The organism is Pseudarthrobacter sp. O4, assembly GCF_050157025.1.
In the GTDB taxonomy this organism is placed as follows: Bacteria; Actinomycetota; Actinomycetes; order Actinomycetales; family Micrococcaceae; genus Arthrobacter.
Map to the genome: position 1 here is coordinate 2,101,619 of NZ_CP189591.1, position 55,614 is coordinate 2,157,232.

Here is a 55,614-nt window from a genome sequence, read left to right on the forward strand (position 1 = left end):
GTCGATCGTCACCAGCAGGTCGCCGGTGGCCTTGGCGTGCTTGACGCCCCGGCCCTTGACGCGGAGGGTGCGCCCGGACGGGGTGCCGGCCGGAACACGGACCTTGACCGTGTCGCCGTCCATGGTCGGGACCTCGATGTCGGCGCCCAGGGCCGCCTCCGGGAAAGTGACCGGAACGTGGATGCGGAGATTGTCAGCGTCGCGGACGTAGAAATCGTGCGGCTTCACCGAGACTGTGACCATGAGGTCGCCGTTTCCCGCGGGGCCGTACTGGCCCTTGCCGCGGACGCGGACCTTCTGGCCGTCCTTGATGCCGGCCGGGATACGGACGTCGATGACTTCGCCGTCCGGTTCGCGCAGTCCGATGGTGGTGCCGCGGATCGCACCGGCAAAGGAGATGCTGGTTGATGCCGTCCGGTCCGCGCCCTTCTGCGGGGCCCGCTGGTAGGACTGGCCACCGCCGAAGCCGCCGCCTCCGCCGAACAGGTCGGCGAACTCGGGCGGTATGCCGCCTGCGGTGCTGTAGCCGCCGGAATGCCGTCCCCCGGCGCCGGTGAACAGCCCGCCAAAAAGGTCCTCAAAGCCCGCACCGCCGCCGGCTGCGCTGCCTGCGCCGCCCGGGGCGAACCTGGCCCCGCCCATGGCCCGGATGGCGTCGTACTGCTGGCGCTCGTCGGGATCGGAGAGCACGGAGTAGGCCTCGGAGATGTCCTTGAACTTCTTCTCCGAGGCGGTATCCCCCGCGTTCGTGTCCGGGTGGTGCTGCCGCGCCAGCTTCCGGTAGGCCTTCTTGATGTCGGCGTCGGAAGCGTCCTTGGCGACTCCAAGGATCTTGTAAAAGTCCTTGTCCACCCAGTCCTGGCTAGCCAATGGCGTTTCCTTTCAAATCTGTGTGCCGAGGTGACAGTTCGCGCCCATGTTTGGTTGAAACACGGGCGCGAACTGTCACCTCGATGACGTACTGCTAGGCCGGTACAGCCACGATGACCTGGGCTGCGCGGAGCACCCTGTCGCCGGACTTGTAGCCCGAGCGCAGGACCTGGCTGACGGTGTCGATCTCGACGTCGGGGCCGGGCTGCTGGATGAGGGCCTCGTGGATCGTGGGATCGAACTCCACCCCGGTCTCGTCGATGCGCACGAGGCCGTACGTCTTCAGTGCGTTTTCGAGCTTGGCCGCGATCGCGGCGAACGGGCCGTCCGCGAGGTCACCGTGCTGCCGCGCGGCGTCGACGTCGTCCAGCACCGGGAGCAGGGCGTTCAGGACGCCGATGACGGCCATCTCCCCCGCCACGGCACGGTCGCGCTCGACGCGCTTGCGGTAGTTGACGTACTCGGCCTGCAGCCGGCGGAGGTCATTCCTGAGCTCCTCCGCCGCGGCCGCGTCCACGCCCTGCGCCACCGATTCCTCGGCCGGAACCTCAACACTGTTCAGGATGTCCTCCGCCTGGGACAGGGCGTCCCCGGACTCGGAGTCCCCTGCTGCGGCGCGCGCCTGGTCAGGGTGGCGGGCCTGGCCTGTCTCCGGATCAACCTTGCGGTTGTCGTGGATGATCGGCTTCTGCGGCTCGTTCTCCTGCTCGTTACCGTGGCCCCGGTTCTCGGAAGAACCGTGCTCTTCTTCGTTGCCGTGATGCGGCATGATTACTTCTTCTCGTCTTCGTCAACGATTTCGGCGTCGACGATGTCCTCGTCGGCTCCGGCGGCCTGCTCGCCGGCAGGTGCACCCTGGGCGCCGGTGGCACCGTCGGGGGAACCGGCCTGGGCGTAGATGGCCTCGCCGAGCTTGGTCTGGGAAGCCTGCAGCTTCTCGAACGCGGTCTTCACCGCGGCGTCATCGGTGCCTTCGAGGGCCGCCTTGAGGGCGTCGACGTCGGCCTTGACCTCGGTCTTGACCTCCTCGGGCAGCTTGTCGGCGTTGTCGGCAATCAGCTTGTCGACGGAGTACGCGAGCTGCTCGGCCGTGTTGCGGGTGTCCGTCGCCTCGCGGCGGGCCTTGTCCTCGGCTGCGTGCTCCTCGGCGTCACGGACCATGCGGTCGATGTCTTCCTTGGAGAGCGCGGTGCCGCCGGTGATGGTCATGGACTGCTCCTTGCCGGTGCCCTTGTCCTTCGCGGAGACGTGCACGATGCCGTTGGCGTCGATGTCGAAGGTGACCTCGACCTGCGGGACGCCGCGCGGAGCCGGTGCGATGCCGGTCAGCTCGAAGGTTCCCAGCGGCTTGTTGTCGCGGGTGAACTCGCGCTCGCCCTGGAAGACCTGGATGGCCACGGACGGCTGGTTGTCATCAGCCGTGGTGAAGGTCTCGGACCGCTTGGTGGGGATGGCCGTGTTGCGCTCGATCAGGTGCGTCATCACTCCGCCCTTGGTCTCGATGCCGAGGGAAAGCGGAGTGACGTCGATCAGCAGCACGTCCTTGCGCTCGCCCTTGAGGACACCGGCCTGCAGTGCGGCGCCGACGGCGACGACCTCATCCGGGTTGACGCCCTTGTTCGGTTCCTTGCCGCCGGCAAGTTCCTTGACGAGCTCGTAGACGGCCGGCATCCGGGTGGAACCGCCGACGAGCACGATGTGGTCGATCTCGGAGAGCTTGATGCCGGCTTCCTTGATAACGTCCTGGAACGGCTTCTTGGTGCGGTCCAGCAGGTCCTTGGTGAGGTCCTGGAACTTGGCGCGGGTCAGCTGCTCGTCCAGGTGGACCGGGCCGTCGGGGGTGACGGAGAGGTACTGCAGGGAGACGTTGGTGCTGGTGGAGGAGGAGAGTTCTTTTTTGGCCTGTTCGGATGCCTCCCGCAGGCGCTGCAGGGCGATCTTGTCCTTGGACAGGTCGATGCCCTTGACCTTGAGCTGGGTCAGCAGGTAGTCCACGACGCGCTGGTCCCAGTCGTCGCCGCCGAGGTGGTTGTCACCGGCGGTGGAACGCACCTGGATGGTGGAGAAGTTGTCTTCATCCTTGCCCACCTCGAGGAGGGAGACGTCGAAGGTTCCGCCGCCGAGGTCGAACACGAGGATGAGCTCGTCTTCCTTGCCCTTGTCCAGGCCGTAGGCCAGGGCGGCCGCGGTGGGCTCGTTGACAATGCGCAGGACGTTCAGGCCCGCGATTTCGCCGGCCTCCTTGGTGGCCTGGCGCTGGGCGTCGTTGAAGTATGCCGGAACGGTGACGACGGCGTCGGTGACCTTTTCGCCGAGGTAGGACTCGGCGTCGTTCTTAAGCTTCATCAGGATACGGGCGGAGATTTCCTGCGCCGTGTACTTCTTGTCGTCAATGGCGACGCTCCAGTCCGTGCCCATGTGGCGCTTGACGGAAGCGATAGTGCGGTCGATGTTGTTGACGGCCTGGCGCTTGGCGATCTCGCCGACCAGCACTTCGCCGGACTTGGAGAATGCAACGACCGACGGCGTGGTGCGGCCACCCTCGGCGTTGGCAATGACGGTGGGCTCGCCGCCTTCGAGAACGGAGACGACGGAGTTGGTTGTTCCGAGGTCAATTCCTACTGCACGTGACATGTGTTGCGTCCTTCTTTTCTTGGAAACTTGCTGAGCCGGCCGCGGACCGCGGGGATCCGACCGTTATTGAGCGATCTGCACTCAACTTTACTCAGACCGGGATCAAAGTCAATCCAGAGTTGAGCCAAGTCGACTCAACTCTGGATTGGAGGCGGCGCGGACCACGGTCAGGCGCGCAGAAGTTCCCGGAGTTCCGGCAGTCCAGCGCCGTCCGGGCTACGATTTCGCTGCGCGCGAAGTCCCGCCGCTAGCGCTCCTCGCGGGGAGCGTCCCCGGCCGGTGCGCCGCCCGCGGTCTTTTCGTCGGAAGCCTGGCCGGCAGGCCGTTCGCCGGCTGTCCCCGCGGCGCCATAGTCGCCTTCCGGGTAGTCACCCTCCTCCGTGGTGACGGGCGTGCCGCCAACAGCGCCGGCCTTGCCGTAGTCGCCCTCGGAGTAATCACCCTCCTCGTCGCCGACGGAGGTTGCACCGGCCGTACCCGCCGCGCCATAGTCGCCGGAGGGGTATTCGCCCTCCACTGCCGTGGGAGGGATCTCGCCGGCAGTGCCCGCGTTGCCGTAGTCGCCCTCGACATACTGGCCTTCGGCAGCCTGATCTTCCGCAGCATCGCCTTCGGCTTCCGCTGCCTCTCGGTCAAACTCACTGTTATCGGACATGTTCGGGTCCTTCCTGGAAGCATCTGGCACACCCGCGCGGGCGCAGGGGCAGTCTATCGAGCACGGCCGGGGGGCAACAGAGGAGAAGGAAACCGGCCCGGTCCGCTAGCCACTGGAGGGCTGATAGTTGGCGGGATCGAGGCCCGCGACGCCGGCCAGCACCGCAAGATGATGGGCAAAGAGCTCATCCGGGGCCGCGAAGGTGTCCGCGCCGTACTGCCCGAAAACCTCGAAGCTGACGGCCCCGAACAGCGAGGTCCACACCAGCGCACCCCGCGCGAGCAGCCCGTCCGGGACGAAGACGCCCAGCTCAGTGCGGATCCGCTCGAGGTCCGCTGCCAAGGGCGGCACGACGGCGTTCGGATCGCCTCCGGCGGCCAGCCGGCCGGCGCGGTACGCGGCGTCGAGGATCGCCATCAGCGCCTGGATGACCCGCGTGCCGGGACCGGTGGTCCGCTCCGCGGGCGCCTGGTAGCCCGGCACGGGGCTGCCGAAGAGCAGCCCGTAACTGGCGGGCTCGCTGAGCGCCCACCTCCGGACAGCCGTTCCCAGTGCCCGGAACCGGCCGGTAAAGTCCTGCTCCGGCAGAGCCCCGACGGCGGCGTCCACGGCGTCGCCGAGCTCGTTGTAGGCGTCGACCAGCAGCAGTGTGAGGAGCTCTTCGCGGTTCTCGACGTACCGGTACACGGCCGAGGACACGACGCCCAGATCCCTGGCCACGGCACGGAGCGAGAGGGCGGCTGCGCCATGAACGGCCAGATGCTCCCGGCCCAGCCGGAGGATGTCCTCGATAGTCCGGGCGCGGGCGCGCTCACGCGGCGTCGACGGCTTCCGGGCGGCGGATTCTGCTGGTGGCATGGTCCCAGCATTCCACAAGGCAGAGCGGTGTCAACAAATGTGAGCAGTGCTCTTGACGTAGGGGCCGCGCAGGTCCATTCTGGATTTGGAGAGCACTGCTCACAGGTATCCGAGAGGGAGATCAAGATGTCCGAGTTTGATAGGCCTGAACCCCGTGAAGCCCCCGCGTTGTACGTCGTGACCGGAGCCGGACCCGTCGGCTGGACGGTTGCGGAACAGCTCGCCGCGGCGGGCCACAGAGTGCGCGTCCTGACCCGGTCGGGCAGCGGACCGTCCCATCCGCTCATCGAACGGACGGTGGCCGACGTGTCGGATCCGGCCCGGCTCGAGGGCCTCTTCAGTGGCGCCGCCGCCGTCTTCCACTCCATCCACGGTTCGGACTACAGCGCCCGGATCTGGGAAGTGGAACTTCCCGGTGCCGAGCGGAACGTACTGGCCGCGGCCGGTGAGGCCGGCGCCGTCGTCGTCTTCCCGGAAAGCCTCTACTCCTACAGCGAGCCGGACCGGATCATGGCGGAAGACAGCCCGCGCGAGGCACCGGGCGGCAAGCGCGGCATCCGCACCGCCCTGCTCAAGGCCCGGGCGGCGTCCGGAACGGACACGGTGAGCGTCGTGGCGGGTGATTTCTTCGGACCGCGGGTCCGCGGGGCCCATGCCGGCCAGCGCATGCTGCGGCCGGTACTGGCAGGCAAGCCCCTGCTGGTGATTGGGAGGGCGGACCAGCCGCACTCCTTCAGCTATGTGCCGGACCTGGCAGCGGCCATGATCCGGGCTGCGCGGGACCGCTCGCTGTGGAACAGGGTCTGGCACACGCCCACGGGCCCGGCGCTCAGCCAGCGGGAGATCGCCGGTGCGTTCGCCACCGCGGCAGCCGTGCGCAGGCCCCGCGTGGCCGCGGTGCCGGGCTGGGCGCTGCGGGCGATGGGGCTGCTCTCCCCCGGGACCCGGGAACTGGCCGAGACCCTCTACCAGTTCGAGAAGCCGTTCGTGATGGATTCCCGCGCCAGCGAGGCGGCCCTGGGACTGCAGCCGACGCCGCTTCAGGCGGCAGCCGCCGCCACCGTGGCCTGGTGGGGGGACCAGGCACGGTGACGGAAGCTGCGGCATGGGGCGACGGCGGGCTACCGGACCCCGGCGCGTCCGCGGCCTCGGTCGCCCCGGCGGGCAGTCCGCTTGGGCGGCTCCCGGGGATCGGCGCAGCGAGGGCCGCCCGCCTGCCGGCCCACAACGCGGCCGCCGCAAGGACCAGCGGGACCACAAGAGCCCAGCCACTGAACAGCAGCACCGCCACCATCACTGCCGCGGCAACAATGACGCCATACCAGGCGGCGGTGCGCGCCGGCAGCAGCCGGATCCCGGCAGCCAGCCCGAACGCCGTCACGGCCGTGAAGCAGGCGGACGCAGCCCCGATCTGGAACTGCATGTTGCTGAGCCCGGCCGCCGCCGCGCCGAAGGACAGGAACGTCATGCCGGCGAGTACGGCCAGGCTGACCGCGGGCACAGTCCCGGCGCCCCGCGCGAGGGCCCGCGGCAGCACGCCGTCGGACGCCAGGCTGGCGCCCAGCCGGCTGGCACCTGCCACAAAGGTGTTGATCGGGCCGAAGGTCAGGACCGCAGCAGCGACGGCGGTGAGCGGCCCGGCGAGTCCGCCCAGTCCTTTCTCGAGCAGCTCGGCGATCGGCACTTCACTGCCGGGAAGGCGTGGCCCCAGCACGGCCACCGAGGCTGCCACCACGCCGATGTAGACCACACCCACGACGATCAGGGTCAGCCAGGTGGCGCGCTTGAGGTCGCGTTCCGGGTGGCGGAATTCCCCGGCGATATGGGTGACCGCCTCCCACCCGGCGAAGCAGAAGAAGAGCAGGCTTGCCACCCCACCCACCGCCCAGTAGCCATGCGGGGCAAACGGTTCGAAGTTCTCTGCCTTGGCGTGCGGGGCGGCCAGCGCGACGGCGAGCGCCAGCAGCCCGATCAGCAGGACCATCAGCACCAGCTGGATGCCGCTGGACATCCGGATGCCGACTGCGTTGCTCGCGAAGGCGGCAGCGAGCAGCAGGGCGGCCGCCAGCAGCGCCGTTTCCCGCCCGCCACCCACCGCGTGGGCGATGTAGTTGCCGCCGATCACCGCCGTCGCCGGGGCACCGAAGGGAATCGCGAAGTAGAAGAGGTAGCCCGCCACGGCCGAGGCGCGGCGGCCGTAGGCCCGGATGACGAAGTGGGCTATCCCGCCGGCATCGGGCTGCTGGCGGGACATTTCGGCGAAGCTGAAGGCCACCGGCGTGCAGAACACCAACAGCAGGGCCCAGGCCACGAGCGAGGCCGGGCCGGCCTCTTTCGCTGCGATGGCCGGCAGCACCAGGATCCCCGAGCCCAGGATCGCTCCAACGTAGATACCGGTGGCCCGGAACAGCCCGAGCCCGGCCTTTTTGCTGTTGATGGTCACTCCTCTAATCATCCGCAGAACCGCTCCGTGCAGAAGCGGCAAAACTGACGTCCATGCGCGAAAAACCGCCGCCGCCGGCTGACTCCGTCGGCTGACTGTGTAGTGGTTCCGTCCGATTGCACCTGCGGGGCGGTAGCGTTTCATTATGAGTGCGCAGCAGCCTGACGATGTGTACAGCCACGGCCACCACGAGTCGGTGGTCCGCGCCCACGCCTCCCGGACGGCGGAGAACTCCGCAGCGTTTGTGATTCCGCACCTCCTCCGCGGGGTGTCGGTGCTCGACGTCGGCTGCGGCCCGGGCAGCATCACCTGCGACTTCGCAGTGCTGGTGGAACCCGGCAAGGTCACTGGACTGGACCGCTCCCCCGAGGTGATCGCCCAGGCCACCGCGCTGGCGGCCGAACGCGGCGTGCAGAACGCCGGGTTCGCGGCCGGGAACATCTATGACCTGGACTTCGAGGATGAAACGTTCGACGTCGTCCATGCCCACCAGGTGCTGCAGCACCTGACCGATCCTGTCGCTGCCCTGCAGGAGATGCGCCGGGTGGCAAAGCCCGGCGGGATCGTCGCGGTCCGCGATGCCGACTTCCACGGCATGAGCTGGTACCCGTCCATCCCGGAGCTGGACGAATGGATGGAGCTCTACCAGCGGATCGCCCGGCGGAACGGGGCGGAGCCCAACGCCGGCCGCCGCCTGGTCTCCTGGGCACAGTCCGCCGGCTTCACCGACGTCGCGCCCTCGAGCAGCAACTGGCTCTACGCCACAGGCCAGCAGAGGCGGTGGCAGGCGCGCGTGTGGGGCGAGCGGGTACTGCACTCCGCCTTCGCGGACCAGGCCCTCGAGTACGGCTTCGCCACGCCCGCCGATCTGGCCCGGATTTCCGCCGGCTGGCACCGTTGGGGGTCCACGGACGACGGCTGGTTCCTCATTCCCAACGGCGAGGTCATTGCCCGGGCCTGAGGGGAAGCCGTTATCCACAACGCCCGCAAACGCTCTGGAGCTCCGAGGGCTGCGGTTATTAGCCTCAAGGCATGATCATTCAAGCTGGTTTTGACTTCGAGACACTCGCCCGCCCGTTCATCGTCCGGGACGGCATGCTCATGCCAAACTTGGTGCTGATATGTGTCGACGAGGAAATGCAGCTGGACGGCTTGCGCGTCGTTGCCACAGGGTTTGCGGGCTTACTGACACCGTTTCACGATGCTGTCCTGGCGGCGCTGGATGCGGAATACACCAAGTACTTTGCCATCGCGCACCCTGGCAGATTCAGTGAATATGCCGGCCCGGAGCCACTCATGGACGAGGCCGATGAATTGGAATCGAAGGCGGCCGAACGGGGCATGCAGCTGATCGGACACTTCGCCATCGACGAGACGGGCTATATGTCGGCCCGCGCGCGCTCGTACTTTGACCAGTATCCGGAGCACGATGACCTTCCAAGGACCATGAATCATTGGTCGCATTCAAAGCTGGGCCGGTGCGGCTGAACTTGGTCGGATGGCGGATCTCCCTGTCAGCGAACGGCCCCGGGAGCGGCTCCTCCGGCTCGGCGCTACGGCACTGAGTGATGCTGAGTTGGTAGGGATCTTGCTCGGTGCGGGAAGGCCCGGCGTCAACGTACTGACCTTGGCGCAGGTTTATGAGCCTGCGTGAGACTGATGTCGTGCTTGGTCGTAGAGCCAGACGATATGACTATGAAGCAGTTCCGCCGCATGATCGCCATTTCTGGTCTGCACGGCGTCGAAGATGGCGTGGTGCTGGGTTCTCAGCTTCGCCAGGACATCAGGCCATTGTTCTAAAGCATCCAGGGTTTCCTTGACGTAGCCACGGATTGAGCCGCTGAGGGATTCCATCATTGTCTCGATGACTACATTCCCTGCCAGCGCGCTGAGCGCTACATGGAACTGCGCATCAAGTGCATGAAATGTTTCGCGGTCAATGTCGGGGGCATCCATTGCTTCTAGGAACTCCCGGGCCTGTTCGAGGCCTGTGGAGTTCCCGCGTTCAACGGCGGTACGGGCAGCCCATGTTTCCAGCAGGATGCGGGTTTCGACGATGTCGGCTACCGGCAGCCGGCTACTGGCGACGTGCAGTCGCAACGCCGAGGACAGACCTGCAGAGGGCTCCGAGATGATCAGGGCCCCCGATTTGGGGCCTGATCCGGATGAGCTTCGCAGGATCCCCATGACGTCCAGGATGCGCATCGCTTCACGCACGGATGCCCTCGAGATACCGTATTTTTCGGCCAGAATACGCTCACCGGGAAGCTGGTCGCCAAGCTTGATGCGCCCGGAGCGTAAGCCCGCTTCAATATCATGTAACAGCGCGTCGTAAGTCCGCTTTGGCGTGGACGCTGTTTTTGAACTGGTCATCCTTCTATCCTCCCTTACCGTTGCGCGTGGTCTGCTCCGGTTAAGGGCTGACGGACTTACCCTCCTGGGACTGCCCGTGCGGGCTTCTGGGCGGCTACTCAAACAGGTATTGGGGAAATGAGACACTTTGAGCCAGCAATGTTCGGATCCAGCCTGTGTTGCCCAGTAGGGCGATCATTGTCGAGGCATTGAGGTTCATTGGCCCGGATTGATCTGGAGCTGGTCAGCGTCAGAGCAAAGGGATAACGGTCCCCGCTGATGCAGGGACCGTTGCTCTTCCCCTGCCCCTTCCCCCATCGCGGAGGCTGCAGGCGCTGGTTCAGATCGCCTTGCCGGGGTTAAGGATTCCCAGAGGGTCGAACACGTTCCGGATGGATCGCTGAAGTTCGAGCGAGATGTCACCCAACTCGTCCTGAAGCCAGTCACGCTTGAGCAGGCCGACGCCGTGTTCGCCGGTAAGTGTTCCGCCCAGCCGCTTTGCCAAGTAGAACATCTCGGCGAGAGCGGCTTTGGCAGGACCTTCGGTTATGGATTCATCAGGATCGACGACGATCATCGGGTGGAGGTTACCATCTGCGGCATGGGCCACATTGAAAATGCGGACTCCTGTGTGTCGGCAAATATCTTCGAGGCCGGCGAATACGTCCGCCAGCCGGTTCCGGGGTACACCGATGTCACAGATCGAGACCCGGCCCATACGCTCAAGTGCAGGGATGGCTTCGCGCCGAGTGGCCACCAGCGCGTCGGCGTGCTCGGTGTCGGCGGCTTTCTCATAGGAACTGGCGAAGGGCTGAATGGCTTCGATGAGGACGTCCTGCTCGAGAGCAGCGCCGTATCCGTCTGTTTGGGCCAGGAGGAATGCGCCTCCCCTGGCCCGATGGTTGGTTCCCTGAGCCGCATCGACGGCTTCGAGCGTTGGCCCATCCATGAGTTCCAGCACCGAAGGCTGCACCCTGGCAGCAATGATGGCTGACGCTGCCCGGGCTGCTGCGGCGACGTCAGGGAAATAGACGGCCACGGTTGCGGTTTGAATGGGCCTCGGACGAAGCCGAAGGGTCGCTTCCACGACGACGCCGAGTGTTCCTTCAGAACCGATCATCAGTGCGTTCAGGTCATAGCCGGTAACACCCTTGATGGTTTCCCTTCCCGTTCTCAGCATCCGGCCGTCGGGCAGGACCACGCGGAGTGCCAAAACTGACTCACGTGTTACTCCGTACTTCGCGCACAGCATTCCGCCTGCGTTGGTCGCGATATTGCCACCGATGGAACAGATTGCCGTGCTGGCGGGGTCAGGTGCGTAGAAAAGGCCATGGGCGGCAGCGGCTGCGTTGACTGCAGCGTTCAGGACGCCGGGTTCAACGACGGCGATCTGCTCGACAGGGTCGAGGTGGAGGATCCGGGTCATCCTGGACATATCGAGGACGACTTCGCCCGCCTTGGCCGCGGCTCCGGCAGCTAGACCGGTTCCGGCGCCACGGGGAACGACAGGGACCTGGTGGGCGGAGGCAAGCTTCATGGTGTTGACAACGTCGTCGGCTGTTTCTGCGTAGATGACGCCATCGGGAAGCGTCGACGGGACGTATCCGGAACGGTCTGTGCTCGCCCGAAGTCGGTCATCGTGTGTAGTGGAAGCATTGGCGCTTGCGTTAAGGAGAGCTGCTGACGCTGTCATGTCCGTGGGTGCATAAATCGAGCTCACAAGAAACCTCTTTGTTTTTGATGTGGCATTACGAGCGTCGTACTGACGACTCGGCAATCTTACGGAAAGAATATTGAGTTGAAGGCAGAGTGGTTCGGATTGTTAGTGCGGTCAATGAATTTAGAACAATTGTGTAGATAAATTCATATTTCCATTTGCCTCCCGGCAGCAGTAAAAGAAGACTGAAACCAGTAATTGCTATGACCGGCCAGTGGTCAGGGGATCATCCAACCCAGAACCGGGGTTGACTGCAGCAGGACCAGAAGGGTCATGACAGCGAGAAGCCCCAGACTCCACCCCAGCAGTTTTCTGAAGAGGGTTCCTTCCGATCCCTCTAGGCCGACAGCGGCTGAAGCGACTGCGAGGTTCTGTAGGGAAAGCATTTTGCCCATGACGCCGGCGGACGAGTTTGCGGCGGCCATGAGAACCGGAGGCAAGCCGGTCTGTTCTGCAGCCGTGACCTGAAGCTGACCGAAGAGGGAGTTGGAGGATGTGTCGGAGCCGGTGAGGGCGACTCCCAGCCAGCCGATCACGGGCGAGAGGATGGCGAAGAAGCCGCCGGCTGACGCCAGAGCGAGTCCGAGGGATGTGGTCTGTCCCGACAGATTCATGACGAAAGAAAGGGCGAGTACGGCCGTTACGGTGATAATCGTCCAGCGCAGCTGTTTGACCGTTTCCCCATAAATCCGGAGGCCCTGGGCTGCGGGCACCCGGTACAGGGCCATGGTAATCAGTCCGGAGATCAGCAGCAGGGTTCCCGTGGCCTTGAGATGATCGAATTTGAACTTCTGGGCGGCAATGTGGTTGCCGTCTGCATCAACAACGTCCAGTCCGGGCCAGGGAAAGCTGACGCTTCCGACGGTGCTCAGCCAGTCCTTGATGACAGGAATCTGTGCGATAGAGAAAATAGCCATGATGATCAGGTACGGGGCGACGGCCATCCAGACATGCCTGGGTTCCGGCCGCTTCGCATCGCTGACGGCCGTGCCGACGCTCGATGTTGCTGCCGCGGAAACAGCCTCGGTAACGGAAGCCGATGCCGGCACGCGGCTGCCGCCGGCCCCGTGCCGGCGTTCCACGCTCTGCCGGCCGGCGGCAATGAGTTGCTCCTCGGTCTTCTCGGCCTCGCCGGACATGCCGATGATTTCGCGTGGTTGCCAGATGCGGAGCATCAGAAGCACCGCGGCGACCGTGGCCACGGCCGCTACGACGTCTGTAAGTTCAACTGCGAAGTAGTTCGACGTTACGAACTGGGTGATGCCAAAAACCGCGCCGGCGACCAACGCAACAGGCCAGGTCTGCTTCAGACCCCGCCGTCCGTCCACGATAAAAACCAGCAGCAACGGAACCAGCAGGGCGATGAAGGGAGTCTGTCGACCCGCCATGGAGGAGAGATCGTGCAGGGGCAGGCCGGTGACTCCATGGAGTGCGATGATCGGGGCCGCCATGGCACCGAAGGCCACCGGAGCCGTATTGGCCAGTAGGGACACAATCGCCGACTTGAAGGGCTTCATGCCGGCGGCCATCAGCATCGCAGCCGTGATCGCCACGGGCGCACCAAAACCTGCCAGCGATTCCAGCAGGGCACCGAAGCAGAAGGCGATCAGGATGGACAGGATCCGAAGGTCATTGGAAATGGAGCGGATGGTCCGTCCCAGGGCATCGAACCACGGTGTCGCGACGGTGAGCTTATAGACCCACAATGCATTCACCAGAATCCAAAGGATGGGAAACAGTCCGTAGAAAGCCCCGGCAGCCGCTGCGCTGAGAGTCTGGCCGAGCGGCATCTGCCAAATGGTTACTGCCAGGACGATGGACAGCAGCAGGCTTGTCAGTGCCGCCTTTGCCGCCTTGACGCGAAAGACGCCGAGAAGCACAAACAGAACAAGCAGAGGCAGTGCTGCGCAGACTGCCGATAGGGCGAGGGAGCCCCAGACGGGGGCGACTAATTGCTGAAACGTGCTCACAAAAAACTCCTTTGTTATTGGAGCGAGGGGGTGAGGATATGCGCATGGCATGCAAACGAAGCTCAGCATTTTCCGCAATGCGAGAGAAAAATTTTGATTCGTGGATAACACCATACGTAGCGGTCTGACCACAGTCAATGCTATTCAGGAAAAAAATTTCTCCCTTGCATTTTTCGCATTGCAGAACCTAGTATCCATATCGTGAAATAGATGGTGTCGGTGCCAGTGGTGAATGCAGGTGCCGAGCCAGAAACTACATCAACAGTTCCAAGGTGCCCCGTGGCGGTCGCCTTTATTTCAGGAACGTCCCCGAGAGGATTCAGTAATGACTTTTACCTTTATCGAGAACCCGCCTCTTGAAAGGGCCCCCGAGATCCTGACACCTCCCGCACTGGACTTCTTAGCCCAGCTGCACCGGCGTTTTACCGCCGAACGCGACGTACGCCTGCTCGGAAGAGAGGTCCGCCGGGCAGAGGCCGGCCGGAGCGGAACACTTGATTTCCTTCCGGAAACGGGGGCTGTCAGGGACGGGGACTGGACAGTCGCTCCCGCGCCGGCTGCACTTCAGGACCGCCGTGTTGAGATCACCGGACCCGCCTCACCGGCAAAAATGGCCATCAACGCGCTGAACTCGGGCGCGAAAATCTGGCTTGCGGACCTTGAAGACGCCAGCTGCCCGACGTGGTTCAACGTCATCAACGCCCAGCTGTCTCTCTATGACGCAGCTCGCGGACAGCTGGCTTACACGTCACCGGAGGGCAAGACGTATGAACTCAACAAAGACATTCCAACCGCTGTTGCAGTCATGCGCCCACGCGGCTGGCACATGGATGAAAGGAACATGGAGTTCGACGGAAAGCCTGCTGTCGGAGCGCTGGTCGACTTTGGCCTTCACTTCTTCCACAACGCGAAGCAGCTCCTAGATAACGGGCACGGGCCCTATTACTACCTGCCCAAGATGGAGAGCCACCTCGAAGCGAGGCTGTGGAACGACATCTTCGTTTTCGCCCAGGATGAGCTCGGCATCCCGCAGGGAACCATCAGAGCCACAGTCCTTATCGAAACCATCCCCGCTGCCTTCGAAATGGACGAAATCCTATATGAACTGCGCGATCACGCGTCCGGCCTGAACGCAGGACGCTGGGACTACCTATTCAGCATCATCAAGTATTTCCGTGACGCCGGCCCCGGCTTCACGCTCCCGGACCGTGCCGCGGTCTCCATGACGGCTCCATTCATGCGGGCATACACCGAACTGCTAGTCAAAACCTGTCATGACCGAGGCGCCTTCGCCATGGGCGGCATGGCAGCCGTAATTCCCAACCGCCGACAGCCGGAAGTCACTGAAGAGGCCTTCGCAAAAGTGAGGGCCGACAAAACCCGCGAGGCCACCGATGGTTTTGACGGTTCCTGGGTAGCGCACCCGGATCTCGTCCCGATCTGCATGGAAGTCTTCGACGGCGTCCTGGGGGCAGCACCGAACCAGGTCGACCGAAAGCGGACGGATGTCAATGTCACTGCAGCCCAACTGCTGGACATTGCATCTGCGCCGGGAGAAGCCACCGAAGCAGGGCTCCGCGGGAATCTTTACGTTTCAGTGGCATACACCGCTGTATGGCTTTCAGGGAATGGGGCCGTGGCAATCCATAATCTTATGGAAGACGCAGCCACTGCCGAAATATCCCGATCCCAGATCTGGCAGCAAATCCGCAACCGGGTGACCCTCACCGATACAGGCAACACGGTGACCCGCGAACTCGTAGAACGTCTTCTGGCCGAGGAAATCCAGGAGCTCCGTGGTGAGGCCGGCGAGGATTTGTTCAACCGATACTACGAGCCGGCAGCCCGGATCATTTCGGACATCTGCCTCTCTGAGGAATACACGGACTTCCTGACAACCCCCGCATACGAAGCACTCCAGAGCGAGATCTCCGTAGCGTGACAACGTTTGGTTCCTAACCGCCGCGCCGGTCAGGCCAGCAAATCCATCCCCCGATATTGCTTCGGGGGATGGAATTGCCCTTAATACCGAGCGGAGGAATTGACTGAACATCAATGATGCGTGGCGGGCTTGCTTCGTCTGTCGTCACCTGACCTCATATCCGTGAACGGGGTTGGTCAGGCCATGGCGGCTCGTTTTCTCAGCGCGGCCGAACTCTGCCGACGGTCAGCCCCGGCAGATGATCCGCCGGCCAGGTTGCGTTCCTCAGCTGATCTGGCCGCCTGGAACTCATTGAAAACGTTAGTTTTGAGTAGGATTCACTCTCAAAGCTATAGTTTTGAGAAAGTTCTATGCTCCGTAGAGCCACTCCTGCACGGTGCGGCGCATTTCATGCCACTTTCCCGAACCACGAAAGCTGCGTGCTATGTCTGCCGGGCTTCCACTTTCTGCCCCGACAACTGAAAGACCGTCCGGGCCCGACTGGCATCCGGTACGACTGTGTCGGAGTCGAAGTCCACATCGCCGGATCCGCTGCTCAGCGGTTTCAGCGACGAGCTGAAGAACCCAGACGGCACAGCGCGCCAGTTGCGGTACTACCAACGCCGCGCAGTTCACGAAGAACTGTCCCGCCTTGCCGCCGGGGAAAAGCGTCTGCTCCTGGTCATGGCGACGGGAACCGGCAAAACCATGACGGCCATGCAGCTCGTATGGAAGCTCTGGAACCACCGGAAGCGGATCAACGAACTGTCGGGGACCGGGCGGTCCTACAAAATGTTGTTTCTCGCAGACCGCAAGGTTCTGGTGGACGACCCACTCAACAAGACCTTCAGGCCGGTGTTCGGGGACCCGGTTATCAGGGTCAAAACGCAGGAGCGCAGATTCTCGAGGGACATCTACTTCGCGACGTATCAGGCTCTGGACTCCAAAGTCCGTGCTGACTCGGACGCCGATGCGGAGGAGGCCTCGCTGCTCAGCCATTACCCACCGGACTTCTTCGACCTGGTCATCGTCGATGAATGCCACCGCGGGAGCGCTCGAGAAGACTCATCCTGGCGGCAGATACTTGAGCACTTCAGCGGGGCAGCTCAGGTGGGGCTTACGGCGACGCCGGTGCAAAAGTCCGATGCGGATACCTTCTACTATTTCGCGCCGCCACAGCCATGCCAAAGTGCTGCCATATCTCCCCGGCTGAGGTTGTTTAAAGGCCGAAAGCACGGCCGGCCCGGTCTCCGTGCTCCGGCAAAGGAGCAACACCATGGCAAAGATCAACAAGACCATCATGCTCGCCGCCGTCATCGGCGGCGGCGCCATCGGCGCGTCGGCCATCCCCGCGATGGCAGCCGATTCCACCGCCAGCCCGTCCTCGGCCCGTCCACCGATGGTTGCGGCACCGGCGGACAGCGCGGCCCGCACCAGGCCAACGGCAAGACGGAGGAGATCCTCACCGGTGACACCGCCACGACGGTCGAGGGGGCGGTGAAGGCCGCCCAGCCGGACGATCGAGCGGGTGGAGACCGACGCCGACGGCGCCACCTACGAAGCCCACATCACGAAGGCGGAATGCACGCGCGCCACCGTCCTGCTGGATGCGAACTTCACCGTGACCGAAACCCAGGAAGCCCAGGGCGGCCCGGGCGACACGGCCGCGGACGGCTGCACCTCCAACGGCTAAGCGATAGCAGCGCCCCAGCTTCGGGATAGAGCTGCGGGATAAGGCTGCCTGCAGGGCCGCTCCGGGCTGCGGCACCGCCGTCGTCCGGGGCACGCGTCCGCCGCCAGGCATTCCCTGCCTTCCGATCTCCCGATAGGGTGCACTGAAAGAGCCCACGGCAAGGAGGATCCATGCGCAAATTGACGGCCGGCCTTTTCTGCTCTGTGGACGGGGTGGTTGAAGACCCGTTCCTGTGGCAGTTCGACAGTTTCGACGCGGAGTTGGGTGCCGGGATGGGCGAGATGATGGGCCGGATCGACACCGCAATCCTGGGCCGCATCGGGTACGAGCAGTGGGCAGACTACTGGCCGAACGCCGAAAGCGACGCCGTCTTCGCGGGGTTTATCAATCCGCTGCCGAAATTTGTCGCGTCCCGGACGCTGGCCGGGGAGCTGGAGTGGCAGAATTCGCGCCTGATTGAGGGGCCGCTGGAGGACTTCGTGGCAGGCTTGAAGAACAGCGACGGCGGCGAAATAGGGATCTTCAGCAGTATCTCGCTGGTCCGCCAGTTGCTGTTCGCCGGGCTGCTCGACACCTTGATGCTGATCGTCCATCCCGTGATCGCGGGAAGCGGCCGGCGGCTCTTCAACGACGGCGATCCCCTGACCCGGCTGGAGCTGCAGTCGTCCCAACAGACCAGCAAAGGCAACATGATTCTCAGCTACGGCCTCCGCGGCGACTGACTCCCCACCGGACATCAGGGCGGCCAGCCCCCTCATCGAATCCGGCCGGCCAGGGCCGGGACCGTAAACTTGTCTGGTGCAACCGTCCCTTTGGCTGGCCCTCGCAGGCGCCGGCGTCCTGATCAGCTTCACTCCAGGCGCTGGCGCCATCAATACCATGAGCAACTCGCTGAACTCCGGTTTCCGCCGCTCGCTCTGGGGCATCCTCGGCCAGCAGGCCGCACTCATTGTGCATATCCTGATCGTGGCCCTGGGCGTCGGGGTCCTCGTGGCGAGCTCGCCGGTGGCGTTCAACGCCATCCGCTACGCCGGTGCTGCCTATCTGGTCTACCTGGGCATCCGGCAGTTCCTGCACAAGCCCGATCTGGACCAGGAGAGGGCTGCCGCGCTGCGCAACGAGCCGGCATTCTCCATGTTCCGCCGTGGTCTCTGGGTGAACATCCTGAACCCCAAGGCCGTCGTGTTCTTCCTGGCCTTCATGCCGCAGTTCATCCGTCCGGAGCAGCCGTTGCTCCCGCAGTACCTGGTCCTGTCCGTCACCGTCGTGGTGATCGACATCCTCGTCATGTGGTTCTTCTTCGCCGCCGCGGCCACGTCCTTCCAGCGGTTCACGCACGACGCCCGCGGCCAAAAGATTCTCAACCGGACCTTCGGCTGCCTGTTCGTGGCGGTCGGCGTCCTGCTCGCGCTGATTCACTGACACGGACCTCTGGCGCCCCGGCGGGCCGTCAAGGGCCCGCCCTGCCGAGGCCGCTGTGCCGCGACGGCCCCATGCCGCGGGATACCCAGCGTGGGCCGGGCCTGGCCTGGACACACGGCATCCGCGCCGCAGGTCCATCGTCGGCTACGTCAAGGACGCCGTGGACGCGCTGGACACGTCGCCCGACGTCCTATCGGTGCTGCGGACGCAGCGCCACTTAGCGCCGAACAGGGACTGCGGAATTCCGTTACCCTGTTACGCCGTCAGCCTGTCTCGTCACACCGGGTCCCGCAGACTTGACAGATCTTGTAACACCCGCGGAACCTCCGCTAGCCAAGAGGCGCCCGCATCATTCATGCTTAGCAATATGACCTCAACGTCGAGCCAGTACCGGATCATCACGGTCTGCACCGGAAACATCTGCCGGTCCCCGATGGCCGAGCTGATGCTGGCGGAGGCCTTTGCCGCCGAGGGTCTCGCCGGCGCCGTCGTGGACTCGGCCGGTACAACTGCCTACGAGGCCGGCCGGCCGATCGATCCCCGTGCCGCCCGCACGCTCCTGGGCCACAGCATCTCCTCAGACCACCACACGGCGCGCGAATGGCGGCCCGAATGGTTCCAGAGTCGCGAACTGATCCTGGCCCTGGATGTGGACCATTACGGCTGGCTGCGGCAGACGGCACCGGACCGCGAATCGCTGTCCAAGATCCGGATGCTGCGCAGCTTCGATCCCGCCGTGGCGGGCAAGGATCCCCTGGACCAGGGCATCGAAGATCCCTGGTACGGCGGACACGCGGACTTCGACATCACCTGGAACCTGATCCACGCCGCAATTCCAGGCATCGTGGGGCACGTCCGCACCCAACTGGCGCAACGGCAGCGGCCGGAGCAGCGGGTACGCTCTATTTCATGAGCCCCGCACCCGTCATCATCGCCATCGACGGACGATCCGGCGCAGGAAAGACCACCCTCGCGATCGAACTCGCGGCCCGGCTCCGGGAGAACCACAAGGTCTCCCTGTTCCATCTCGAGGACATCTACCCCGGCTGGAACGGACTCGCCGCAGGAATTGAACGCTACGTCTCCACGGTCCTGAAACCGCTGCACCACGGCGAACCCGCCGACTGGGTCAGCTGGGACTGGAACCGGCACTACGACGGCGAAACCCGCACCACACAGCCCGCCGAGATCGTCCTGGTGGAAGGTGTCGGCGCCGCGGCCGAAGCCGCCCGTCCGTTCCTTGACGCGGTGGTCTGGGCGGACTCCCCGGACCAGGACCGCCGCAGCCGGGCGCTCGCCCGCGACGGCGAAAGCTACGAACCCTACTGGGACCAGTGGGCCGCCCAAGAGCAGGAATGGCTGGCCGCGGACGATGTTCCGGCGCACGCCGCGGTGCGCGTGCTCAACCTCGCGGACGGCGCCGCCCCCGAGGAGGTGCTGCAGTCCCTGCAGTACCTGCCCGCTCTTGCCCCGGTGCTGTTGCCTGAGCTCGCGGCCCGCCGCGGCCTCCAGCTCCACACCGAACGGATCGACGCCGAGCCGGACGCCGTCAGGCTGTTCGAGCGCCTCTTCGGCCGCTCCGCCAACGCGGTCTGGCTGGACTCCTCCCTCAAGCCGGAAGCCCCGGGACTGCCCGGCGAGGCCCGGGACGGAGCGGCGGCAGAGCGGAGCCGCTTCAGCATCCTGGCGGACGACGGCGGCCGCTTCGGCCAGACGGTCCGGCACAGCTCGGGCAAGACCTGCGTGAGCGTCGGAAATGCGACCGTAAAAACTGAGGGACCGTTCTTCCGCTGGCTCGACGGCGTCTGGGGGCGCCGGGCTCTCCGCGTTCCCGAGGACTACCCGTGCGGGTTCACCCTGGGCTGGCTCGGCTACCTCGGCTACGAGCTCAAGCGGGAAACCGGCGGCAGCGACGTTGCCTCGGCAACCCCCGACGCCTGCCTGCTCTTCGCCGGCCGCGCCGTCGTGCTGGACCATCTGGAAGGTACGGCATGGCTGCTTGCCCTGGACACGCCCGATGCCCGGGAGTGGCTGGTGGCGGCCCGGTCAGCCGTGGCAGCCGCCGTGGCGGACACGGCAGGGGCGGACACGGTGCCGGCCGGCGGAAGCAGCGACGTCGTTCTTTCTGCCGGGCTGGACTCTGCCGCGCTGGACTTTACCGCGCGGGACTCGGAGGTCTCCTACAAGTCTAAGATCACCGAGGCACAGCACGAGATCGCCGAAGGCAACAGCTACGAGGTCTGCCTCACCACGGTGCTGACGGCAAAGGTGCCGGCCGGCGCGCTGGATCCGTGGCCGGCTTATCTCGCGTTGCGGCGCCGTAACCCGGCGCCGTTCGCCAGCTACCTGCGCTTCGGGGGACTCAGCGTGGCCAGCACCTCGCCCGAGCGCTTCCTGCGCATCATGGCCGACGGCGGGATGCGGGCCGAACCGATCAAGGGCACCCGGCGCCGGGACGCCGACCCGGTGCGGGACGGGGCACTGTGGCAGGAGCTCAAGTCTTCGCCCAAGGACCGCGCCGAGAACATCATGATCGTGGACCTGCTCCGGAATGACCTGAGCCATTTCGCCGTGCCGGGCTCCGTCTCGGTCAGCCGGCTGTGCGCGATCGAAAGCTACGCCACCGTGCACCAGATGGTGAGCACCATCGACGCCCTGCTCCGGCCCGGGATGCCGCGGGCCGAGGCCGTGGCGGCCTGCTTCCCCGCCGGGTCCATGACCGGCGCCCCGAAGGTCAGCACCATGGCCATCCTGGACCGGCTGGAAGGCGCACCCCGGGGCGTGTACTCCGGCGCGATCGGCTACTTCTCACTCAGCGGGGCCGCCGACCTCGCTGTTGCGATCCGGACCCTGGTGCTCAACGCGGGCGCGGCGGACGGCGACGCGGAGCTGAGCCTCGGCGTCGGCGTCGGCGGCGCAATCACGGCGGATTCCTCGCCGCAGGAGGAGTACGAGGAGATCCGGACCAAGGCCTTCGGCGTGCTCTCGGCGCTCGGCGCAGACTTCCCGTCCGGCTGACCACCCGCCCGTTGCATTTATGCGACCAGTCCACTAAAACTATGGTGCGGCTGCGCCCCGCCAGGGTGCTCCGTTCAGGATTCCGTTCCTAGGGGAAATGATGCTGACCCGGAAGTCCTTCCGTTCCATCGTCGTCATTGTTTTGGCTGTCCTCGGCATGGCACTTGCCCCGATGCCGTCGTATGCCGCTGACGATCCGATGCCGCCACTTCCCCAGGTGTGGGGAATCACAGCCGCCGAGCAGTACAACATCCTGCATCTCTACTACAACGGACCCACGGTACGGCTCACCTTTGATGACTGCGCCACGCCAGCGAGGCTAGCGGGGATGCTGGCCTGGCTGACGGCATACAACATCCAGGCCACGTTCTTCTTTACCGGCCAGTGCATGCTGGCGCATCCCAGCTACGAGTCGCAGCTGATCAACGCCGGTCAACTTCTCGGAAACCACAGCTACGACCACGGCGACTACTCCCGCATGACTTCCGCCCAGATCAACGATGAGGTTCGCCGCTCCGGAAGTGTCGTTCCCACGACCACCCCCAAGCTGTGCCGGCCACCGTACGGCGCGGGCGCCTTCAGTCTGAACGTCTATGACGCACTGGCGGCAGCCGGCTGCAGGCCCGCTTTCTGGACGGTGGACACCCGGGACTGGGATGGATCATCGGCGGCGACGATCATCCAGCGGGTCCAGTATGGCGACGCAACAACCCCACGCGTCTACCCGGGCGGGGTCATCCTCATGCACGGCACCGGTCTACATACCCTGGAGGCGCTGCCCGGCGTCCGCTCGGCACTGATCTACCGTGGCTACGCGACCTTCCACATTCCTAGCTAGGGCTCCACGGATGGCGCGGACTACTACTGCAGGGTGGCTGTCAGCCGTGCGACGTTGTCCACGTACTTGACCAGCATGGGACGCTTCATCCAGTCCTCGAGGACGAGCTCGTGCGAGATCTCGCGGTAGGTGTCCTCCACGGCGCGGACCCTCTGCACGATGTCCTCGCCCAGGAGCATCACCGAGACCTCCAGATTCAGGGAGAAGGAGCGCATGTCCATGTTGCTGGAGCCGAGGACGGCCACCTCGTCGTCGATCGTGAAGTGCTTGGCGTGCAGCACAAACGGGGCCTTGTACAGGTATATCCTTACTCCGGCCTCCAGCAGGGCCTCGTAGTAGGACTGCTGGGCGTGGTGGACCAGGAACTGGTCGCCCTTTTCGGAGACGAACAGTTCGACGTCGACGCCGCGCTGCGCCGCCGTCGTCACCGCGTACAGCAGGGAGTCGTCCGGAACGAAATACGGGCTGCAGATCGAAACCTTGTGCTGCGCCGAGTATATGAGCGTGTTGAAGAGCCGCAGGTTGTTTTCGGTGATGAAGCCGGGGCCGCTGGGCACCACCTGCGCCGTGATCTCGCCGGCGTGCAGTTCAGGCCGGTGCGCGAGCTGGTCCTCGAGCGACTCGTCGGTCTCGCTGAGCCAGTCGGTGGCGAAGACGACGTTGAGCGTCGTGACGATCGGACCGCGCAGGCAGGCCATCAGCTCCACCCACTCACGGCCCACCTTGCGGTGCCGCGGGTTGTTGTAGGAGGGCTCGATCAGGTTCTGCGAGCCGGTGAAGGCGATCTCGCCGTCGATCACCATGATCTTGCGGTGGTTGCGCAGGTCCGGCCGGCGCCACTGCCCGTGCACGGGTCGAAGCGGCAGCATGGGCCGCCAGCGGATCTTGCTGGCCTTGAGCCGGGCGATCAGTTTGCTGTAACCCTTGATCCGCAGCGTGCCGAGGTGGTCGAAGAGCAGCCGGACTTCGACGCCGCGCTCGGCCGCCTCTTCGAGGGCCGAGAGTAGGTCATCGGTGATGTGGTCCGAACTCATGATGTAGAACTCCGCGTTGACGAAGTCCTCGGCCTCGCGGACCGCCGCCGCCATCGCCCTGATGGAATCCGGGTAGCCAGGCAGCAGCTCCACGCTGTTGCCGTCCACCATCGGCAGTGAGCCCAGGGTCTTGTTCAGCTCGGCCGCGGAGGCCACCCATTCCGGGCCGTCGTAGTGGCTTTCAAGGCTGGCCAGCTCCGAGGTGCCGGCACGTACCCGGATGTTCACCGCCTCCTGCTGGGCACGGCGTTTGCGGGAGAGCCGGAAGTTGCCGAAGAGCAGGAACAGCACCAGGCCCAGGGCCGGGACGAAGAAGATGCCCAGCAGCCACGCCATGGCGGTGGTAGGCCGGCGGTTTCCGGGGATGATCCCGAGGGCCAGCACACGGATGACGAGGTCGATCAGGGTCAGGATGAGAATCGCCCAGGACGGAAGAGTCCCCACCAGCGGAAATGGCCACAGCACAGGCGAACCCCTCAAAGCTCCAGACCCGCGGAACAGTTCCGGAACGGGCAACCTGCAAATCCTATCCGAGGCCTTCCGCACGGACACGAAAATGCCCCCGCCACGGCGGGGCACCCGCCCCTCGGGAACTAAGCTGAAACCATGACTTCTCCTGCCCCAGTTCCAGGCCTTGCCACGGTGCTGGTCTTCCTTGATCCCGAGTTCGAAAAGGGCCGCATCGCGGACGCGTCCAAGCCGCAGTTGATGGCCACGGACCAGGGCGCCACCCGCGGCGACGGCGTCTTTGAATCGCTCCTTGCCGTGGGCGGCCGGCCCAGGAAGCTGCAAGCCCATTTAAGCCGCCTGGCCGGGTCCGCCCGCTTGCTGGAGCTGGACATTCCCGCGGAGGACCAGTGGCGACGCGCCATTGAGACCGCGATCAGCGAGTACCGGAGCCAGCATGTGCCCGCCACGGCGGACACCGATGACACGGCTCCTGCTGATGAGCTGGTGGTGAAGCTCCTCGTGACGCGCGGCGTCGAGGGCGGGGGCGGGCCTACCTGCTGGGTCCAGGCCTCCGCTCCCGGCGCCGCAGGCCACCGCCAGCGCGCGACAGGGATCGACGTCATCCTCCTGGACCGCGGCTACGACAGCGAGGTCGGCGAGCGCGCCCCCTGGCTGCTCCTGGGCGCCAAGACCCTCTCCTACGCCGTCAATATGGCAGCGCTGCGCTACGCCCACCACCGGGGCGCCGACGATGTCATCTTCACCTCCGCGGACGGCAGGGTCCTCGAGGGCCCCACGTCGACAGTCCTGCTGGCCCACCTGGAAACCTCCGACGACGGCGAGGGCGGCATCCGCACGGTCCGGCGGCTCATCACACCCCAGCTGGACAGCGGCATCCTGCCCGGAACCTCGCAGGGCGCCTTGTTCGCCGCCGCCAAGGCTGCCGGCTGGGAGCTGGGCTACGGACCGCTGGAGCCGAAAGACCTGCTCGACGCCGATGCCGTGTGGCTGATTTCGAGCATCCGACTGCTGGCGCCCGTCAACCACCTTGACGGCAAGGAGATCGGCACTCCGGAATTGCGCAGGCAGCTGACGGCCGAGCTGAACGTGCTCTACGCCACCATCGAGTAGCCGAGTCCAGTCCTGCCAAGGGGCTGGCGCAGGGCGCAGCTACGGGGCTGGCGCAGGAATCCGAGATGCCGGCACCCGGAAAATTCTGCCAGAAAACCGGGCCGGCGGTCTCAGTGGCGAGTGGAGGCGGGTCCGCCTAAGCCCAGGCCTCCCTGAGCGCGGCCCAGGCGTCGTCGTCAGGCCTGGCGCTGGTTTGCGCGCCGGTCCGGGCGCCGGTTTGCGCGCCGGTTGCCGCTCCGGTCCGGGCGCTGGTTGCCGTGCGGGTCCGCAGGCTACGGGGACGTGGGCTGGCAGTGCCGACGCCGGTCCGGGCGGACTTGTCCCGGTGTCCTTCCTTGCCGCTCGTGCCCCTGTGGGTTGTCATCGCCTGCAGCAGGCCGTGTGCCCGGCGGACGCGCTGCCGCCAGCGGGCCAGGACGGTCGATGGCGTTCCGGCGTAGATGTGGGCGCGCGGCGCGAACGCTACGCGGTATCCCGCCTTGCGCACGCGCCAGATCAGCTCCAGCTCCGCCCCCACCGAGTGCTCGCAGAACGGCCCGATTTCCGCCAGGACCCTGCGGGGAAACGCATCGATGTTGCCGGAAACGAATGGCGCGCAGCCGGCCACGGCCAGGGCCCGCCGGGCCATCGCCGTACCGAGGTGGCTGATGAAGGCCAGCGGCCGGGTCCGGTGCAGCTGGACCGGCCTGTCATCGCCGCAGACTGCCCCGGTGCGCTGGTCCTCGAAGCCCTGCAGCATCCTGTCGACCGTGTACGGTGCGAAGATCCTGTCCGCGTCGACAAACACCAGAACGTCACCGGTGGCATAGCGGACGCCCAGGTTCAGGGCAGCTCCCTTCCCGGCGCCTGGCTGTCCCAGGACCTTGATTCGAGGATCCCCGGCGGCGAGACCGGCCATCAGTTCGGCCGTGTTGTCCGTGGAGCCGTCGTCGACGAGGATGACCTCGTACCGGGTGTAGCGGGTGAGCTGGACGGACCGGACGCAGTTTTCGATGACGGCGGCCGCGTTGAAGGCCGGGACGACGATCGACACGCTTGGCCATTCGTCCCAGAGCGTCGGAGCCCCCCGGCGCCGCCGGCTGGCCGCCCGGACCTCGAAGCACACTGCCAACGGCACGGCGAGCAGCCGGACGAGGCCGAACACGAGGACCGGCAGACCGGTGATGAGTACGCCGGGGAGGAGCAGGCCCGGGTGGATTCCCGGCTCAGCTGAGTCAAACCAGGGCATGGGCGTATGCTCCGGTTCCCTGCCGGAATGACGCAGGATTGAAGGACGGCAGGTTGAAGGAGGCCAGCACGGCGTCGAGCAGCTCGGGCGCCGCTTCGCTGTGGGCGCCAAACCGGGCGTTCATTTCCAGCACCACCGGAGTCCCGTCGGCCCGGCGGCGGACGGTAAGTTCGACCGGGCCGGTCAGCCCCAGCGAACGGACGGCGGCCATCGCCACATTGCCCACATCCATTGCCTCCCCGGCCGCGGCGCGGCGGACGGCTATCGCGTTGACCACGTACTGATCTGCGCGCCCGGTCTTTTCCACCACGACCGCAAACGGGGCCGTACCGTTGTGGGCGGGGGTTCCGAAGACCACGGGCACATATTCCGTTCCGGGAATGTATTCCTGCACGATCTGCCCGTCCGGCAGTCCTGCCCAGTCGACGTCCACGCTTCCGTCCACGACAATCACCCCGCATCCGCCGCGGGAAACCCGGGGCTTGACGACCACGGGGCCGTCCAGCGCGGCCATCGCTGCGTTGGCGCCGGCAAAGTCCCCGGGGACTCCGAACCGCGGGACCGGGACCCCGGCCGACCGCAAGAGCCAGGCTGTGAAGAGCCTATCGCTGGCGACAGCCACCGGCCCGGGCTCGCCTGTGATAACACGGACGTCCCTTCCGAAACCCGCGCGGGCCGCCGAGACTTGCATCAGTTCCTCGCCGGAAGTCGGGATGACCAAATTTATTCCCTCCCGTGCGACCAGCCGGCGCAAAACCGGGATCAGTTCAGGGTCAGCGGCCGGGGGTACCCTGACAGCGGTGACGCCGGTCCCTTCCGGCAGTTCGCGGGCGTCAGCGCCCAGGAAGGGAATGCCCCGGGACCGCAGCTGGGCGGCGAGGGCCAGGCCGGCAGGGCCGCCGGCGCCGGTAATCAGGACACGGGGTTTCACAGTTTCTCCATTCAGTTCTGAGACGGCGGACAGGGCCTGGCATGACCCTGCGCGGTACCCCCTCAAGTTGCGGCGGTTGGCACTTTGAGACCTCTCGGGACCTGTTGCCTGCCTCCCAGTAAAGGCGAGCGCCATATCAGAAGACCCGAGTAGGCGCTACTCGAAACTGTCCCCGGCGGAGATAGTCGGCCGGACAGGTAGATACGTATATTCAGCCGCTGGCTACCCCGACGGACCGCTCCGGTCAAAACACTGCCTGACGTCTCCCGACCGGCTCCGCCGGCGGCGCCGGGAGACGGTTACGGTTACGGTTACGGAACATGACGAGGGCGGCGGTGCGGGCCAGCCCTGCAGATGTTACGTTTTTGGGGAGTAATGAGAACCGGCGCCAAGCCCTGACTGGCCGGTCGGCAACCCTCCCTTTCGCGGCGGGGTGCCTCAGGTGAATACTCGGCATATCGACCCATTCGAGCTGCAAGCGTGAAAGAAGGAGTACCGTCGTGCCTGACGCATCCGCCCCCGCTGTCCCCACCACAGCACCCGCCCCGTCCGCCGCCGTCCCCGGCGCAGCCGCCGAGGAAAAGCTGGCCTACCGCCTGTTCACCGGCCCCGACGACCGCTCCTTCTGCGAGCGCGTTTCGGCGGCGCTGGCCGAAGGCTACGTGCTGCACGGAAGCCCCTCCGCCGCCTTCAACGGCAGCAGCGTCATCGTCGCCCAGGCCGTGGTGCTGCCGGCCGCATTTGCCAGCGCGGACGCCGCCGTCGCCGACGCGGTCGAAGGCCTGGGAATTGACGGCGTCGGCTACGAAGAGACCATCGAGGGCCACGCGTGAGCTACGCCGGAGACCTGGACCCGCAGGAAGCCTGGGCCAAGCTGGAGGCGGGCGCCATCCTGGTGGACGTCCGCACCGAGGCGGAATGGGCCCACATCGGCATCCCGGACACGAAAGCGACGGAAAATGATCCGCTCTTCATCCAGTGGAGCCTGGCCGGCGGCATCCCCAATTCGCAGTTCGTGAAGCAACTGAAGCAGCAGGCGCCGGAGGATTCCGGTACCGAGTTGGTGTTCCTCTGCCGTTCAGGTGCCCGCTCCATCGCCGCCGCAACCGCCGCCACCGAGGCCGGCTTCACCTCCTACAACGTCCTCGAGGGCTTCGAAGGCGAGCCCGACCGCTACGGCGAACGGACCGTCAACGGCTGGAAGAACCGCGGCCTGCCCACCAACCTCGGAAAGAACTAAGTGACTTTCAATCCCGACGCCGCCGGCTGGAGCCCCGACACCCAGGCTGTCCGCGGCGGACTTGACCGCACCGGCTTCCAGGAAACCACCGAGCCGGTCTTCCTCAATTCCGGCTTCGTCTACGAATCCGCCGCCGCCGCCGAGCGCGCCTTCACCGGCGAGGACGAGCGCTTCGTCTACTCCCGCTACGGAAACCCCTCGGTGGCGACCTTCCAGGAACGGCTCCGGCTGCTCGAGGGCACCGAGGCGTGCTTTGCGACGGCGTCCGGCATGTCCGCGGTGTTCACCGCGCTCGGCGCGCTGCTGGGCGCCGGGGACCGTGTGGTCGCCGCCCGCTCGCTGTTCGGCTCCTGCTTTGTGATCCTCAACGAAATCCTGCCGCGCTGGGGTGTGGAAACGGTCTTCGTCGACGGGCCGGACCTGGAGCAGTGGCGCGAGGCGTTGTCGGAGCCGACCACCGCGGTCTTCTTCGAGTCGCCATCGAACCCGATGCAGGAGATTGTGGACATCGCCGCCGTGAGCGAACTGGCCCATGCTGCCGGGGCGACCGTCGTCGTCGACAACGTCTTCGCCACCCCCCTGCTGCAGCGCTGCGGGGACCTCGGCGCGGACGTGGTGGTCTACTCCGGCACCAAGCACATCGACGGCCAGGGCCGGGTGCTCGGCGGGGCGATCCTGGGCACGAAGGCATTCATTGACGGGCCCGTCAAGCAGCTCATGCGGCACACTGGACCCGCCCTGTCCGCCTTCAACGCGTGGGTGCTGACCAAGGGCCTGGAGACCATGGCGCTGCGCGTCAACCATTCCTCGGCGTCCGCCCTGCGGCTGGCCGAATGGCTCGAGGAGCAGCCCGCGGTCAGCGCGGTGTTGTACCCGCTGCTGAAATCCCACCCGCAGTACGAGCTCGCGGCCAGGCAGATGACGGCCGGCGGCACCGTGCTCACGCTGGAACTTTCCCCGTCCCCCGGGCGCTCGGCGAAGGAAGCCGCCTTCGCACTGCTGGACGCGCTGCGGATCATCGACATCTCCAACAACCTGGGCGATGCGAAGTCCCTCATCACGCATCCGGCCACGACGACGCACCGCGCCATGGGCCCGGAAGGACGCGCTGCGATCGGGCTGAGCGACGGCGTGGTGCGGCTCTCCGTGGGCCTGGAAGACGTCGAGGACCTGATCCGCGACCTCCGCCAGGCGCTCAAACAGGTCTGACCAGGGATTCTTCCTACCGCGAACTGCGGACTCGGCAGCGTCTTTTCGGTCAGGCCCGGCGCACCCGGCCCAGGGACGACGGCTGGTGCGCGGGATCCCGGGACTCCGACCCCAGCATGGTTACCTTGACGGCCCGGTCGACGACGGCGACGAGGCCGCCTTCCCGGAACGGCCGGCGCTGCAGCTGCGAACCGGTCCCCTCGGCGAGGATCCGTGCGATGCCCTCGTGGACCAGTTCCAGCTCCCCCTGCTCCGCCAGCACCGGGGCCAGATAGTCCACGAGTGCGTGGACCACATCCGCCGCCGGCGCGGGTGTAAAGGTCCCGAAGTCCAGCAGTTGGCTGCGGAGCCCGCAATTACTGGCCTGCCAGGCGGCCATCCGCAGCAGCAGCGTCGGCACCGGGGCTGGTTCAACGCCGTCGTTCCACTCCCGGCAGGCCGATTCGACCAGGGCACGCACCAACACGGCGATCAGCGCCGCGTCGTCGGCCCGCAGGCAGACGTCGGCGACCCGGACCTCCACGGTGGGATGGTGGCTGCACAGCCGCGCGTCGAAATAGATCATCCCCTCGTCCAGCAGCACGCCGCTTTCCACCAGCCGGGTCACCACCCGCCGGTAGACCGGCACGCTGCCGAAGATCATCGTAGGACCCGAGCCCGGCCAGCGGTTCCACGCCTGGGTGCGGTAGCTTTCAAACCCTGTCTCCGCGCCGTTCCAGTACGGGGAATTTGCGCTGAGGGCAATCAGCACGGCCAGCTTGTCCCGGATCCGGTCCATCACCGCCACGCCTTCCTCGGGGGATTCCACAAACGTGTGGACGTGGAAGCCGCAGGTGAGCTGGTTCCGGACGATCAGCCCGAATCGTTCCTGCATGGTGACATACCGCGGCGAAGGCGTTGTGTGCGTCGCGGAGCCCCTCGGCGACGTGGCCAGGGCTGCGACGCGGCCGCCGTGTGCCCGTGCGGCCTGGTCCGCGAGCGCACGGCCCTGCCTGAGCTGCTGGAGCAATTGGGTGTAATCCAGACACGGCTGCGTCTGGGTTTCAATCTGTTCCAGCTTGAGCTCGAAGCTGAAACCGGCGTCTTCGTGGACCGGCCTCTGCGCCGGGACCACGCGGCCCGCGTCCTGCTTCTGGGGGACCAGGCTGGGCAGCATGACGTCGGCCAGGGCAAGCGGCATCCCCGTTTCGGGGTCCACTATCAGCAGTTCTTCCTCCACGCCGAAGGTGCGCATAAATCTATTGTGCGTCAGGACCCGCGGAAGCGCGCTACCCCAACGCGGAGTCACTCCTCGCCCATGCCAGGGGATCGGATGGGCGCGGAGTGACCCGGCGTTGCTTAAACGAGGCCGTCAGTCCTGGAAATACTCGACCTTTGCGCCGATGGTGTTGAGCCGCTCGGCAAGGTCCTCGTAGCCGCGCTCGATCACGTAGATGTTGCGCAGTTCCGAGACGCCGCGGGCCGCGAGCATCGCCAGCAGCAGGCAGGCTGCGGGACGGAGGGCCGGCGGGCAGCCCACCTCGGCCGCACGCCACTTGGTGGGTCCGTTGACGTAGATCCGGTGCGGATCGAGCAGCTGCACCTGGGCGCCGAGCCTGTTCAGTTCGGTCAGATAGATCGCACGGTTTTCATACACCCAGTCGTGGATCATGGTCTGGCCGTGGGCGTTGGCGGCAATGACCGCGAAGAAGGGCAGGTTGTCGATGTTCAGTCCGGGGAAGGGCATCGGATGGATCTTGTCCTCAGGTGCACGTAATTCCGAGGGTTTGGTGGTGACGTCCACCAGCCGGGTGCGGCCGTTGCGGGCAAGATATTCGCCGGACAGCTCGAGCCGCTGGCCCATCTGTTCGAGCGTCGCGAGTTCGATCTCCATGAACTCAATGGGGACGCGGCGGACGGTGACTTCCGAGTTGGTCACGATGCCGGCGGTGATGAGGCTCATCGCCTCGATCGGGTCCTCGGAAGGGAAGTATTCGATGTCTGCCTCCACCGACGGGCGCCCGGTGATCTTCAGGGTGGTGGTTCCCACGCCCTGGATCTCCACGCCGAGCATCTGCAAGTAGAAGCAGAGGTCCTGCACCATGTAGTTGGGGCTGGCATTGCGGATGATGGTGGTGCCGCGGCGGTGGGCGGCGGCCATGATCGCGTTCTCGGTGACGGTGTCGCCGCGTTCGCTCAGCACGAAGGAACGGTCATGTCCGTCCGACGGCGGCGCCTGCACGGCGTAGAACCCGGACTTCGCTTCGACGCTGAGGCCGAACTGGCGCAGCGCCTGCATGTGCGGCTGCACCGTGCGGGTGCCGAGGTCGCAGCCGCCGGCGTAGGGCAGGCGGTATTCGCTGGACTCGTCCAGGAGCGGTCCCAGCAGCATGATCACGCTGCGGGTCCGGCGGGCGGCCTCCACGTCCATGGAATCGAGGTCCAGCACGGCGGGGCGGCGGATCTGCAGATCGTTCGCGTTCAGCCAGGTGCATTCGACGCCGATGCTGGTCAGCACCTCGACGATACGGTTGACCTCCTCGATCCGGGCCAGCCGGCGCAGCGTGGTGGTTCCGCGGTTGATCAGGCTGGCACACAGGAGGGCGACGCCGGCGTTCTTGCTGCTGTTGACGTCCACGGAACCGGAGAGGGTGCGGCCACCCTCGACCCGGAGGTGGGTCATCTGCGGCCGGCCTACCTTGACGATGCTCCGGCCGAAGACGGACTCCAGCCGCTGGATCATCTTCAGGCTCAGGTTCTGCTTGCCTTGTTCCATCCGGGCGATCGCGCTCTGGCTGGTTCCCAGCTCGGCGGCGAGCTGTCCCTGGGTCCAGCCCTTCTGTCCGCGGGCATCGCGGAGCAGGGCACCAACGTGTTCAGCAGTCTGTTGAGTCATACCCAAAAAATATCACGGATCAGCTGTTGGTCCCGGAAAACGCCGCCGAAATGCCGATAATCTCACAGGAATATCCGCGCGGTGCGATAAACGCCGGGCGATAGGTTCCGGGGCAGGGCGCGCACCGCTGCGTTGAGGACCTCCTATTGCCGGGTGAGGAACACGAGATTCCAGGTCCCGGCGGCCAGTGCCGCGGCGACGGCGGCAGCGGCAATGCCGAGCCCGCCCAGCAGGACCCAGGCGTCGAGGATGCTGAAGGTGGAGGGCCGCGCCCAGGTGCGTTGGGCGCCACCGAAGCCGCGGGCCTCCATGGTGACGGCCAGCCGGGAGGCGCGCCGGATGGCCTGCACGAGGAGCCCGAAGCTCTGCCCCAGCGTGGACCGGAGCCGCTGGTACGGGTTGCCGCGCGAGCCCACGCCGCGGGCCCGCCGCGCCATGCCGATGGTCTGCCATTCTTCGGCCATGAGCCCCACCAGCCGCATCGCGGCCAAGGTGCCCAGGACGAAGCGGTGCGGCAGTTTCGCGTTCTGGGCCAGCGCGTCGGCCAGGTCCGTGGGGTCCGTGCAGCTCATCAGCAGCACCGCGGGCAGCGCGATGGCGAGTCCGCGGAGCAGGAAGCCCAGCCCCAGTTCAAGGGAACCGTCGCTGATGGACCAGATGCCGGCGTCGAGCAGTATGCTTCCGCTGTCCGGCGCCAGGATGGCGGTGCTCCAGCCCCCCAGCGCCGCGGCCAGGATCAGCGGCCAGCCGCGCTGCCAGAGCAGCGCGAGGCTCAGCCCGGCCAGCGGAAACAGCGCCACTTCGAAGGCCAGCGCCACCGACGCTGAAACCCAGTCGATGGACAGCGCCAGCACGAGGGTGATCAGCACGACGGCGGTGAACTTGGCCAGCGGGTTGGCGCGGGTCAACAGGGCCTGGTTGCCGCGCAGGCTCAGGACTTCCCTCACTGCGCCGCCACCGGGCCCGGTTCGCGATTGCCCGGCTCGCGATCGCCCGGTTCACGGTGCTCCGGTGCGCGGAGGCTGAGCTGGGTGCCGCCAAGGACCGCGGTGAATTCCGCGTCGTGGGTTACCGACACGACGGCGGTGCCGGCGTCGAGGAGTTCGGAGAGGAAGGAGGCGAGCTCGGCCCAGGTGTTGGCATCCTGGCCGAAGGTGGGCTCGTCCAGGACGAGCACCTGCGGATGGGCCGCGAGCACGGTGGCAACCGAGAGCCGCCGCTTTTCGCCGCCGGAGAGTGTGTAGGGGTTGGCGTCCACCAGTTCGGTCAGCCGGAGCCGCTCCAGCAACTCGTCCACCCGTTCTTCGCCCCGGCCCAGGTGCCGGGGACCGAACATTAACTCGTCGAGCACCCGGCCGGTGACAAACTGGTGCTCGGGTTCCTGGAAGACGGTACCGATCCGGGCAATCAGCTGTTGCGCCTTCCAATGGTACGGATCGATCCCGGCGCCGGCGCCCAGCTCCGGCGTGGCGGAAACGGTACCGGACACCGGCGCCAGCAGGCCGGCCAGGGTCAGGGCAAACGTCGACTTTCCGGAGCCGTTGGGGCCGGTGATGGTCAGCGCCTCGCCGGCGCGGATCTGGGCTGTGATGCCGGACTGCACCGGTACCGGGGCGATGGCCCTGAAGCCCCTGCGCAGACCGGAACGGCGGGGGTGCTCGCGGGAGACCGCCAGGTTGTCGGCCGCCATCAGGAGGGTCCCGGCGTCGGGCTGTCCGGGCAGGGATGCTTTTGCGGAGCCTGATACCGGCGAGCCCGCGGCAGACGCTGCCCGCACCCGGGTCGGCGGCACGTAACCGGGCACCCAGACCCCGGCAGCAGTGAGCATGTCCCGCGCCTGTGCCAGGACCTGGTCCGGCGGGCCGTCGATCAGCACGGCCGGTTCCGTGGCGGAGCCCGGCTGCAGGACCACGATCCGGTCCACGAGGTCCTTCCAGACGGCGACCCGGTGCTCCACCACCACGAGGGTGGCGCCGGTCTTGTCCAGGCAGCGGCCGACTGCGTCGCGGACTTCCAGGACGCCGGCGGGGTCCAGGTTGGCAGTGGGTTCGTCGAGCAGGAGCAGCCCGGGCCGCATCGCCAGGATGCCGGCGAGCGCCAGCCGCTGCTTCTGGCCGCCGGAGAGGGCCGAGGTCGGGTGGTCCAGCGGCAGCCGGCCCAGCCCGACGTCGTCGAGCGCTTCACCGACCCGGGCCCAGATCTCCGCCGGGGGCACGGACAGGTTTTCCGCCCCGAAGGCGACGTCATCACCGAGACGGGAGAGCACCACCTGCGTCTCCGGGTCCTGCTGCACCAGCCCGGCCCGGCCGCGCCGGGCCCGCGGCGGGGCGCCGTCGATCAGCAGGCTGCCGGTCTCGTCGGAATCCTCTGCCGTGTTGTCGCCGAGGGCGTCGGCTGCGTTGTCGCCGAGGACCCCGGCCAGTGCGTGGAGCAGCGTCGATTTGCCGGCACCGGAAGGCCCGAGCAGCAGCACCCGCTCCCCGGGACTGATGTCCAGGTCCAGCCCGTTGACGGCGGGCCGCGGCCGGCCGGCGTGCCGCCAGCCCCAGCCGCGGGCCGTGACCGCGGCCGGGCGGACGCCGGCACCTGGTGCCGGCATCAGGAGAACACAGGCTCCGTGGCGGCCTTGCGCGAGGCGAACGAGCTCAGCACCCCGGTCTTGGCGAGACCCCGGGTGGCGAGCCAGGACAGGGCGCCGGCAATCACGGCGGCGGAGACGGACATGAAGATGATGTACGCCAACTTGTCCCCGGCGGCGTAGGCGATGTTCCAGCCCCACGGCGCGAAGGAGTCATTCAGGGCGCCGAACAGTCCGGCACCGGCACCGGCCAGCAGGGACACCGGCAGGTTGAACTTCTTGTAGACGAACGCCGCGAAGACGAGCTCGGCTCCGAGGCCCTGGAGCACGCCGGAGATCAGGACAGTGGTGCCGTATTGCGAGCCCATGATCAGCTCGCCGGTGGCAGCCACCGTTTCGCAGAACAGTGCCGCCCCGGGCTTGCGGATGATGAGCATGCCGAGCACGGCGGGAATCATCCAGCCTCCGGCGTAGAGCCCTGTCAGCGGCGGATACAGCGCGTTGACCGGGGCTGAAATCAGATTGGCGCCCTGGGACCAGGCCCAGAAAATGACGCCACCGGCAACCGCGATCAACGCGGCCACCACAATGTCCACCACACGCCAGTTGTAGCCGCGCCGGTTGAGCGTCGGCTGAGCAGAAATGTCAGTCATGTCGTCCTCCTGAGGAACAGGAGGGGAGGGTGCGCCGGCCGGCCACGGCTTCCGCCGCCCAGCCGGGCACTCTGAGAACTCGACTCCCTTTCGCCGGTACTAACCGGATCAGGTTCGAGGGTCTGCGGCTGTCCGCACTCTCAGCGCCCACCGGTGGTTTTCCCTGGATTCCTCCAGCGATGCCCGACGGCGGCGCTCCCCTGTCGTATATAAAATCGCCCTTGTGGGCATTGCCCAGTTTACACCCGGCGGGACCGGCTTCCCGTGCCCAGCTGTCACATTCCGGGCCGGGACCGCACGGCGCGGCCTGCACGGCCGGGTCCAACCGTCAGGGCCGGGACGCTAGGCTGGGGGAAGCCCTGTTCCCTCCCGCAAGGAGTCCGAAGAATGAACATCTTCATCAAACTGCTCGGCACCGGCATCAGCCTGCTCGCCGGGTACGTCGGCACCAAGCTCGTCGACACCGTCTGGGAAAAGTCCACCGGCAACAAGCCGCCCAAGGGCCACCACGACGACATCCCCACCACGCTGCGCTCGGCCCTGACCTTCGCGCTGATCTCCGCAGCGGTCAGCGCCATCATCCAGGTCCTCGCCAACCGCGGCACCCAGCGCGCCATCACCCGTTTCGCCAAGTCCCAGGACATCGTCTAGGCGCATCGTCTAGCACCGGTCACCGGCGGCCCCGGCCACCGCCTTCGGTCCAGGTCACCGGCGGCTCCCGCCGCCGCCGTCGGCTGAGTCGTCGTCGAAACCGCTCTTGCCCGCGGCCTGCTGTACCACGGCCTCCAGCTCATCGGCGCTGAGCAGCTCCGGATGGAGGTGCTTGGTGCGGTAACCGGCCCGGCCCACCATGTGGGCGGACACCGGCACGGTGAGCAGCTGGAAGATCCAGGCCACCACGAGCACCGGCCACACCCACCAGGTGCGCATCTGCAGGCCCACCGCGCAGAGCAGCAGGAACAGGCCGAGCACCTGCGGCTTCGTGGCCGCGTGCATCCTGCTCATCAGATCGGGGAAGCGCAGCAGGCCCACGGCCGCGCCGAGGGACATCAGCGCGCCGACCACCATGAACGCCGCAGAGACGGCGTCGATCACGGTATCGCCGGAGAACGTATCAGGATTCACGGGCATGCTCCCGCCGGTCGGCGACGAACCGGGCCACGGTCACCGAGCCGATGAACCCGATGATGGACACGGCGACGAGCAGCATGAGGTTGTTGAGGTGCCGGTTCACGGCCATGTCGATGCACAGCGCCGCCCCGAAGATGGCCAGCAGCACGTCGGCGGCGAGCACCCGGTCCAGCAGCGAAGGGCCCCTCGCGATCCGGATGATCGCCCCCGCGGCGGCCAGGGACAGCACCACGGCGGTCACGGTCAGGACAAGCGGCATCATGCGCCCACCTCCTGGTTGAGGGCGGACAGTTCGTCCTTGGTGCCCATGATCCGGATCAGCCCGGCCTCGGTGTCGCGGACTTCCTTGCGGAGCTTGGCGGCGTCCTCGGCGTTGCGGACGTTCACGCCGTGGATGTAGAGCGTGGACGTGGACCTGTCCACCTCCACCACGAGCGAGCCGGGGATCAGCGAGATCACGTGCCCGGTGGCGGTCACCAGCAGGTCCGAGTGGCTCCGCAGCGGGACGGCGACGACGGCGCTGATCACCTTGGGGCCCTTGGCCACGGCAAGGTAGAGGACCTGGAAGCTCGCTGCCACGACTTTGACCAGAAAGGTCAGGGCAAAGGGGATGGCGAGGAGCCCGTTGAAGCGCCCGCCCAGCTCCACCGGCGGCAGGTAGAACAGCCTGGCCACGACCACGGCGACGAGGGCGCCGAAAAGCAGGTTGCCCGGGCTGAAGTCCTGCCAGAGGGCGCCCCAGACAATCACGAGCCAGACCAGCAGCGGGAGTTCCTGCCGCAGTGAGATCCGCTTCCGGCTCATTTCTGCACGCCCTGCTGGGCAGGCTGCTGGGCGCCCTGCTGCTGGGCGGGCTGTGCCAGGGCCGGAACCGGCGTGTCCCCGCCGAGGACGGCCCGGATGTAGGCGGTGCGCTCCAGCATCTCCGCGGCGGACTGATCCGCCACCTTGAACAGCGGCCCGGCGAAGACGGTCAGCGCGACGCCGAAGATCACCAGGCCCAGGGTGGAGCCCACCATGGTCCGCGGCAACAGGGTGACGTTGCGTTTCCCCGCGCGGTGCCCGGTGGCCGAGTCCTCCGGGGCGGCCAGGAGCACAGGGTCAGGGTGTTCGGCGTCCTCGGGTTTGCGCCAGAACGCGCGGTTCCAGACCCGCGCGACCGCCAGCAGGGTCAGCAGGCTGGTCAGCACTCCCCCGACCACCAGGGCGTAGGCCAGCGGGGTGCCCAGCTGCACGCCGGCCTGCAGGAGCCCCAGCTTGGCCAGGAAGCCGGACAACGGGGGGATTCCCGCCAGGTTCATGGCGGGAACGAAGAACAGCACGGCCAGCACCGGGGAGAGCTTGGCCAGGCCGGCGACTCGGTCCATGGAGGAGCTCCCGCCCCGGCGCTCAATCAGGCCTGTCACAAGGAACAGGCTGGTCTGGATGGTGATGTGGTGGGCTACGTAGAAGACGGCCGCGCCCAGGCCGGCCACCGAGGACATTGCCAGCCCGAACACCATGTAGCCGATGTGGCTCACCAGGGTGAAGGACAGCAGTCTCTTGATGTCGCTCTGGGCCAGGGCGCCCAAAATTCCCACCACCATGGTCAGCAAGGCGGCGACCATCAGCGGGGAATTGAAGGTGTCCCCCGGGAAGAGCAGCGTCTCGGTGCGCACCATTGCGTATACGCCCACCTTGGTCAGCAGCCCGGCGAACACTGCCGTGACCGGGGCGGGGGCCGTCGGGTAGGAGTCCGGAAGCCAGAAGGACAGCGGGAAGACCGCGGCCTTGATCCCGAACGCGACGAGCAGCATGACGTGCAGCAGGTTCCGCGTGCCCTGGTCCACGTCGGCGAGCTTGACGGCAAGGTCGGCCATGTTGATGGTTCCGGTGGCGCCGTAGATCATGGCGATCGCGATCAGGAAGAGCACCGAGGACACCACCGAGACCACCACGTAGGTCACGCCGGCCCGGATCCGCGGCCCCGTCCCGCCCAGCGTCATCAGCACGTAGCTGGCGGTCAGGAGGATCTCGAAGCCCACATAGAGATTGAACAGATCCCCGGACAGGAAGGCGTTGGAGACCCCGGCCACCAGGATCAGGTAGGTCGGGTGGAAGATCGAGACGGGGGCGTCCTGATCGCCGTCGGCCATGCCCTGACCGGTGGCGTAGACCAGCACGGCGAGGCTCACGGCGGAGGAGACCACCAGCATCAGCGAGGAGAACTGGTCCACCACCATCACGATGCCCCAGGGCGGGAGCCAGCCGCCGAGGTTGACCGCCGCGGTGCCGCCCTCCCAGACGGACGCGAGCAGCAGGCATTCGAGCAGCAGCGTCAGGGACAGCAGCGAGATGCTGACGGCCCGCTGGGCCCGCGAGTGCCGGATCAGCAGGAAGGTCAGGGCGGCGCCCAGGATGGGAAGTACGACGGCGAGCGGGGCGAAACTGGCGATGTTCACTTATCGCCTCCTTCCGGGACTGGTGGGGTCACGTTGAGCGAGCCGGGCTGTTCTTCCGCGGCCGTGTTTTCGGCGTTGAGCTTGCGGTCGGCCACCTGGACGGTGGCGGCGCCGGTCCCGGCAGCGTTGCTTCCGGGGGTGTCGGAGATCCCGCCACCGTCCGAACCGATCATGGTGAGCGGGAATTCGGAGGTCTCGACCGGGATCACGGAGTCATCCTCGGCGTCGAAGCTGGGCGTCTCGGCGACGCGGCGGTCCTCGGCGTCGTCCTGGATTTCGTCCTGGCGGGCCAGCACCCAGGTGCGGTAGATGATGCCGAGCATGAACGCCGTGACCGCAAAGGAGATCACGATCGAGGTCAGGATCAGCGCCTGCGGCAGCGGGTCGTTGTAGTCCCGAGGCGCGGTGTCCCTGCTGAACATCGGCGCCAGCCCGGCGTAGCCGCCGGTGGCGAGGATCAACAGGTTGGTGGCGTTCGCCAGCAGCATGAGGCCCAGGAGCACCCGGGTGAGGCTGCGCTCCAGGATCAGGTAGATGCCGCAGGCGTACAGCGCACCCATGACCGTCAGCAGGGTCAGGTTGACGCTCATGCCCTCCCCCTGGCAGTGGCTTCGGCGGCCGCTTGGTCCGGGGCCCCGCCGGCTTCCTGGTCGTCGGACGGTTCTGCCGGATGCTCTTCGAAGTGCTCGTCGATTTCCGCGCCGAGGCTGCGGAGCACGTCCAGTGCCAGGCCCACGACCACCGTGTAGACGCCGATGTCGAAGAGGGTGGAGGTGACGAATTTGATGTCCCCGAAGACCGGCAGCCAGAGTTCGATGATGGCGCTCTGGAACACCTGGCCGCCGAGCAGCAGGGGTGCCACCCCGGAGGCAGCGGCCGTGGCGAGTCCGATCCCCAGCAGGGCGCCGGCGCTGACGGGGGTTGCTTCGCGCAGCTCGTACCGGCCGCCGGCGAGGTAGCGCATGGTCAGGGCCAGGCCCGCGGTGAGGCCGCCTGCGAAGCCTCCGCCGGGCAGGTTGTGGCCGGCCAGGAGCAGGTAGACCGAGAACACGATCATGGAGTGGAAGATCATCCGGGTGACAACCTCGAAGATGATCGAGCGCCGTTCCGGTGCCAGGGTCCGCCCCGCCACGAGCCACTCGTCGCGGCTTGAGGCGGCAAAGCGGCGGCTCATGGCCAGGGCGGCGTCGTCGCGGGTGTTGCCCCGCCCGGCGCCGCGGCCGGGCTTCCGGCGGCCCACGGTCCCCTCAGCGACGGTGGACGCGGGCCGGAGGCCGTCCCCGCGGCCGCGGACGAAGATGAGGCTGGCAACCCCGGTGGCCGCCAGGGCCAGCACGGAAATCTCGCCGAAAGTGTCCCAGGCCCGGATGTCCACGAGGGTCACGTTGACAATGTTGAGCCCTCCGCCGCCTTCGTAGGCCAGTCTCGGGAATTCAAGCGAGACCGGTTCGGCCACGCGGGCGCCCAGCGCGTAGATGGCGACGAAGACCATCGTGATGCCGAAGGCGGCGCCGATGATGACGCGGATGACCCGGTATTTCCCGCCGGTGCGGTCCCGCAGTTCGGCGGGCAGGCTCCGCATGGCCAGCACAAACGCGACCAGGATGATGGTCTCCACCAGCATCTGGGTCAGGGCGAGGTCCGGGGCGCCCTGCAGCGCGAACATCAGGGCGATGCCGTAGCCCGTGACGGACACCATCAGCACTGCCAGGAAGCGCTTGTTGGCGCGCACCGCGGCCAGCGCCCCGATCACGATGCCGGTGCCCACCACGAGCTGCAGCGGAGAGTTCGGATCAATGAAGTAGAGGTCGCCGGGCAGCGGCTTCCCGGCCATCAACAGCGCCGTGAGCGGGAGGACGAATGCCACGGTGAGGATGACGGACAGGTAGAAGAACAGCGAACCACGCTGGGTCCGTCCGGTGACCCAGACGGCGGCGTCGTCGAGGGCCCCGACGGCCGACTGGTAGCTGCGGTCGCCGTCGATCCAGCCGGGGACCAGACTCTGCAGACGCGACACGGCGTTGCGGCCGTAAAACATGGCCAGGCCGAGCGCGAAGGTAATGGCGGTCAGTGCCAGTGCCGGGGTGAAGCCGTGCCACAGCGAGAGATGACCGGCTGCGCCGACCGCGCCGGCTGCGGATCCGGCGTCGTCCGCTGGCCCGCCCGGGAAGAGGGCGGCGTAGGGCTGGATCCAGCCGTCCACCGGGTCCGGCCACACCCCGTAGACGATGGTCAGCAGGCTCAGGACGGCCGGGGCGGCGAGGAACGCCGGCTTGATCGGCTTGAACGGGGTGGTCTCCACGCCGGGCTTGACGGCGAAGGCTCCCCACATGAAGCGGGCGCTGTAGGCGAAGGTGAGGATGGAGCCGAGGACCAGTCCGGTCAGCAGCACCGGTCCCCACGGGCCCGCGGCGGGGCCGCTTCCGTAGTGGACGAAGGCCTCGAAGACGGATTCCTTGGCCACGAAGCCGGCCAGCGGCGGGATGCCGGCCATCGAGGCCGCACCGATCGCGGCGACGACGGCCAGCGCCCGGGCGGAGCCGTAGACACCGGAAAGCTTGCGGATGTCGCGGGTTCCGGCCTGGTGGTCGATGATGCCCACTACGAGGAAGAGCGTCCCCTTGAAAAGCCCGTGAGCCAGGAGCAGGGCCAGGCCGGCGAGGGCGGCATCGGGCTTTCCTAGTCCCACCACCATGGTCAGGAAGCCGAGCTGGCTGACGGTGCCGTAGGCGAGGATGAGCTTGATGTCCGTCTGGCGGAGTGCGCGGTAGCCGCCGACGAGCATGGTGGCCAGGCCCAGTCCCAGCACCACGGGCAGCCAGAACGCGGTTTCCGCGAAGCCCGGGGCGAGCCGCGCCACGAGGTAGATGCCGGCTTTCACCATCGCTGCGGCGTGCAGGTAGGCGCTGACGGGCGTCGGGGCCGCCATGGCGCCGGGGAGCCAGAAATGGAAGGGGACGAGGGCCGATTTGGTGATCGCACCGATCAGGATGAGGACGACGGCGGCGCCGACGGCCGCCCCGTCCGGTCCCGTGACCAGCGCCGGGGCCTGCTCCAGGATGGCCGAAATCCGGTACGTCCCCGCGCTGACGCCCAGCATGATCAGGCCCACCAGCATCGCCAGCCCGCCGGCGGTGGTCACCATCAGGGCCTGCAGGGCCGAGCGGCGGGCCGACAGCCGGGTGCGGGCGTAACCGATCAGCAGGTAGGACAGCACGGTGGTCAGTTCCCAGAAGACAAACATCAGGAGCAGATCGTCCGCGGCGACCAGCCCGAACATGGCGCCGGCGAACGCCAGCAGCTGTGCGCCGAAGCCGCCGAGGTACTCGTCCTTGTCCTTGAAGTACCGGGCACAGTAGACGAGCACGAGCGCCCCGACGCCGAGGATCAGCAGCGACATGACCCAGGCCAGGGCGTCCATCCGGAAGGCGAGCTCAAGCTGCAGCCCCGGGATCCACGGCAGCACCTCGGCCGTACCGGCGGCGTGCAGGGTGCCGGTGTCCGGATAGACGGCGCCGTGCTGCAGGATGAGCCAGATGAACGACGCTGCCGGCACGGCCGCGAGGGCGTAGAACGAGTTCCTGCCGAACCTCCGGAAGAGCAAGGGCGCCACAGCAGCCACCGCAAAGTGCACGGCAAGGACTGTGATCACTGGTATCTCCGCAACGTCAGGAATTCGATTGTCAAAAAGTTGGAGCAGACGGTCATTCGTTAGGTTCGGTCCGGACAGTTTACCAAGCGTGCACAAATTCTTTCACCCGGAGTGCCCGTCGCCGTGTTGGCTGCGGATACTATTCACGCTATGAACTCCGCTGCTGCCCCCGAGGCCATGCGCCCTGCCTCGGAACTGGAATCCGGTAGCCAGATCCCGCACAAGGGCCGCGTGCTGGCGTGGGCGGCCTGGGACTGGGGATCGGCAGCCTTCAACGCCGTCATGACCACCTTCGTCTTCACCGTCTACCTGACCTCCAATGCCTTCGGCGGAGAGGACCAGGCCTCCGCGGTCCTCGGCGGAGCGCTGGCCATCGCCGGCGCGGCCATCGCCCTGCTGGCACCGGTCACCGGGCAGCGCTCGGATGCGGGGGGCCGGCGCAAGCTGTGGCTGGGGGTCAACACGGCCGCCGTCGCGCTCCTGACGGGCCTGTGCTTCTTCGTCTTCCCGCGGCCGGAGTTCCTGCTGCTTGGCGTGACGCTGATTGCATTGGGCAACGTGTTTTTCGAGTTCGCCGGCGTCAACTACAACGCCATGCTCGCCCAGGTTTCCACCCCCCGGAACATTGGCAAGGTGAGCGGTTTCGGCTGGGGCATGGGCTACCTCGGCGGCATTGCGGCCCTGCTGATTGTGCTCCAGTTGTTCGTCCAGCCCAGCTTTGACTGGTTCGGCGCGTCCACCGCCGACAGCCTGAACATCCGCCTGGTGGCCGTGTTCTCGGCCCTGTGGTTCTTCATCTTCGCTCTCCCGGTGCTGTTCGCCGTGCCGGAGCCGGCCAGGACCAAGCACGGAGCCGGGCTGGGGCTCCTGGCGTCATACGGCCTGCTGGTCCGGCGCATTCGGGCAATCTACAAGACCAGTCCGCACACGATCTACTTCCTGCTGGCGAGCGCCGTCTTCCGTGACGGGCTGGCGGCAGTCTTCACCTTCGGCGGGATCATTGCAGCCGGCACCTTCGGGTTCGCCCTCAAGGAGGTCATCTTCTTCGCCATCTTCGGCAACGTCGTGGCTGCCGCGGGCGCCGTCCTGGGCGGTTTCCTCGACGACAGGGTGGGGCCGAAGGCGGTCATCATCGGCTCGCTGACCGGACTGCTGATCGCCGGCTCGATGATCCTGGTGCTCGGCAACGGCAACTATTCCTTTCTCGGCATGGACTGGGCCGGGACAACCACCTTCTGGATCTTCGGGCTGTTCCTGTGCCTCTTCGTAGGGCCGGCGCAGTCCTCCTCCCGCGCCTACCTGGCCCGGCTCGCCCCGCACGGTGAGTCCGGCGAGCTGTTCGGCCTGTATGCCACCACGGGCCGTGCCGTCAGCTTCCTCGCCCCCGCCCTCTTCACCCTCTGCATCACCGTCGCCGCCCCGCTCGTGGCTCCGGGCGAAGCGCAGCGCTGGGGCATCCTCGGCATCATGGTGGTGCTGCTGGCCGGGCTGCTGGTCCTGCTGCCGGTCAAGCCGCCGGGCACGCCGGAAAGCGCCGTGGTGCCCCGCGCCTGAAGCCGCCCGAAAATCCCCGCTGCGCACTAGGCTGGGAGCATGAACGTGGATGAGACAGACCTCCCCGGCCTCGGCCGGCGCAAGGACTTCATGACCGCCTCGGGGCGCCGGATCGGCGTCGTGGAATACCGTGAAGGCCAGACCGAACTGATCGTCTCCACCTGGGACGATCCGGACACCTGCCAGGCGTCCATCCCGCTGACCGCCGACGAGGCCGCCGCGCTGGGCAACCTCCTGGGCGGACAACGCCTGGCCATGCAGCTTTCGGAAGAACACCGGGAAATCCCCGGAATCGTCACCCGGCAGTTCTCCATTGGCGGGGAGTCGCCCTTCCACAACCAGCCCATGGGCAAGGCCTGCATCCGGACCCGCAGCGGCGTCTCGATCGTGGCCATCATGCGCGAAGGCGAGGTGCTCCCTTCACCCGGGCCCGACGTCGTCCTGCACCCCGGTGACCTGCTCGTTGCGGTGGGAACGCAAGAAGGCCTGGATACAGCGGCCAGCATCCTGCGCAACGGATAAGCTGCATGGATCCGCTCGCACTGACCCTGATCGAGCTGGGGGCCCTCGTCTTCTGCCTCGGCCTGCTGGCGAGGCTGGCCGGGCGGATCGGGATGTCCCCCATCCCGCTCTATTTGGTGGGCGGGCTGTTCTTCGGGGCTGGAGGCCTCGTCAAGCTCGAAGGCATGCACGAGTTTGCACATCTCTCCAGCGAGATCGGCGTGATCCTGTTGCTGCTTATGCTCGGTCTGGAATATACGGCGGCGGAGCTTGTCACAGGGCTGCGGCGGTCCTGGCAGGCCGGCATCCTTGACCTGGTCCTGAACTTCCTCCCCGGCGCCGGGCTGGCGGTGATGCTGGGCTGGGGGCTGGTGGGGGCCATGGTGATGGGCGGGGTCACGTATATCTCCTCCTCCGGCATCGCGGCCAAGGTAATCACCGACCTGGGCCGGATCGGCAACCGCGAGACCCCGGCAGTGCTCTCGATCCTCGTGTTTGAGGACCTCGCCATGGCCGTCTATCTGCCGGTCCTGACGGCGACCCTGGCCGGTGTCAGCTTCGTTGTGGGCCTGCAGACCGTGGGGATATCGCTTGCGGTCGTCACCGTGGTGCTGATCGTGGCCCTGCGGCACGGCCACCATGTATCCAAGGCGGTGCACAGCGAGAACTCAGAGGTTTTCCTGCTCAACCTGCTCGGGGCCGCCCTCCTCGTGGCCGGGCTCGCCGCCGCCATGCAGGTGTCCGCCGCCGTGGGCGCCTTCATGCTGGGCATTGCCATTTCCGGCGCCACCGCGCACAGCGCCACCCGGATCCTGGAGCCGCTGCGGGACCTCTTCGCGGCCATCTTCTTCGTGGTTTTCGGCCTCAACACGGACCCCGCGACCATCCCGCCGGTGCTCGGCTGGGCGCTTCTGCTGGCACTCGTCACGGCGGCCACCAAGATGATCACCGGAATCTGGGCGGCGAAGCGGGCCGGGATCGGGCTGCCTGGCCGCTTCCGCGCCGGCGCCGCGCTGATCGCCCGCGGCGAGTTCTCGATCGTCATCGCGGGCCTGGCCGTCGCCTCCGGCGTGGTCCCGCAGGAGCTCGCGGCCCTCGCCACGGCCTACGTGCTGATCATGGCCATCACGGGCCCGCTCGCGGCAAAATTCGTGGAACCAGTCGTCGCAATGTTCCGCCGTCCGGCGAAACCGCAGGCTGTGCGCACGGCCGAGGGACTCTAGCAGCAGGCACGGACCTCTAGGGCCGGCCGGCCCTAGAGGTCCGTGCGGTGGAAATTCAGGTGGCTGCGGCTTGCCGTGGGGCCACGCTGGCCCTGGTACCGGTTGCCGTACTCGCCCGAGCCGTAAGGGTGCTCGGCTGCCGAGGAGAGCCGGAAGAAGCACAGCTGGCCGATCTTCATCCCCGGCCACAGCTTGATGGGCAGCGTCGCCATATTGGACAGCTCCAGGGTGACATGGCCGGAGAATCCGGGGTCGATGAAGCCCGCGGTGGAGTGCGTGAGCAAGCCCAGCCGGCCCAGGGACGACTTGCCTTCCAGCCGGGCGGCGACATCGTCCGGCAATGACACGGTTTCGTAGGTCGAGCCCAGGACAAACTCCCCCGGGTGCAGAATGAACGGCTCGCCGGACTCGACCTCGACGAGGCGGGTCAGCTCAGGCTGTTCCTCCGCCGGATCGATGTGGGCGTATTTGTGGTTGTCGAAGAGACGGAAGAACTTGTCGATCCGGACGTCCACCGACGATGGCTGAACCATGGCAGGGTCGAACGGCTCCAGAACAATCCGCTGGGAGTCTATTTCGGCACGAATGTCGCGGTCTGAGATCAGCACAGGATCAAAAATACCGTACTCACTGCGGGCTGACCGCAGGCCGGGTTGTGTGGGGCGACTGTTACGGCCAGTGCTACCGGCGGGTAACGGCGCCTCTATTCTGAGTGCGGCATGTCTTCCAGCACCGTCTTGAGCCGCTCCAGCTGGCAGACCTCAGCCTTCATCGCCCGTCGGGACGGGAACCCGAGCCGGGCCAGGATCCCTTTCGGCTCGCACTCCAGGGCGAAGCGTACCCGCGTGCGCGGACCTTCCGTACTCAGGTAGTAGCCGCCGCGCGGGCGGTCTGGGCCGACGATGACCTGGTACTGGATCTCTGCCCCCGGCCGGGCTTCGATGATCTCGAAATCACCGGCGACGGGCCGGCCGCCCGGTCCGGTAAGGGTCTGCCGGTAGATTGCCCCCTTGGCCCCCTGGGCCCCGGATTCCAGCTCGATGCTGCGGATTCCGGCACGCCAGCGCGGGAGATTCCGGGCGTCCACGAGGAAGTTGTAAACGCTCATTGCGTCGCTCTGGATGACGACGTCGTACTCTGCGAATGCCACGGAAATCCTTGCTCGGCGGACGGCTGAAGGCGTAGCCCGCTTCCCCGGAACTGCAGCTAACCCTTTCAGGATAGACAGCAAGGCCAGCCTCGCACGGTTACGGGGCGGGCCTTTATCGAAGAGTTACAGGGCTCCACGGGCTGTGCCTTCATCTCGGGACCAGGGCGTCCCTGCTGCCGGGGCTGGGATCACTTTCCCGGCCCAGTTGGGGCAGGATGTGGTTTATGTCAATTGATGTCGAAGCGGTGCGCCGGCAGACCCGTGGTGTCCTGAGCGTGACCCATCTGAACAATGCGGGAAGTTCGCTGGTCCCCAGTCCTGTGATGGACACGGTGGTGGGTCATTTACGCCGTGAGGAGGAGATCGGCGGCTATGAAGCGGCGGAGGAGGCTGCTGATCGGCTGGAGAACGTGTACTCCTCGGTGGCGCGGCTGATCGGGGCGGAGCCGAACGAGATAGCCCTGGCCGAGAACGGCAGCCGCGCCTGGGCGATGGCGGTGTACAGTTTCCCCTTTGTCCCCCGGACGCGGCTGCTGATCGGCCGCACCGAGTATGCCGGCAACGTCATTGCGCTGCGGCAGCTTGCATGTCGGAACGATCTGGAGATTGTGGTGCTCGACGACGATCCGCACGGGCAAGTAGACGTGGAGCACCTGCAGCGAGAGCTTGAGCGCGGAAACGTGGCCATGGTCGCCCTGACACATGTGCCCATGGCCAACGGACTGGTAAATCCGGCGGCGGACGTGGGCAGACGCTGCCGCGCTGCTGGGGTGATGTTTGTGCTCGACGCATGCCAGTCCGTGGGCCAGATGCCGTTGGACGTGCAGTCATTGGGCTGCGACGTGCTGGCTGGAACGGGACGGAAGTTTCTGCGCGGACCGCGCGGCACCGCGTTCCTCTATGTGCGCGCCTCGGTCCTGGAACGGCTTGAGCCGGCCATGCTGGACGGGCATTCCGCCGCTCCGACCGGTGCCGCGGGCTTTGAAGTTCGTGGCGATGCCCGGCGTTTCGAGAGCTGGGAGACCAGTGCCGCCGGAAGGCTGGGCCTGGGTCGGGCCGCCGAGTACGCCCTGGCACTGGGCCTGGACGCTGTGCAGGAGCGTGTTGTCGGGCTCGCGGAGCAGTTGCGGTCCGAACTGGCGGCGGTTCCCGCGGTCACTGTCCACGACCGCGGGATCACCCGATGCGGCATCGTCACCTTTTCGGTGAGGGGAAGCGAGGCCAGGAACATCAGGACCCGGCTGGCGGGCCACCGGATCAATGTCTCCGTGGCACCCCTGACCTCCTCCGCGGTCGACTCCGTCCTCACGGGGACACGACAAGGGCCGGAAATGGTGGTGCGGGCCTCGGTGCACTACTACAACACCGAGACCGAGATCCAGCGACTCGTCGGCGTCCTTCGGTCAGGGGATAAGTGACGGCATCCGTCCACCGCCCGGCCTAGATGGCTTCGGCCAGGGTCATCGCGTATCGGTTCTGCCGGTCGGTCCACTGCCCGGCGACGGAGAAGCCTGCCGATTCCACCTCTTCGACCACGCCCTCGAGGCGGAACTTGGCCGAAATCTCCGTCCGCAGTTCCTCCCCCTCGTGGAACCGGACGTCCATGCCAACCCCTGGCAAACGCACCAGCATTGGCCTGCTGGCGCGCAGCCGCATCTCGATCCACTCCTCCTGGGGCATCCACACCGCCACATGCTCAAACGCCATCACGTCGAAATCGGCGCCCAACTCGGTATTGAGGACACGCAGCACGTTGCGATTAAAGTCGGCGGTGACCCCCTCAGCGTCGGCGTAGGCCGGGACAAGCACGTGCGGTGACTTCACCAGATCCGTGCCAAGAAGCAGCGAACCGCCGTCGGCGCCCAGCAACTCGCGGACGTCGGTGAGAAAGCGGGCCCTCGCCGTCGGCTCAAAATTGCCGATGGTGCCGCCCAGGAACGCGACCATGCGGCGTCCCGCCCGCGGCAGCAGGTGCAGCTGGGTCTCGAAGTCCGCGGCCACGGCCTGAAGTTCAAGGTCGGGAAAGGCAGGAGCCAATTCGTTTCGGGCATCCAGCAGTGCGCTGTCGCTGACGTCCACGGCAACGTAACGGCGGAGCGATCCCGCTTCTTTCAGGGCATTGAGCAGCAAGGGGGTCTTCCGGGAAGATCCGGACCCGAGCTCGATCAGCGTCTCTGCCGGGCAGGTGGCCGCCATCTCTGCTGCAAAGAGCTCCAGCACTTCACGTTCCGCCCGTGTCGGGTAGTACTCCGGCAGGTCTGTGATCCGCTCAAACAGTTCGCTGCCCAGCTTGTCGTAGAACCACTTGGGCGGCAGCGTTTTCGGCGACGCGGTGAGCCCTGCGCGCACATCGGCGCGCAGGCTGCGTCCCAGGTGGTCCGGGGGCAGGTGGTGCATGATGTCGGGGCGATCGGCGGAGAGGCTCATGGGGCCACCTGTTCCTTCGTGAGGTTGGGAATCGGACGGATGTCGACGTGGCTGGCGGTGGCGGTCAGCAGGCAGTTGTCCGGCACCTCATGCCAGCCGGGGCCGTCGTCGTAGGGTTCACTGGCCACCACCACACTCCCGGGGCCGGCCCGCCAAAAAAGGGTATCCCCGGCGGCCGTGGCCGCGATGCCCGTGCCGTCGGTGAGTAGAAAGTTCAGCCTGCCGCCGGTGACGGCGGCGACGTTGCTGACCACGTGCGTCAGCGCATCCCCGGCGGAGTCCCCCGCGGCGAGCCGTTCCAGGACAAGGGCCCAGAGCAGGGCGGAGTCGACCTGGGCTTCAAGTGCCAGCAGACGGGCCGGCGGAAGTGAAGCGGCCAGATCTTCCAAGGCACCCGGCCAGCCCTCGACCCGGCCGTTGTGGCTGAAGAGCCAGGGGCCGTGCGCATAGGGGGCGGCAGCTGACTCCTCCTGCGTCATCCCCGGTGTCGCTGACCGGACGGCCGCGAGGACGGCCCCGCTGGAGGTAACCCTGGCGACGTCGGCGAAGGACCTGTCCGCCCAGATCGGGATGGCCCGGCGGTACCGGGCCGGCAGCGGATCCCCCGGGGCATACCATCCGACGCCGAAACCATCAGCGTTTACTGTGCCGTTCCGCTGCCGCCTGGGCGCCCAGGCCTGCGTCAACAGCCCGTACTCCGGGGTGAGCAGCAGCTCCGCCAGCGGCATCGGGGACCCGAGATAGGCGAGATGACGACACACGGGCTAACGCACCTCGGCCGGGACGGCGTCGCGCGCCGTTCGGAAGCCGGCAAAGATTTGCCGGCGGACCGGGTAGTCCCAATTCCGGAAAGTCCCCCGGCACGCGGCCGGGTCCGCCGCCCAGGAGCCTCCGCGCAGCACCTTGTAGTCGGACCCGAAAAACACTTCGCTGTATTCCTGATACGGGAACGCGGTGAATCCGGGGTAGGGGCGGAAGTCACTGGAGACCCATTCCCAGACATCACCGATGAGCTGGCGCACTCCCAGCGGTGATGCCCCGCCCGGATAGGAGCCTGCGGGCGAAGGCCGGAGGGCTGATCCGCCCAGGTTCGCGTGATGGGGTGCGGGATCTTCATCTCCCCACGGGTAGCGCCGCGAACGCCCGGACCGGGGATCATGACGCGCCGCCTTTTCCCACTCTGCCTCGGTGGGAAGCCGGCGCCCGGCCCAGCGGGCGTACGCGTCCGCTTCAAACCAGCACACGTGCTGCACCGGCTCATCGTCCGGCACCGGTTCAACGACGCCGAACCTGGTCCGGATCCACCGGTCACCGTCGCGTTCCCAGTACTTGGGCGCCACCAGCCCGGCTTCCCTGACGTGGTTCCATCCCTGGGCCGTCCACCAGCGAGTGTTCCGGTAGCCGCCGTCGTCGATGAAGCACCGGTAGTCACCGTTGGTCACCGGAACGGTGTCGATCCAGTAGTCCGGCACGTCCACCGCGTGGGCTGGACGTTCGTTGTCCAGTGCCCACGGCTCCACCGAGGTCCCCATCATGAACGTCCCCGCAGGGACCAGCACCTCCTTCGCCAGAGCGTGCCGGTCCGTGGGCCGGTCCGTGGCCAGCACAGCCTCCGCCAACGGCCGGGCCCGCAGGACCGGCACGCCGACGCGGAGCTGGTGCGTGGCCAGCATCGTCTCGTCGTGCTGCTGCTCGTGCTGGATGATCATTCCGAATGCGAAGCCCCGATCCACCAGCGGCGCGCCTTCCAAAGGGGTCCGGTCCAGGATATCGAGCGCTTTGACACGGACCTGGGCAATGTACTTTCGGGACTCCTCCGGCGAGAGCAACGGCAGCGAGGGCCGGGCGCTGCGGGGATGCTGGAACGCGTCGTACATCTGGTCGATGTCGCACCGCAGCGGCTCCATTTTGCCGACGTCGCGCACCAGCCAGAGTTCCTCCTGGCTGCCGACATGCGCCAGGTCCCAGACCAGCGGTGACATCAGCGGCGAGTGCTGCTTCAGCAGATCCTCCTCGTCGCATTCGGTCAGCGCGTGCGTGCGATTCCGGGCCCTTTCCAGCCCGTCGGCGATGAAGGCCCTGAGAGTGTCCGGGTCGGTGCCGGCTCCGGGAAGGTTATCTGGCATTTTCGCGATCCTCCTCGTACTCTGACGGACCAAAATAACTGCCAGTACGTTGCCAGCGGTCCAGTCGCTCCTCCGCAGGGCACCGACCCCGCGCCGTATAGCGGTCAACGAAATCTTGCGCCCGGGTGCGCGTGGCGGCGTCGGCCCCCAAACGGGGCAATGCCATCAGCGCGGCCTCGGCGCAGCCGAGGGCCGCCGAGGCGAGCAAGGGATCCGCCAGCGCGTGACGGGCGGCGGTCCTGATCGGATCGGACAGGGAAGCAACCGGGGCGCAGGCCTCTGCGGCGAGGTCGGCTGCGTGTTCGTCGTCCATGAGTGCGGTTACCATGGCCGTGACCGGCTCCCAATCACTGCCTGCCTGTGCGTCGATCACCCTGATCTCCATGAACCCCCGTGGCCGGACAGGCGGGAACAGGGTTGTCAGGTGGTATTCCAGGTCACCCAGCGTGGCGGGCCTTGGTCCTTCCCCGCGCAGCCAGTTCCGCATCGTCAGCCCGCGCGGCGCTTTCCAGGAAGCCCCCTCCGAGGGGATGCACAGCACCAGCGCATCGAGCGCGTACCGTGCCCAGGCCAGGCGCGGGTCCACCGCGGCTGGGACTGTGGCGGTCCGGGTAGGGTCCATGGTCAGCCAGATACGCTGCCGGTTGCTGTACCAGCCGCTGGGGACGCCGTGAAGGAAAGGGGAATTGGCGAACATTGCAACGAGGACCGGCAGGAGATTGTTCAGCCGCGCCCAACGTTGCGCTGCGCCGCTGGACCCGGGATTGTCGAATCCGGCATCCAGTGAAATCTGCAGAGAAGCCGTGGAACACATCATCGTTCGTCCGGCGGGGCCGAAGCGGTCGAAATGTTGCTCCATGGCGGCATACCGTGGATGATCCAATGACCTCACGGGTGGCCGACCAGGGTCCAGAGCCACCTGGCCGAAGCAAAGGCCGGCGGCCGCCAGTAAGGTCTCAACGGCTGCAAGGTCTGCGCGGGTCGCCGTGACGAGAGCGGGTAGACCAGGCGCGCAGGCTGAGCTTACCTCCAGCTGACCGCCCGGCTCAAAGGTGATCACTCCCCCGCCGGGCAGCGGTCCCTCCGATGACGCCATGGCGTCGCTGACCCGTGCAACCGGAACCGGAAACTGAGGATTCGAGACGTCGTGGACCAATCGCTCGACCTCCACCCCGGCAGCACCCGGCGGCCCGGTCTTAAAGCACACGGAGGCAACATACACCTCGGCATCGGACTCGGAGAGCGGACGGATGTCACGCCCGGGCTGCAATGCAGAGTTCACGCCACACCATTCCTTCCGCGGCGGTTGTCTTCAAGCGGCAAGCTAAACAGCCCACTTTCTGCCTTGTCAACGCCCCAGCCTGATGTCATCAGTGCTAAAGCGGCGGCGGAACGGTCTCCTCGCCGGTGAACTCAGCCTTCAAAACCGCCACACAAAACCCACGGAGAGGCGATTTCACACCGGAACCACAGCGGCAGATTCAGATCCCCGGATGGATGGGTCGGCGTGAAGTTCGCTCTCAGCCCTTCGAACTCGGCGGCATTGGCGCGGCCGTCTTTTCCCGGGCGATTTGCGTGGGGCGATGACCCAGAAAGAACGAATGAATAGCAGGTAAATTCGTCCTCTTTTGTGGAAGGACGACGATGCATAGCCCGCCGTCGCCCGATCTGTCGTCCGGCGGCGGGTGTGGTTAGTGGCTGGGGTCCGGGCCGGGGCTGATGGCGTGACCGAGGATGTGGGTGACCGGTGGTACCAGCCGGTGGACGGAGAAGCCGAACCGCTGGCGGTCCTGGACGCGGAATCCGGCGGCGGTGATGGCCTGCAGGGTGTCCCGATTGGGGTGGCAGCCGCCGGCCATGCGCTGCCAGGCGGGGGTCAGCAGGTCTTGGGCAGCGGCGAGGAAGCGGTGGCCGGAGCGGACGTGTTCGTAGAAGGCCAGCGTTCCGCCGGGCCGCAGAACCCTTTGGATTTCGGCCAGGACGGTGGCCTGGTCGGCGACGCTGCACAGGACGAGGCTGGTGACGACAGCGTCGGCGCTGGCGTCGGCGGCCGGGATCCGTTCGGCGGCTCCCGCGACGACCCGGACGGGAACGGGGGCGGACGCCACCCTGCCCTGGGCCAGGCGTCTGAGGTAGTCATCGGGTTCCACGGCCAGGACGTCCGTGACCGCATCTGGGTAGAGCTCGAACGTGGAGCCGTCACCGGCGCCGATTTCGATGACACGTCCGTGCAGGCCGGCAAGCAGGCTGCGCCGGTGATCGGTGCCGCCGCGGCGGTTCATCCCGGCGACCGCCCGGGCGTAGGTACGCGCGAATCGGGGGTGCTGCAGTTCCGCGGGGCCCTCCGGGTCCTGGCCGGTCATCGCGGGGCATCCGCGGTGTTGGAGGGCGGCGCGACGCGGAGGCCGGAGTCGTTGGCGATGCCGGCCATTTCCGGGCCGGTCAGGATCCCGGGTTCTTCCCTGGCCGGGGCAGCACGCGCCTGTGCGACCGCCTCGTGGGGTGGGGTGTGGACGGTCCGGCGGTCTCCGCAGGGCATGTCGTTCTCCTAGGCTCGGTGTGCGGGGCGCTGGCCCAGTTACTACAGTGTCGGCCCAGCCCGTGGCCGTCAATGGCGGCCCCCGTGTGTGAGGGCGGTGGCGGTGTTAGGGGACGGGTTCGCCGGCGGCGCTCCAGGCGCCCATGCCGCCCCGGGTGCTGGTGATGCCGGCGGTTCGGCAGCGATGAACGTTGTTGACGCCGGCACCGGCCTGAGGCAGGACTTATCCGCTCGCTCACCCTCGAGGCTCCGGTAGAGGCGGGATTGGTTTGCTGGTTGTGGCATGGGTCCGCCGTCTGGGTGTTCAGCTGACCCGTGCGAGGAATGAGACGCTCATGACACCGTATTTCGCGGCCGCGGCGCGGGCGCTGTCGGACAGGAATTCGTACGGGTTCCTCCGCAGTTGTTCAAGGACGAACCCGCTGTCAGTGATCGCCTGTTGGTAGGTATCGGTCTGGGCGGCGCCGCCGATGCAGGCGGCCCACAGGTCGGCATTGCAGACGATCTGTGGGGTAAGTTGCCTTTCGGTGACGATGTCGGTGATGGCCAGGCGTCCGCCGGGGCGCAGAACGCGTGCCGCTTCACGGAAGACCGCTGATTTGTCCGGGGAGAGGTTGATGACGCCGTTCGAGATGACGCAGTCGAAGCTTGCATCCGTGAAGGGGAGTTCTTCGATGTGGCCCTGGGTGAACGTGACCTGGGGGAAGTCCGCCGATTTCCGGAGGCCTTCGGCCTTCGCGTTCTGCTCCTCGGTCATGTCCAGGCCGACCACCCGCCCGCTGGGGCCCACCTTGACGGCTGCGACGAAGGCGTCCATTCCGGAGCCGGAGCCCAAGTCAAGGACTTCTTCGCCCTGGTTCAGGTCTGCCAGATCGAAGTTGTATCCGACGCCGGCGAAGGACTCGATGGCCCCGGCGGGGATCAGGTTGAACAACGCGAGAGGGTAGCCCAGCCGTTCGGCGAGGCTGCGCCCCATGGGGAAGTGGTAGTGGCCGGCGGGGTTCTGGGCGACCGCCCGGTAGATCTGCTTGACTTTGGTCTCAAGCTCGGCGCGGTCGATGGTTGCGGCCTCGGATGGTGTGCTCATGTCGTTGCCGGCGCTTCAAACGATTTCGAGGGTGGTTTCGACCGGGACCGGGTTGGCCAGGCA

General features: G+C 66.7%; 53 protein-coding genes, 2 pseudogenes and 2 riboswitches (2 of these 57 only partly in view). Of the genes and pseudogenes, 22 read left to right on the forward strand and 33 right to left on the reverse strand.

All coding sequences use genetic code 11. The annotated features are described in order from the left end of the window. From ACQCSU_RS09660 to ACQCSU_RS09680, 5 genes are all read right to left on the reverse strand, one after another. Positions 1 to 870, reverse strand: partial view of a DnaJ C-terminal domain-containing protein gene (locus tag ACQCSU_RS09660; RefSeq protein ID WP_426979515.1) — the 5' portion only. Its footprint begins 114 nt before the window's first position; 870 of the gene's 984 nt are visible here — the first part of the coding sequence; the start codon lies at positions 868 to 870; its stop codon lies off the left edge, out of view. A 94-nt stretch (positions 871 to 964) separates the two neighbouring features. Then, positions 965 to 1,639, reverse strand: a complete 675-nt coding sequence (locus ACQCSU_RS09665) for a nucleotide exchange factor GrpE (protein ID WP_426979516.1) — start codon at positions 1,637 to 1,639, stop codon at positions 965 to 967. 2 nt (positions 1,640 to 1,641) lie between these two features. Further along, positions 1,642 to 3,504 (reverse strand): molecular chaperone DnaK, encoded by a 1,863-nt coding sequence (dnaK, locus tag ACQCSU_RS09670; protein ID WP_426979517.1) that lies wholly within the window; start codon positions 3,502 to 3,504, stop codon positions 1,642 to 1,644. A gap of 247 nt (positions 3,505 to 3,751) precedes the next feature. Further along, positions 3,752 to 4,159 (reverse strand): hypothetical protein, encoded by a 408-nt coding sequence (locus ACQCSU_RS09675; RefSeq protein ID WP_426979518.1) that lies wholly within the window; start codon positions 4,157 to 4,159, stop codon positions 3,752 to 3,754. 105 nt (positions 4,160 to 4,264) lie between these two features. Next, entirely contained in the window at positions 4,265 to 5,017 is a 753-nt protein-coding gene (locus tag ACQCSU_RS09680; RefSeq protein ID WP_426979519.1) for a TetR/AcrR family transcriptional regulator, read from the reverse strand. Between the two features lie 126 nt (positions 5,018 to 5,143). On the opposite strand from ACQCSU_RS09680, the gene ACQCSU_RS09685 reads away from it, so the two are divergent. Beyond that, a complete protein-coding gene (locus ACQCSU_RS09685; RefSeq protein ID WP_426979520.1) occupies positions 5,144 to 6,109 on the forward strand; it encodes an NAD-dependent epimerase/dehydratase family protein in 966 nt (321 codons plus the stop codon). A 169-nt stretch (positions 6,110 to 6,278) separates the two neighbouring features. Here ACQCSU_RS09685 and ACQCSU_RS09690 read toward each other — a convergent pair. Beyond that, positions 6,279 to 7,604, reverse strand: a pseudogene (locus ACQCSU_RS09690) (APC family permease); the annotation flags it as partial. A 1-nt stretch (position 7,605) separates the two neighbouring features. Between ACQCSU_RS09690 and ACQCSU_RS09695 the strand changes: the two are divergent. The 3 genes from ACQCSU_RS09695 (at position 7,606) to ACQCSU_RS09705 (ending at position 9,114) form a co-directional block, all read left to right on the forward strand. Then, complete coding sequence (locus tag ACQCSU_RS09695; RefSeq protein ID WP_426979521.1) at positions 7,606 to 8,421, forward strand: class I SAM-dependent methyltransferase; 816 nt, start codon at positions 7,606 to 7,608, stop codon at positions 8,419 to 8,421. A 71-nt stretch (positions 8,422 to 8,492) separates the two neighbouring features. Continuing rightward, on the forward strand, positions 8,493 to 8,948 hold the full coding sequence (locus tag ACQCSU_RS09700) for a hypothetical protein (RefSeq protein ID WP_426979522.1): 456 nt from the start codon (positions 8,493 to 8,495) through the stop codon (positions 8,946 to 8,948). 10 nt (positions 8,949 to 8,958) lie between these two features. Further along, complete coding sequence (locus ACQCSU_RS09705) at positions 8,959 to 9,114, forward strand: UPF0758 domain-containing protein (RefSeq protein WP_426979524.1); 156 nt, start codon at positions 8,959 to 8,961, stop codon at positions 9,112 to 9,114. Here the strand turns inward: ACQCSU_RS09705 and ACQCSU_RS09710 are convergent. The 3 genes from ACQCSU_RS09710 to ACQCSU_RS09720 all read right to left on the reverse strand — a co-directional run bounded on the left by ACQCSU_RS09710 (position 9,099) and on the right by ACQCSU_RS09720 (position 13,499). After that, positions 9,099 to 9,833 carry a FadR/GntR family transcriptional regulator gene (locus ACQCSU_RS09710; RefSeq protein WP_426979525.1) on the reverse strand — a complete coding sequence of 245 codons (735 nt, stop codon included), beginning with the start codon at positions 9,831 to 9,833 and terminating at the stop codon, positions 9,099 to 9,101. The two genes, ACQCSU_RS09705 and ACQCSU_RS09710, sit on opposite strands and share 16 nt — an antisense overlap. A gap of 319 nt (positions 9,834 to 10,152) precedes the next feature. Then, positions 10,153 to 11,505 (reverse strand): FAD-binding oxidoreductase, encoded by a 1,353-nt coding sequence (locus tag ACQCSU_RS09715; protein WP_426979753.1) that lies wholly within the window; start codon positions 11,503 to 11,505, stop codon positions 10,153 to 10,155. Between the two features lie 242 nt (positions 11,506 to 11,747). Beyond that, a complete protein-coding gene (locus tag ACQCSU_RS09720; RefSeq protein ID WP_426979526.1) occupies positions 11,748 to 13,499 on the reverse strand; it encodes an L-lactate permease in 1,752 nt (583 codons plus the stop codon). 325 nt (positions 13,500 to 13,824) lie between these two features. Between ACQCSU_RS09720 and aceB the strand changes: the two genes are divergently transcribed. From aceB to ACQCSU_RS09765, 9 genes and pseudogenes are all read left to right on the forward strand, one after another. Then, the gene (gene aceB / locus ACQCSU_RS09725) at positions 13,825 to 15,441 is read left to right on the forward strand and encodes a malate synthase A (protein ID WP_426979754.1); all 1,617 of its coding nucleotides are present in this window, start codon (positions 13,825 to 13,827) and stop codon (positions 15,439 to 15,441) included. A 498-nt stretch (positions 15,442 to 15,939) separates the two neighbouring features. After that, positions 15,940 to 16,527: pseudogene (locus tag ACQCSU_RS09730) on the forward strand (DEAD/DEAH box helicase family protein); the annotation flags it as partial. Between the two features lie 169 nt (positions 16,528 to 16,696). Next, positions 16,697 to 16,921 (forward strand): hypothetical protein, encoded by a 225-nt coding sequence (locus ACQCSU_RS09735; RefSeq protein WP_426979936.1) that lies wholly within the window; start codon positions 16,697 to 16,699, stop codon positions 16,919 to 16,921. A gap of 27 nt (positions 16,922 to 16,948) precedes the next feature. Continuing rightward, positions 16,949 to 17,113 (forward strand): hypothetical protein, encoded by a 165-nt coding sequence (locus ACQCSU_RS09740; RefSeq protein ID WP_426979937.1) that lies wholly within the window; start codon positions 16,949 to 16,951, stop codon positions 17,111 to 17,113. A 170-nt stretch (positions 17,114 to 17,283) separates the two neighbouring features. After that, entirely contained in the window at positions 17,284 to 17,835 is a 552-nt protein-coding gene (locus ACQCSU_RS09745; protein ID WP_426979527.1) for a dihydrofolate reductase family protein, read from the forward strand. A gap of 76 nt (positions 17,836 to 17,911) precedes the next feature. Then, positions 17,912 to 18,535 (forward strand): LysE family transporter, encoded by a 624-nt coding sequence (locus tag ACQCSU_RS09750; RefSeq protein WP_426979528.1) that lies wholly within the window; start codon positions 17,912 to 17,914, stop codon positions 18,533 to 18,535. Positions 18,536 to 18,902: 367 nt separating this feature from the next. Further along, positions 18,903 to 19,448 (forward strand): low molecular weight protein-tyrosine-phosphatase, encoded by a 546-nt coding sequence (locus ACQCSU_RS09755; protein ID WP_426979529.1) that lies wholly within the window; start codon positions 18,903 to 18,905, stop codon positions 19,446 to 19,448. Further along, positions 19,445 to 21,553, forward strand: a complete 2,109-nt coding sequence (locus ACQCSU_RS09760; protein WP_426979530.1) for a chorismate-binding protein — start codon at positions 19,445 to 19,447, stop codon at positions 21,551 to 21,553. Before ACQCSU_RS09755 ends, ACQCSU_RS09760 begins: the two co-directional genes overlap by 4 nt. Before the next feature lie 97 nt (positions 21,554 to 21,650). Then, on the forward strand, positions 21,651 to 22,391 hold the full coding sequence (locus ACQCSU_RS09765; protein ID WP_426979531.1) for a polysaccharide deacetylase family protein: 741 nt from the start codon (positions 21,651 to 21,653) through the stop codon (positions 22,389 to 22,391). A 23-nt stretch (positions 22,392 to 22,414) separates the two neighbouring features. On the opposite strand, the gene cls is transcribed toward ACQCSU_RS09765, so the two are convergent. After that, positions 22,415 to 23,890: a cardiolipin synthase gene (cls, locus tag ACQCSU_RS09770; protein WP_426979532.1), complete on the reverse strand. Its 1,476-nt coding sequence runs from the start codon at positions 23,888 to 23,890 to the stop codon at positions 22,415 to 22,417. A 141-nt stretch (positions 23,891 to 24,031) separates the two neighbouring features. Between cls and ACQCSU_RS09775 the strand changes: the two genes are divergently transcribed. Further along, positions 24,032 to 25,006, forward strand: a complete 975-nt coding sequence (locus ACQCSU_RS09775) for an aminodeoxychorismate lyase (RefSeq protein ID WP_426979533.1) — start codon at positions 24,032 to 24,034, stop codon at positions 25,004 to 25,006. Between the two features lie 136 nt (positions 25,007 to 25,142). On the opposite strand, the gene ACQCSU_RS09780 is transcribed toward ACQCSU_RS09775, so the two are convergent. Both ACQCSU_RS09780 and ACQCSU_RS09785 read right to left on the reverse strand, forming a co-directional pair. Further along, entirely contained in the window at positions 25,143 to 26,234 is a 1,092-nt protein-coding gene (locus ACQCSU_RS09780; protein ID WP_426979534.1) for a glycosyltransferase, read from the reverse strand. Further along, a complete protein-coding gene (locus ACQCSU_RS09785) occupies positions 26,221 to 27,165 on the reverse strand; it encodes an ATP-grasp domain-containing protein (protein ID WP_426979535.1) in 945 nt (314 codons plus the stop codon). Before ACQCSU_RS09785 ends, ACQCSU_RS09780 begins: the two co-directional genes overlap by 14 nt. A gap of 371 nt (positions 27,166 to 27,536) precedes the next feature. After that, a riboswitch (SAM riboswitch) is annotated at positions 27,537 to 27,652 on the forward strand. Between the two features lie 97 nt (positions 27,653 to 27,749). On the opposite strand from ACQCSU_RS09785, the gene ACQCSU_RS09790 reads away from it, so the two are divergent. Genes ACQCSU_RS09790 through ACQCSU_RS09800 form a run of 3 tightly spaced genes read left to right on the forward strand, consistent with a single transcriptional unit; the run spans position 27,750 to position 29,614 of the window. Further along, positions 27,750 to 27,998 (forward strand): DUF1737 domain-containing protein, encoded by a 249-nt coding sequence (locus ACQCSU_RS09790; RefSeq protein ID WP_426979755.1) that lies wholly within the window; start codon positions 27,750 to 27,752, stop codon positions 27,996 to 27,998. Further along, positions 27,995 to 28,405 (forward strand): rhodanese-like domain-containing protein, encoded by a 411-nt coding sequence (locus ACQCSU_RS09795; RefSeq protein WP_426979536.1) that lies wholly within the window; start codon positions 27,995 to 27,997, stop codon positions 28,403 to 28,405. Before ACQCSU_RS09790 ends, ACQCSU_RS09795 begins: the two co-directional genes overlap by 4 nt. Beyond that, entirely contained in the window at positions 28,406 to 29,614 is a 1,209-nt protein-coding gene (locus tag ACQCSU_RS09800) for an O-succinylhomoserine sulfhydrylase (protein WP_426979537.1), read from the forward strand. A gap of 49 nt (positions 29,615 to 29,663) precedes the next feature. Here the strand turns inward: ACQCSU_RS09800 and ACQCSU_RS09805 are convergent, their stop codons facing one another. The 5 genes from ACQCSU_RS09805 to ACQCSU_RS09825 form a co-directional block, all read right to left on the reverse strand. Continuing rightward, positions 29,664 to 30,848 (reverse strand): glutamate--cysteine ligase 2, encoded by a 1,185-nt coding sequence (locus ACQCSU_RS09805; protein WP_426979538.1) that lies wholly within the window; start codon positions 30,846 to 30,848, stop codon positions 29,664 to 29,666. A gap of 117 nt (positions 30,849 to 30,965) precedes the next feature. Beyond that, on the reverse strand, positions 30,966 to 32,489 hold the full coding sequence (locus ACQCSU_RS09810; RefSeq protein ID WP_426979539.1) for a UDP-N-acetylglucosamine 1-carboxyvinyltransferase: 1,524 nt from the start codon (positions 32,487 to 32,489) through the stop codon (positions 30,966 to 30,968). Positions 32,490 to 32,632: 143 nt separating this feature from the next. After that, positions 32,633 to 33,436, reverse strand: a complete 804-nt coding sequence (locus tag ACQCSU_RS09815; protein WP_426979540.1) for an energy-coupling factor transporter transmembrane component T family protein — start codon at positions 33,434 to 33,436, stop codon at positions 32,633 to 32,635. Further along, complete coding sequence (locus ACQCSU_RS09820; RefSeq protein ID WP_426979541.1) at positions 33,433 to 35,088, reverse strand: ABC transporter ATP-binding protein; 1,656 nt, start codon at positions 35,086 to 35,088, stop codon at positions 33,433 to 33,435. The genes ACQCSU_RS09815 and ACQCSU_RS09820 overlap by 4 nt, the downstream gene beginning before the upstream one ends. Next, positions 35,088 to 35,720, reverse strand: coding sequence for an ECF transporter S component (locus ACQCSU_RS09825; protein ID WP_426979542.1), 633 nt, complete (start codon positions 35,718 to 35,720; stop codon positions 35,088 to 35,090). The genes ACQCSU_RS09820 and ACQCSU_RS09825 overlap by 1 nt, the downstream gene beginning before the upstream one ends. A 67-nt stretch (positions 35,721 to 35,787) precedes the next feature. Further along, positions 35,788 to 35,932, reverse strand: a riboswitch (TPP riboswitch). A gap of 175 nt (positions 35,933 to 36,107) precedes the next feature. On the opposite strand from ACQCSU_RS09825, the gene ACQCSU_RS09830 reads away from it, so the two are divergent. Beyond that, positions 36,108 to 36,371 (forward strand): DUF4235 domain-containing protein, encoded by a 264-nt coding sequence (locus ACQCSU_RS09830; RefSeq protein ID WP_426979543.1) that lies wholly within the window; start codon positions 36,108 to 36,110, stop codon positions 36,369 to 36,371. A gap of 54 nt (positions 36,372 to 36,425) precedes the next feature. Here ACQCSU_RS09830 and mnhG read toward each other — a convergent pair whose 3' ends face one another. Genes mnhG through ACQCSU_RS09860 form a run of 6 tightly spaced genes read right to left on the reverse strand, consistent with a single transcriptional unit; the run spans position 36,426 to position 42,944 of the window. Continuing rightward, positions 36,426 to 36,845: a monovalent cation/H(+) antiporter subunit G gene (gene mnhG / locus ACQCSU_RS09835; RefSeq protein ID WP_426979544.1), complete on the reverse strand. Its 420-nt coding sequence runs from the start codon at positions 36,843 to 36,845 to the stop codon at positions 36,426 to 36,428. Then, positions 36,835 to 37,113, reverse strand: coding sequence for a monovalent cation/H+ antiporter complex subunit F (locus ACQCSU_RS09840; RefSeq protein ID WP_426979545.1), 279 nt, complete (start codon positions 37,111 to 37,113; stop codon positions 36,835 to 36,837). The genes mnhG and ACQCSU_RS09840 overlap by 11 nt, the downstream gene beginning before the upstream one ends. Next, the gene (locus ACQCSU_RS09845) at positions 37,110 to 37,655 is read right to left on the reverse strand and encodes a Na+/H+ antiporter subunit E (RefSeq protein ID WP_426979546.1); all 546 of its coding nucleotides are present in this window, start codon (positions 37,653 to 37,655) and stop codon (positions 37,110 to 37,112) included. The genes ACQCSU_RS09840 and ACQCSU_RS09845 overlap by 4 nt, the downstream gene beginning before the upstream one ends. Next, positions 37,652 to 39,292 (reverse strand): Na+/H+ antiporter subunit D, encoded by a 1,641-nt coding sequence (locus ACQCSU_RS09850; protein WP_426979547.1) that lies wholly within the window; start codon positions 39,290 to 39,292, stop codon positions 37,652 to 37,654. The genes ACQCSU_RS09845 and ACQCSU_RS09850 overlap by 4 nt, the downstream gene beginning before the upstream one ends. Next, positions 39,289 to 39,882 (reverse strand): Na(+)/H(+) antiporter subunit C, encoded by a 594-nt coding sequence (locus tag ACQCSU_RS09855; protein WP_426979548.1) that lies wholly within the window; start codon positions 39,880 to 39,882, stop codon positions 39,289 to 39,291. The genes ACQCSU_RS09850 and ACQCSU_RS09855 overlap by 4 nt, the downstream gene beginning before the upstream one ends. Then, a complete protein-coding gene (locus tag ACQCSU_RS09860; protein WP_426979549.1) occupies positions 39,879 to 42,944 on the reverse strand; it encodes a Na+/H+ antiporter subunit A in 3,066 nt (1,021 codons plus the stop codon). The genes ACQCSU_RS09855 and ACQCSU_RS09860 overlap by 4 nt, the downstream gene beginning before the upstream one ends. Positions 42,945 to 43,094: 150 nt before the next feature. On the opposite strand from ACQCSU_RS09860, the gene ACQCSU_RS09865 reads away from it, so the two are divergent. Genes ACQCSU_RS09865 through ACQCSU_RS09875 form a run of 3 tightly spaced genes read left to right on the forward strand, consistent with a single transcriptional unit; the run spans position 43,095 to position 46,222 of the window. Then, positions 43,095 to 44,498, forward strand: a complete 1,404-nt coding sequence (locus tag ACQCSU_RS09865; RefSeq protein ID WP_426979550.1) for an MFS transporter — start codon at positions 43,095 to 43,097, stop codon at positions 44,496 to 44,498. 39 nt (positions 44,499 to 44,537) lie between these two features. Next, positions 44,538 to 45,020 carry a cation:proton antiporter regulatory subunit gene (locus ACQCSU_RS09870; RefSeq protein ID WP_426979551.1) on the forward strand — a complete coding sequence of 161 codons (483 nt, stop codon included), beginning with the start codon at positions 44,538 to 44,540 and terminating at the stop codon, positions 45,018 to 45,020. Between the two features lie 5 nt (positions 45,021 to 45,025). Beyond that, entirely contained in the window at positions 45,026 to 46,222 is a 1,197-nt protein-coding gene (locus tag ACQCSU_RS09875; RefSeq protein ID WP_426979552.1) for a cation:proton antiporter, read from the forward strand. A 32-nt stretch (positions 46,223 to 46,254) separates the two neighbouring features. Here ACQCSU_RS09875 and dcd read toward each other — a convergent pair whose 3' ends face one another. Then, a complete protein-coding gene (gene dcd / locus ACQCSU_RS09880; RefSeq protein ID WP_426979553.1) occupies positions 46,255 to 46,830 on the reverse strand; it encodes a dCTP deaminase in 576 nt (191 codons plus the stop codon). Between the two features lie 95 nt (positions 46,831 to 46,925). Continuing rightward, positions 46,926 to 47,372: an SRPBCC family protein gene (locus ACQCSU_RS09885; protein WP_426979554.1), complete on the reverse strand. Its 447-nt coding sequence runs from the start codon at positions 47,370 to 47,372 to the stop codon at positions 46,926 to 46,928. A gap of 224 nt (positions 47,373 to 47,596) precedes the next feature. Here ACQCSU_RS09885 and ACQCSU_RS09890 point away from each other — a divergent pair, with 224 nt between their 5' ends. Next, the gene (locus ACQCSU_RS09890; RefSeq protein ID WP_426979555.1) at positions 47,597 to 48,790 is read left to right on the forward strand and encodes an aminotransferase class V-fold PLP-dependent enzyme; all 1,194 of its coding nucleotides are present in this window, start codon (positions 47,597 to 47,599) and stop codon (positions 48,788 to 48,790) included. Between the two features lie 22 nt (positions 48,791 to 48,812). Here ACQCSU_RS09890 and egtD read toward each other — a convergent pair whose 3' ends face one another. From egtD to ACQCSU_RS09930, 8 genes are all read right to left on the reverse strand, one after another. Then, entirely contained in the window at positions 48,813 to 49,799 is a 987-nt protein-coding gene (egtD, locus tag ACQCSU_RS09895) for an L-histidine N(alpha)-methyltransferase (protein WP_426979556.1), read from the reverse strand. Further along, a complete protein-coding gene (gene egtC, locus ACQCSU_RS09900) occupies positions 49,796 to 50,560 on the reverse strand; it encodes an ergothioneine biosynthesis protein EgtC (protein ID WP_426979557.1) in 765 nt (254 codons plus the stop codon). Before egtC ends, egtD begins: the two co-directional genes overlap by 4 nt. Positions 50,561 to 50,563: 3 nt before the next feature. Next, positions 50,564 to 51,925 carry an ergothioneine biosynthesis protein EgtB gene (gene egtB, locus ACQCSU_RS09905; RefSeq protein ID WP_426979558.1) on the reverse strand — a complete coding sequence of 454 codons (1,362 nt, stop codon included), beginning with the start codon at positions 51,923 to 51,925 and terminating at the stop codon, positions 50,564 to 50,566. Then, complete coding sequence (gene egtA, locus ACQCSU_RS09910; protein ID WP_426979559.1) at positions 51,915 to 53,207, reverse strand: ergothioneine biosynthesis glutamate--cysteine ligase EgtA; 1,293 nt, start codon at positions 53,205 to 53,207, stop codon at positions 51,915 to 51,917. The genes egtB and egtA overlap by 11 nt, the downstream gene beginning before the upstream one ends. A gap of 409 nt (positions 53,208 to 53,616) precedes the next feature. Further along, the gene (locus ACQCSU_RS09915; RefSeq protein WP_426979560.1) at positions 53,617 to 54,288 is read right to left on the reverse strand and encodes a class I SAM-dependent methyltransferase; all 672 of its coding nucleotides are present in this window, start codon (positions 54,286 to 54,288) and stop codon (positions 53,617 to 53,619) included. Next, positions 54,285 to 54,464 carry a hypothetical protein gene (locus ACQCSU_RS09920; protein WP_426979561.1) on the reverse strand — a complete coding sequence of 60 codons (180 nt, stop codon included), beginning with the start codon at positions 54,462 to 54,464 and terminating at the stop codon, positions 54,285 to 54,287. Before ACQCSU_RS09920 ends, ACQCSU_RS09915 begins: the two co-directional genes overlap by 4 nt. 304 nt (positions 54,465 to 54,768) lie before the next feature. Continuing rightward, positions 54,769 to 55,551, reverse strand: a complete 783-nt coding sequence (locus ACQCSU_RS09925) for a methyltransferase domain-containing protein (protein WP_426979562.1) — start codon at positions 55,549 to 55,551, stop codon at positions 54,769 to 54,771. Between the two features lie 15 nt (positions 55,552 to 55,566). After that, positions 55,567 to 55,614: the 3' portion of an OsmC family protein gene (locus tag ACQCSU_RS09930; RefSeq protein ID WP_426979563.1), read on the reverse strand. Its footprint extends 519 nt past the window's final position; only the last 48 of its 567 coding nucleotides appear in the window; its start codon lies off the right edge, out of view; the stop codon is at positions 55,567 to 55,569.

Excerpts from the sequence above, each read along its gene's own strand:
- ACQCSU_RS09755 (WP_426979529.1), top strand. The coding sequence starts at position 18,903 with ATGACCTCAACGTCGAGCCAGTACCGGATCATCACGGTCTGCACCGGA.
- ACQCSU_RS09915 (WP_426979560.1), bottom strand. The coding sequence starts at position 54,288 with ATGACCGGCCAGGACCCGGAGGGCCCCGCGGAACTGCAGCACCCCCGA.
- ACQCSU_RS09675 (WP_426979518.1), bottom strand. The coding sequence starts at position 4,159 with ATGTCCGATAACAGTGAGTTTGACCGAGAGGCAGCGGAAGCCGAAGGC.
- dnaK (WP_426979517.1), bottom strand. The coding sequence starts at position 3,504 with ATGTCACGTGCAGTAGGAATTGACCTCGGAACAACCAACTCCGTCGTC.
- ACQCSU_RS09920 (WP_426979561.1), bottom strand. The coding sequence starts at position 54,464 with ATGCCCTGCGGAGACCGCCGGACCGTCCACACCCCACCCCACGAGGCG.
- ACQCSU_RS09845 (WP_426979546.1), bottom strand. The coding sequence starts at position 37,655 with ATGAGCCGGAAGCGGATCTCACTGCGGCAGGAACTCCCGCTGCTGGTC.
- ACQCSU_RS09765 (WP_426979531.1), top strand. The coding sequence starts at position 21,651 with ATGATGCTGACCCGGAAGTCCTTCCGTTCCATCGTCGTCATTGTTTTG.
- ACQCSU_RS09760 (WP_426979530.1), top strand. The coding sequence starts at position 19,445 with ATGAGCCCCGCACCCGTCATCATCGCCATCGACGGACGATCCGGCGCA.
- aceB (WP_426979754.1), top strand. The coding sequence starts at position 13,825 with ATGACTTTTACCTTTATCGAGAACCCGCCTCTTGAAAGGGCCCCCGAG.
- ACQCSU_RS09695 (WP_426979521.1), top strand. The coding sequence starts at position 7,606 with ATGAGTGCGCAGCAGCCTGACGATGTGTACAGCCACGGCCACCACGAG.
- ACQCSU_RS09825 (WP_426979542.1), bottom strand. The coding sequence starts at position 35,720 with ATGACTGACATTTCTGCTCAGCCGACGCTCAACCGGCGCGGCTACAAC.
- ACQCSU_RS09775 (WP_426979533.1), top strand. The coding sequence starts at position 24,032 with ATGACTTCTCCTGCCCCAGTTCCAGGCCTTGCCACGGTGCTGGTCTTC.
- ACQCSU_RS09875 (WP_426979552.1), top strand. The coding sequence starts at position 45,026 with ATGGATCCGCTCGCACTGACCCTGATCGAGCTGGGGGCCCTCGTCTTC.
- ACQCSU_RS09710 (WP_426979525.1), bottom strand. The coding sequence starts at position 9,833 with ATGACCAGTTCAAAAACAGCGTCCACGCCAAAGCGGACTTACGACGCG.
- ACQCSU_RS09890 (WP_426979555.1), top strand. The coding sequence starts at position 47,597 with ATGTCAATTGATGTCGAAGCGGTGCGCCGGCAGACCCGTGGTGTCCTG.
- ACQCSU_RS09705 (WP_426979524.1), top strand. The coding sequence starts at position 8,959 with ATGGCGGATCTCCCTGTCAGCGAACGGCCCCGGGAGCGGCTCCTCCGG.
- ACQCSU_RS09735 (WP_426979936.1), top strand. The coding sequence starts at position 16,697 with ATGGCAAAGATCAACAAGACCATCATGCTCGCCGCCGTCATCGGCGGC.
- ACQCSU_RS09820 (WP_426979541.1), bottom strand. The coding sequence starts at position 35,088 with ATGCCGGCACCAGGTGCCGGCGTCCGCCCGGCCGCGGTCACGGCCCGC.
- ACQCSU_RS09780 (WP_426979534.1), bottom strand. The coding sequence starts at position 26,234 with ATGCCCTGGTTTGACTCAGCTGAGCCGGGAATCCACCCGGGCCTGCTC.
- ACQCSU_RS09840 (WP_426979545.1), bottom strand. The coding sequence starts at position 37,113 with ATGATGCCGCTTGTCCTGACCGTGACCGCCGTGGTGCTGTCCCTGGCC.
- ACQCSU_RS09745 (WP_426979527.1), top strand. The coding sequence starts at position 17,284 with ATGCGCAAATTGACGGCCGGCCTTTTCTGCTCTGTGGACGGGGTGGTT.
- ACQCSU_RS09665 (WP_426979516.1), bottom strand. The coding sequence starts at position 1,639 with ATGCCGCATCACGGCAACGAAGAAGAGCACGGTTCTTCCGAGAACCGG.
- ACQCSU_RS09685 (WP_426979520.1), top strand. The coding sequence starts at position 5,144 with ATGTCCGAGTTTGATAGGCCTGAACCCCGTGAAGCCCCCGCGTTGTAC.
- ACQCSU_RS09715 (WP_426979753.1), bottom strand. The coding sequence starts at position 11,505 with ATGACAGCGTCAGCAGCTCTCCTTAACGCAAGCGCCAATGCTTCCACT.
- ACQCSU_RS09925 (WP_426979562.1), bottom strand. The coding sequence starts at position 55,551 with ATGAGCACACCATCCGAGGCCGCAACCATCGACCGCGCCGAGCTTGAG.
- ACQCSU_RS09810 (WP_426979539.1), bottom strand. The coding sequence starts at position 32,489 with ATGACTCAACAGACTGCTGAACACGTTGGTGCCCTGCTCCGCGATGCC.
- ACQCSU_RS09830 (WP_426979543.1), top strand. The coding sequence starts at position 36,108 with ATGAACATCTTCATCAAACTGCTCGGCACCGGCATCAGCCTGCTCGCC.
- ACQCSU_RS09865 (WP_426979550.1), top strand. The coding sequence starts at position 43,095 with ATGAACTCCGCTGCTGCCCCCGAGGCCATGCGCCCTGCCTCGGAACTG.
- ACQCSU_RS09700 (WP_426979522.1), top strand. The coding sequence starts at position 8,493 with ATGATCATTCAAGCTGGTTTTGACTTCGAGACACTCGCCCGCCCGTTC.
- egtD (WP_426979556.1), bottom strand. The coding sequence starts at position 49,799 with ATGAGCCTCTCCGCCGATCGCCCCGACATCATGCACCACCTGCCCCCG.
- ACQCSU_RS09855 (WP_426979548.1), bottom strand. The coding sequence starts at position 39,882 with ATGAGCGTCAACCTGACCCTGCTGACGGTCATGGGTGCGCTGTACGCC.
- ACQCSU_RS09870 (WP_426979551.1), top strand. The coding sequence starts at position 44,538 with ATGAACGTGGATGAGACAGACCTCCCCGGCCTCGGCCGGCGCAAGGAC.
- egtB (WP_426979558.1), bottom strand. The coding sequence starts at position 51,925 with ATGCCAGATAACCTTCCCGGAGCCGGCACCGACCCGGACACTCTCAGG.
- ACQCSU_RS09805 (WP_426979538.1), bottom strand. The coding sequence starts at position 30,848 with ATGCGCACCTTCGGCGTGGAGGAAGAACTGCTGATAGTGGACCCCGAA.
- ACQCSU_RS09680 (WP_426979519.1), bottom strand. The coding sequence starts at position 5,017 with ATGCCACCAGCAGAATCCGCCGCCCGGAAGCCGTCGACGCCGCGTGAG.